Source organism: Paracoccus pantotrophus, assembly GCF_008824185.1.
GTDB classification, from domain to species: domain Bacteria; phylum Pseudomonadota; class Alphaproteobacteria; order Rhodobacterales; family Rhodobacteraceae; genus Paracoccus; species Paracoccus pantotrophus.
The window spans coordinates 111,316-164,577 of the sequence record NZ_CP044425.1 but is presented as its reverse complement, the minus strand read 5'-3'; the positions used below and the strand labels follow the sequence as shown (position 1 = coordinate 164,577).

Here is a 53,262-nt window from a genome sequence, read left to right as displayed (position 1 = left end):
TCAGGTGCGGAACACCCGATAGACCGCCGGGATGACCAGAACCGTCAGCAGGGTCGAGGAGATCAGCCCGAAGAACAGCGAGATCGCCAGCCCCTGAAAAATCGGATCGGTCAGGATCACCGCCGCCCCGATCATCGCCGCCAGCGCCGTCAGCAGGATCGGCCGGAAGCGCACGGCGCCCGCATCGATCAGCACCTCGGTCAGCGGCCGGCCGGTGCTGTCGTGGCGGATGAAATCCACCAGCAGGATCGAATTGCGCACAATGATCCCGGCCAGCGCGATGAAGCCGATCATCGAGGGCGCCGAGAAGGGCGCGCCGAACAGCCAATGCCCGCCCAGGATTCCGATGAAGGTCAGGGGCACCGGCGTCAGGATCACCAGCGGCAGCCGGAAGCTGCCGAACTGCGCCACCACCAGGATATAGATGCCCAGCAGCGCCACCGCGAAGGCCCCGCCCATGTCGCGGAACGTGACCCAGGTCACTTCCCATTCGCCGTCCCACAGCAAGGTGCTGGCGCTGTCATCCTCGGGCTGGCCGCGCAGCCGGATCTCGGGCTTGGGCAGGCCGGCCCAGTCCTGCGCCTCCAGCGCATCCCTGACCGCCATCATGCCGTAAAGCGGCGCCTCGAAGTCGCCGGCGAGTTCCGCAGTCACCATCTCGGCTGGCCGGCCGTTGTGGCGGAACAGGATATGCGAGGCGTCCTCATCCTCGATCCGCACCACGTCGCCCAGTTCGACCACGCCGCGATTGCCGGGCAGCAGATCGGCCGGGATCGGCGTGGTCAGGAAATCCTCGCCCGGCACGCGCTGGTCGCGGGGCCGTTCGACCCGGATCGGGATCGGCGCCCGCCCCTCGCCCCGATGCGAATAGCCAACCGTGGTCGAGCCGTTCAGGATGGCGATGCTGTCGAAGACATCCGATTCCGCCACGCCGTAGAAATCCAGGTCGTCGGGCGAGATCAGCACCCGCAGCCGCGGCGCGGCATCACCCCAGGAATTGTCCACGTCGACGATGAAGGGGACCGAACGGAAGGCCGCCTCGACCTTTTCGCCCACCGCGCGGCGGGTTTCCGGGTCGGGACCATAGATCTCGGCCAGCAGCGTCGCCATCACCGGCGGGCCGGGCGGGGGTTCCACCACCTTCAGCACCGTGCCCTCGGGCAGCGGCAGCGCCTGGATGCGCGCGCGCAGGTCCAGCGCGATCTGGTGGCTCGAACGGTCGCGGTCGTGCTTGGCGGACAGGTTGACCGCCACCTCGCCCTGGTGCGGCTGGGTGCGATAGAAGGAATGCCGCACCAAGCCGTTGAAATTGAACGGCGCCGCGGCGGCGGCATGGGTCTGGACCGAGACCACTTCGGGCAGTTCCATCGCCACCCCGGCCACGGCCTGGGCCACGGCATCCGTGGTCTCGACCGCCGCGCCCTCGGGCAGGTCGATGGTCACGGACAGTTCCGACTTGTTGTCGAAGGGCAGCAGCTTCACCGTCACGTCGCGGGTATAGAACAGCGCGAGCGAGCCGAAGGTCAGCACGATCACCCCGCCCAGGAACAGCCAGGCCCGGCCCTTGCTGGCCAGCACCGGCCGGGCGATGGCGGCATAGGTCCGGCCCAGCCGGCCGCCCTGCCCCTCGGCCTCGTGATGCAGCGGCGCGCGGCCGGCGACCTTCAGCATCAGCCAGGGCGTGACCGTCACCGCGACGAAGAAGGAAAAGATCATCGCCACCGAGGCGTTCGAGGGGATCGGGCTCATGTAAGGCCCCATCATCCCCGAAACGAACAGCATCGGCAGCAGCGCCACCACCACGGTCAGCGTGGCGACAATGGTGGGGTTGCCGACCTCGATCACCGCCTCGATGGCGGTTTCGCGGCGGTCGGTGCCGCCCATGCCCCAATGCCGCGCGATGTTCTCGATCACCACGATGGCGTCGTCGACCAGGATGCCGATCGAGAAGATCAGCGCGAACAGGCTGACCCGGTTCAGCGTATAGCCCATGATCCAGGACGCGAACAGCGTCAGCAGGATCGTCACCGGGATCACCACCGCCACCACCAGCGCCTCGCGCCGGCCGATGGCCAGCCAGACCAGCGCGATGATCGACAGCGTCGCCAGGCCCAGGTGGTAAAGCAGCTCGTTGGCCTTTTCGTTGGCCGTCTCGCCATAGTCGCGGGTGATCTCGACCTGCATGTCGTCGGGGATCAGCGTGCCTTGCAGCGCCTCGGCGCGGTGCAGGATCGCCTCGGCCACGGTGACGGCATTGGCGCCGGCGCGCTTGGCCAGCGCCAGCGTCACCGCCGGACGCCGGCCGGAATCGCGGGTAAGGGTGGCGACCAGCGCCTCGGCCGTGTCGCCGACGAAGCCCAGATCGGCCACGTCGCGGACATAGACCGGGCGGCCGTCGCGGGCGGTCAGCACCAGGTTGCCGATCTCATCGGGGCTGCGTAGGGTCTCGCCCGCGACCAGCATCACCTGCCGGCCGTCCTCGCGGACCATCCCCGCCGGCAGGGCGCGGTTGGCGCCCTGGACCTTGCCGGCCAGCTGTTGCAGCGTGATGCCGTAAAGCGCCAGCCGGGCGGGATCGGGGGCGACGCGGATCGCCTCCTCGGTTTCGCCGATCAGATAGGTCAGGCCGACATCGTCGATCTTGGCCAGTTCGGTGCGCAATTCGCGGGCGATGCGGGTCAGTTCGGCCGCCGTCACCCGTTCCGCCGCATCGGGTCGGGCCGAAAGCGTCAGCGCCACGATGGCCACGTCGTCGATGCCTCGGCCCACCACCTGCGGCTCGGGGATGCCCTGGGGGATGCGGTCCATATTGGCGCGCAGCTTGTCATGCACGCGCAGCACCGCCGCATCCGAGGAGGTGCCGACCAGGAAGCGCGCCGTCACCAGCACGCCATCGTCCTGGGTCTGGGAATAGATATGCTCGACCCCGTCGATGCCCTTGACGATGGTCTCCAGCGGCTCGGTCACCAGCTTGACCGCATCCTCGGCCCTGAGGCCGGGGGCCTGGACGCGGATGTCCACCATGGGGACCGAGATCTGCGGCTCTTCCTCGCGCGGCAGGCTGATCAGCGCGATCAGCCCGAAGGCCAGAGCCGCGATCAGGAACAGCGGCGTCAAGGGCGAGGTGATGAAGCCACGCGTCAGCCAGCCGGCCAGGCCGGGGCTGCGGGGGGGATCGCCGGGGGTGTTCATGGAACGATCACCGTTTCCCCCGGCACAAGGCCGGTCAGGATCTCGACCATCTCCACGCCGTCCCGGACCAGGGTTTCGCCGGTCAGCACCGCCCGCCGCACCTCGCCCGAGACACCGGCCACGCTAACGAAATCGACGCCGGCGCGGGTCGTCACCGCCGCGGCCGGCACCAGCAGCGCCCGGCGCTGGCCCACCGGCAGCTCCACGGCGACGCGCGCGCCGACAAAGGCGTCGGGCAGACGGTCGACCTCGACATCGGCCTGCACCCGGCCGCCCTGGATCAGCGGATAGATCTTGGCCAGCCGGCCCGTGGCGGCCCTGCCGCCCGCGGCGATCTGGATCTCGGCCCCTTCGGCAAGGTAGGCGGCATGGCGCTCGGGCACCGACAGGCGCAGGAAAAAGCCGCCGCCGCCCAGGCTCGCCACCACCTCGCCCGGCATCACCACCGAGCCGCGCACCGCCGGCACGCCCAGCACCAGGCCCGAGACCGGCGCCAGCACCGCGCCCTCGGCCTGCTGCTGCTCGACCACCGCGCGCTCGGCCTCGGCCGCGGCGATCTGGCCGCGGATCACATCGACGGCGGTCTGCAACTGCTCGACCCGCTGCTGCGAGGCCGCGCCGCGCTGCACCAGCGACTGCCCGCGTGCAAGATCGGATTCCGATTCGGCCAGCTGCGCCCGCAAGGCCGCGATCCGCGAGCCGAAGGCCGCGATCTGGAAGGCGATCTTGTCGTCGCGGACGGTGGCAAGCGTGGCCCCGGCCTCGACGTGATCCCCCTCGCTGACCAGCAGCTCCACGACCGTGCCGCCGATGCGCGCCCGCGCCGGGATGGTGTCGCGGGCCTCGACCGTGCCGTAGACGGCCTTCATCTCGGGCACCGCGCTCCAGTCCAGGATCAGCGGCTCGGCCCGCGCCGGCCCGGTGGCGACAAGCGCGACAAGCAGCAGCAATCGCATGGGTCGAACTTTCAGAAGGCGCAGCCGGGTTTGATGCCGAGCTTGCGGAAGATCATGGCCGCCGGGCAGAAGCCGGTAAAGGCGGATTGCAGCAGGTTCGCGCCGACAAAGACCGTCAGCCAGACGAACAGGGGCGACACCCAGACGGTCAACACGACGGAAAGCAGGACCATGAACCCTGCAAAGGCAAGAATGATGCGGTCAAGTGTCATCGGAAAACTCCAGAACAGCCGATTGCCGATAGTATATACATATCTTCGTATAATACGTTTCAAGGGGAAAGTCCTTGCCGATGCCGCAGAATCGGCTGGCGGCCCCTGCGACATTTCGCCTTGGCGCCGGTTCAGGCCGCCGGCGCGCGCCATATGCGGCCATCTGCAGGATCAGATCAGCCGGCAGATCGCGCGGGCCCGGCCCCGGATGCAGGGGCTCCGCCACGGCAGGGCCCCTGCATCCGGATCATCTGCGCGGACCGACAAATGCTTGGGCGGCACCGCCGCGCATCCTAGAAATCCTTGGCGCGATAGCTGTCATGGCAGGCCTTGCAGGTCGCACCGACCTTGCCGACGGCGGGGGCAAGCGCCTCCTGCCCCTCGCCGGCGACGCCCTGCAGCGCGGCGACCGCCTCGCGGAAGGCCATGCCCTTGGCACGGTAATCCTCGGTCTGTTCCCAGATCGCCGGCAGGGCGCGGGTCTTGCCGGCCAGCTCGGCATTCGAGGTTCCCGGCATCAGCAGGTCGTCATGCAGGTATTCCGACAGCAGCTTGAGATCGCCGGCCAGCGCCCGTGCCCGTTCGGCGTCATAGGGCGCCTTGCCCTGCGCCATGGCCGCCAGCCCGCCCATCTCCAGGTTGACCAGGCTGAAATAGCCGATGCGCGCGGCGGCAATATCGCCGGGCTCGGCAGCCTGGGCCAGGGCGGGAACGGACAGGGCGGCGGCGGCCAGAAGGATCTTGTGCATGAAAATCACCTTTTGCTTGCGTTTGAGGGCTTGCTGATGCGTTTTATGTGAATTGCCGTAACATTCGGATTTTCGAAGATTAATGCGGCAAACTGTCGCGATGCCGGCTACTGAAAGACCGATGGGGCGTGCATCTTGACCGTATATTCGCAATAATGTAGCTATGGTGCATGAGCGTCGATGTCAGCATAGATCCCGAAAGCATGCGCGCAGCCGCCGACGAGGCCAGCGACCTTCTGAAATCGCTTGGCAACCGTCATCGGCTGCTGATCCTGTGCCAGCTGGTAGAGGGCGAGAAATCCGTGGGCCAGCTTGCGGAATTCCTGGGCATCCGCGATTCCACCGTGTCGCAGCATCTGGCGCTTCTGCGCCGGGACAAGATCATCCTCGGCCGGCGCGAAGGGCAGACGATCTGGTATCGGATCGAAAGCCAGCCTGCCCGCAAGGTCATGGAAGTGCTCTACGACATCTTCTGCGGCACCCAGGACTGATCCGGCAGCCGCCGGGCCAGCACCCGATGCCGCGCAGCCTGCGGATAGCCCGGCGATGCGGGCTCGGCTTCGACTGCCCAGGCCCGGGCAATCTTCCTCGCGGGCGCCCGGCCCATTGCCATGCCGCGGGCCGGGCTCATGCCCTGCCGGCGGCCGGCTGCTGCCGGCACAGGGCATAGAATGCCCGCACCCGCATGCCCGAACGGCACCAGCCCAGCACCGGCCCCCCGGCCTCGGCCAGGATGCAACGGAACGCCGCGATCTGGCCGGCCGAAGGCTGGCCGGAAACCGGAATATGGCGCGCGGTCAGGCCAAGGCGCGCGGCCGCGGCAGCGATGGTGGCGAAATCGGGCTGGCCACGCTCCTCGCCATCGGGGCGAACGCAGACCAGCACCCGGAACCCCGCCCCCGCGACCGCCGGCAGGTCTTCGGGGCAAAGCTGGCCGGTGGCCGAGAACCGGTCGTCGATCTTGCGAATCCGCGGCTTGCCGCGCCGTCGAAAGGGCCACATTCATGCCCCCTGCCGATCGGCGGCAGAACGGGCCGCGACCCATCGCTGCCCTGTTTTGACGATTGCGATTCCAGCGGCCATTGTTGCGGAGAAGAGGACGGGTTCTGGGCGGATGAGGCCGATGGCGGGGATGGCGCCGCCGGGGCAGAATCCCGAGAGCCCCCAGCCCAGGCCGAACAGCGCCGATCCGCCGACCAGGGCCGGGTCGATGGCGCGCCGCTCGGGCAGGTGGAAGCGCAGCGCCAGCACCGGCGCCGGCCGGCGCAGCACCAGCCGGTAGCCCGGCAGGGCCACCGCCAGCGCGCCGCCCATCACGAAGGCCAGGGACGGATCCCAGGCCCCGGCAATGTCGAAGAAATTCAGAACCTTCGCAGGGTTGGCCATGCCCGAGACCGCAATCCCCGCGCCAAAGACCAGCCCGATCAGCAAGGCCGACAGCAAGACCATCTCAGAACCCTCCCGCAAGATGGCGCGTGGCATAGACCGTGGCCCCGGTCGCCAGCATGAAGCTCAGCGTCGCCACCAGCGAGCGCGCCGACAGCCGCGCCAGCCCGCAGACCCCGTGGCCCGAGGTGCAGCCGCCGCCATAGCTGACCCCGATCCCGACCATGAGCCCGCTGAGCGCCGTCCAGCCCAGCGGCACCGGGCTGGAGAAATCCACCGCGACCCCGCCCAGCCGCACCAGCAGCAAGGGCGCCGCCACCGCGCCGGCCAGGAAGGCCAGCCGCCAGCCGCCGCCCGGCGCGAAGGCCCCGGCCAGGATCCCGGTCATGCCGGCGATGCGGCCGTGCAGCGCCATCAGCAGCACCGCCGCCAGCCCGACCAGCCCGCCGCCCAGCAGCGATTGCACAGGGGTGAACTCGGTGGTGAACGCGGTCATGCCCCGCCTCCGTCTTGATGATCCCCGTCCTGGCGATCCCCGTTCCCGCGATCCCCAGCTTCGCGCCCCCCGCCTTCCAGGCCGCGGGTGATGCCCGGCAGCGCCCAGACCGGGCAGAAGCGCAGCGCCGCGGTCGCCAGCAGCACCAGCCCGGCCAGCGCCGCCGCCCCGCTCCATGCCGGCGACAGCCCGGCCAGCAAGGCCAAGAGCACCAGCCCGATGCCCAGCACCAGCCGCAGCGCCCGCTCGGCGGTTCCGATATTGATCCGCATCCTTCCTCCTCCGCCTCAGTCCCAGGGCGCCTGCAGCAGGTCCAGCGGGATCTTCAGGTAGCGCCGGCCGTTCGCCTCCGGCGCGGGCAGCCGGCCGGCATTGGTGTTGACCTGCAGCGCATGCAGGATCAGCTTGGGCATCGGCAGGGTGCGGTCGCGCGCCTGCCGCGCCGCCACGAACGCGGCCTCGGTGCGGTATCGCGCCATGTGGCTGTTCCTGGCCTTCTGCTCGGCCACGGTCGATTCCCAGGCCGGCGCCCGCCCGCCCTGGCAATAGTCGTGGCCGGTGAAGACCCGCGTCGCGTCCGGCAAGGCCAGGATCGCCTGGATCGAGCGCCACAGCGCATGCGCGTCGCCGCCGGGGAAATCCGCCCGCGCCGTGCCGCTGTCGGGCATGAACAGCGTGTCATGCACGAAGGCCGCGTCGCCGATCACATAGGAGATCGAGGCCAGGGTATGGCCGGGCGAGAACAGCACCCGCGCCGGGATCGAGCCGAGGCGGAAGGTCTCGCCCTCGGCGAAAAGCTTGTCCCATTGCGAGCCGTCGGCGGGAAAGTCCGGCCAGTTGTAGAATTCCTTCCACAGTTTCTGCACCTCGACCACCTTCTCGCCGATGGCGGTGGGGGCGCCGGTCCTGCGCCTGAGATAATCGGCGGCCGAGAAATGGTCGGCATGGGGATGGGTGTCGAGGATCCATTCCAGCGCGTAGCCCTTCTCGGCGATGAAGGCGAGGATGCGGTCGGCCTCGATGGTGGCGGTGGCGCCGGATTTCTCGTCATAGTCCAGCACCGGGTCGATGACCGCGCATTGGCCGGTCGCCGGATCGGCCACCACATATTGCACCGAGCCGGTGCGCGCCTCGTAGAAGCCGGTCACTTCGGGCGCGGGTGCCAGGGCCGCCGGGCCCGCATCGGAACCGGGTTCGGCCTGCGGTTCGGCCTGCGGTTCGGAACGGGTGGCGGGCCGGGTGTCGGAACCGGGATCGAGATCGAGATCGAGATCGGGTGTCGAGACCGGGCCGGCGGCCGAGGTCGGGGCATGGCGCATCGAATACTCCTCCTGCACGCAGATCGCGCGTCGCAATAAAGCATATTCAAGTATGCGAATATATGCAAGGCCGCCGGAGGGGGATGCGTCGTGTTGCCCCGCTGCATCCATGCGCTTCATCATCCATGCATCCTTCCGAAGATAACGTGTCGCCTGATCCGACGCGAACCACAAAGACATCACCATGTGCGAATCTGAACGGCCTTTGCGGCATCCGCCCTCGGCCAGCGGCGGGGGCGTCGGCCCTCCTGCCCGGCTTGCCTGCGCCCTGGCGGTGGCGGCCGCGCTTCTGTGGTTGCCCCCAGGCCGGCATCCTGGCCGTCGCGGTGGCCGGGATCGGCGCGGGAACCGGCGCGGCCTCGCTGGCGGGGCCGGCGCTCGGCGTGCTGGCGCTCGGCGTGCTGGCGCTGGAGCGCCTGCGCGCGGGGCTCGAGGCGCTTGGCGGCAGGCTGGCCTGGCGCGCGGCGCCGGCCCGGCTGTCGGAGCTGCGCGGCCGGGCGGTGGCGGCGCTTTCGGCGCGCTCGCCGCTCGATGCCGGGCGCATGCCCTCGGGCGAGGCGGCAAGCATCGTCACCGAACAGGCCGAGGCCGTCATGCCCTGGCTGGCGCGGTTTCGGCCCGCGCGGCTGAAGGCGGCGGTGCTGCCCCTGGTCATCCTCTTGGCGATCCTGCCCCTGTCCTGGACGGCGGTACTGGTGCTGCTGGTGGCGCTGCCGGTGTTTTCGGTCTTCATGGTGCTGGTCGGCTGGAAGGCCAAGGCGGCGAGCAAGGCGCAGATGGTCGAGGTCGGCGGCATGAACGCCTTCCTGCTGGACCGGCTCCGCGGCATGGCGACCATCCGCAGCCTGGGCGCCTTCGAGGCGACGGCGCTGCGCGTCAGGGCCGATGCGGAATCGCTGCGCGCGCGGATCATGGCGGTCTTGCGCATCGCCTTCCTGACCTCGGCGGCTGGAGCTTTTCGCGGCGCTCGGCGTGGCGATGGTCGCGGTCTATATCGGTTTTCACCTGCTGGGCGCCCTGCCCTTTGGCGCCTGGGGCGACAAGCTGACGCTGGCCGAGGGCCTGTTCATCCTGCTGCTGGCGCCGGCCTTTTTCGAGCCTTTGCGCGAATTGTCGGCGGTCTGGCACGACAAGGCGGCGGGCGAGGCCGGGATGGCCGCCTTGCAACGGGCGGCCGCGCCGGGGATGGCGCTGCCCGGCGCCGAGGCCGAGGCCGCCGCCCCGCCAACCGCCGCCGCCATGGCGCTGCGCCTCGAGGATCTGCGCTTTCGCCATGCCGGCGCGGCGGAACCCGGCGCCGCGCTCAGCCTGACCGTCGCGCCGGGCGAGCGCGTGGCGCTGGTCGGCCCCAGCGGCTCGGGCAAATCGACGCTGCTTTCGCTGATCGCCGGCCTAGCCGCGCCCGATTTGGGGCGGATCGAGATCGACGGCCGGCTGCTCGACACGTAAGCCGCCGCCGCATTGCGCGCCCGAATGGCCTGGATCGGCCAGGCTCCGCATATCTTCGCCGGCTCGCTGGCGCAGAATGTCACGCTGGGCCGGAGCCTGGACGCCCCCGACAGCCTGCCGCAGGCGCTGCGCATGGCCCGGCTGGACCAGGTCGCGGCCCGGCGCGGCAGCGCCCCGGTGGGCGAGGGCGGCACCGGCCTGTCCGGCGGACAGGCGCGGCGGCTGGCGCTGGCGCGGGTGGCCGCGACACCGCAGGCCGGGCTGATCCTGGCGGATGAGCCGACCGCGCATCTCGACGCTGCCACGGCGGCCGAGATCACCGAGGGGCTGCTGGCGCTGGCCCGGGGACACACGCTGATCGTGGCGACGCATGACCCGGAACTGGCGGCGCGGATGGACCGCATCATCCGGCTGGACGGCACCGGAATGGAGGCGGCGGCATGAGGCGGCTGGTCCGAGACATGGCGCCGGTGCTGGCGCTGTTCGCCGCCGAAGGGCGGCGCCGGCTGTGGACGGAGCGGCGCCGGCGGCGGTAACGGTGCTGGCGGGCATCGCGCTTTTGGGCCTGTCGGGCTGGTTCATTACCGCCACCGCCATTGCCGGGCTGACCACGGCCACGGCGCTGGCCTTCGACGTGTTCATGCCCTCCTCGGGTATCCGGCTGCTGGCGCTGGGGCGCACGGCGGCGCGCTATGGCGAGCGGCTGGTGACGCATGACGCGACGCTGGCCGTGCTGGCGGGCCTGCGCGGCTGCTGTTCCGGCTGACCGTGGATATCGACGCGCTCGACGTGCTTTACCTGCGGGTGCTGGCGCCCCCGGCCGCGGCCTTGGCCACGGCGCTGGCGGTGGGGCTGGCCCTGGGGCTGATGCAGCCGCTGTTGGGGCTGGCGGTCTTTGCCTTCCTCGTCGCGGCCGGGATCGGGCTGGCGCTGGCCGCGGGCCATGCGGCCGGGCTGGGGATGCGCCGCCGCGCCCAGATGACCGAGACCCTGCGCGCCCGCACCATCGACCTGATGCAGGGCCAGACCGAACTGGTCATGGCCGCCCGGCTGGGCGCGCAGCGCCGGGCCATCGCCGATGCGGATGCGAGGCTGGCCGCGGCCGAGGACCGGCTGAACCGCATCGACAGCTGGGCGGGCTTCGGCTACCTGGCCTCGGAACACCAGAAGATGAAGCTCGCCGCCATCGAGGGCATGTGGGAAACCCAGCCGGCGCCGGCCTCCTTCACCCTGGTCGGCATCCCCGACATGGAGGAGCGGACCAACCACTACGCCATCCACATTCCCTGGGTGATGGGCCTGATCGGCACCCGCTCGCTGATGCAGGAAATTCCCGGCATCCTGGAGCTGGTGGACAAGGCCGAGGACCGCATCCGCAACGGCATCATCGCCTATGACGCCCTGCAGGACTATCGCGCCGCACCCTCGCGCGATGCGGTGCCGCCCGAATCGGTGCGGGCCTTCGAAGAGCATGGCGACGACATGGGCTATGCGCTGCTGCTGACCAAATATGTCGAGGATCCGCGCGGCGCGACCGAGGAACAGATCGCCCAGGCGGCCTGGGATACCGTGCCGCATGTGCCGACGCTGTTCTGGGCCTTCCGCATCATGGTGGGCATCGGCTTCGTCAACATGGCGCTGATGGCGGCCTTTGTGATGGTTTCGGCCCGCGGCACGATCACGCGCCGGCCCTGCCCTGGGCGTGTTGCCCACGGTCGCCGCCGCCTCGTCGCTGACGGTGCCGACAGTTCTGTTCACCATCGCCGGCTTCACCCTGCTCTATACGGTGCTGATCGTGATCGAGATGCGCCTTGATGCTGGCCGCGATCCGCTAGGGGCCGCAGCCCGACCACGGGCCCGAGGCGCCGCTTCTGCCCGCCCGTTTCGTTGCCGCGGAGTAAGACCATGATCCTGCACGAATTGCTGACCTATGAAACCCTGCGCGCGATCTGGTGGGTGCTGCTGGGGGTGCTGCTGATCGGCTTTGCCGCCACCGACGGCTTCGACCTGGGCGTGGGCATGCTCTTGCCCTTCGCCGGCCAGACCGACCCGGAGCGCCGCATCGTCATCAACACCATCGGCCCGGTCTGGGAGGGCAACCAGGTCTGGCTGGTCCTGGGCAGCGGCGCGATCCTTGCCGCCTGGCCGCCGCTTTACGCGGTGTCCTTTTCCGGCTTCTACCTCGCCATGTTCGCGATCCTCGCCGCGCTGATCCTGCGGCCGGTCGGGTTCAAGTATCGCTCGAAACGCGAAAGCGCGCGCTGGCAGCGCAACTGGGACTGGGCGCTGTTCATCGGCGGCTTCGTGCCCTCGCTGATCTTCGGTGTCGCGGTCGGGAACCTGCTGCTGGGGGTGCCCTTCCGGCTGGGCTCGGACCTGCGCATCTTCTACGACGGCGGCTTTTTCGGCCTGCTCAGCCCGGTCGCCGGGCGGGCGCGCCGCTTCGGCCGCTGGGCGGCCATGGCCACCGTGCTGCTTTACGCGGCGGGCGGGCTGGCGCTGTGGCTGTTCGTGGACGGCGATCGCATCGCCGGGGCCGTCGACCCGAACGGGCCGTCGAACCCGCTGGCCAAGACGGTCGAACTCGCGCCCGGCGCCTGGTTTGCCAATTACGCCGCGCATTCCTGGATGCTGGCAGCCCCGGCCTTCGGCTTCCTGGGCGCGCTTGGCGTGCTGTGGTCGCTGAAAACCGGGCGCGAGGTCCGCACGCTTTTTCTGAGCAAGCTGGCGATCTTCGGCATCATCTCCTCGGTGGGGCTGTCGATGTTCCCCTTCATCCTGCCCTCCTCGGTCATGCCGGGGGCGAGCCTCACGGTCTGGGACGCCTCGTCCAGCCACCTGACGCTGTTCATCATGCTGGTCTGCACCGGGATCTTCCTGCCGATCATCGCGACCTACGCCGCCTGGGCCTACAGGGTGCTGTGGGGCAAGGTCGAGGAAAAGGAACATCACCGGGGGCGGCCACGCTTACTGAAAGGACAACAACGCAATGTGGTATTTCGCATGGATCCTGGGCCCGCCGCTGGCCGTCACCTTCGCGGTGCTGAACGCGATGTGGTTCGAGATGATGGAGGACAAGGCCGCCGCCGGGCAGGACAGCGAAAGCGCCTGAACGGGAGATGAGCCTGGCCCGGACGCCGCGGCACGCGCGTCCGGGCCCCTTTCTCCGGGCCCCTTTCTCCGGGCCCCTTTCTCCGGGCCCCTTTCTCCGGGCCCCTTTCTCCGGGCCCCTTTCTCCGGGCCCCTTTCTCCGGGCCCCTGCGTCCGGGGCCCGTTATGATCGGCCCCCGTCCGGCAGCCCGGACTGCCCGCCCCTCCAGGGCCGCACAAACGACAAGGCCGCCCGGCAAGGGCGGCCTTTCCTTTCATGTCGCCCCGAGGCGGGATCAGAAGCTCAGCACCGTGGTGTTCTCGGCGATCAGTTCAGCGGCCATCGCATCGGGCTTGGCCGGCGTCACACCCTCCAGCAGCACCGAGGCATCCGCGCCCTTGCCGGGCAGGTAGATGGCGCAGACCTGCACCTTGACGCCGTTCTTCTCGATCATCTGCTGCATCAGGCCCTGCGGGCTGGCACCTTGCGGCGGCTGGCCGGCGGTCGCGGTCTCGGGCGCCTCCTTCAGCGCCATGTCGCCGGCGGGGCCGCATAGCAGGATCTGCGCCTCGGCCCCCTTGGCCACGGCGTTCATGGTCAGCACCATCGCCATCAGCTGGGTCTGCGGCTCGGGCGCGGTCAGGATGGTCACGAGCTTGCGCCCCTCCTGGGCCGAGGCGGGCAGCGCGGCCGCAAGGACAAGAGCGGAAGCGGCGAGCAGGGATTTCATCGGATTCTCCTGATGCAAGGTGCAATAATACGCATTTGCGTATATTTCATCCGGCAATCCGCCGGGCAGCGGCTTATTGTCGCCCCACCCGCGGCCCGGATCGACCGATACCGGTCCGGCCACCGCACCGCGACCGCCGCCGACCCTGGCGATGCCCGCCACATGGGTTGCCCCGCCGTGCCGGGCCGCATTCGATGCCGGTCCCGCACGCCGGTTCCGCGCCGGACAGGCCGCGGTGCAAGAAACTGGCATGGCTCGCCCGTCGTGCTATGATCGGGGAACTTGCCGAGCCAGTTTGGGAACCATGCCATGTGCGAAGTCTTCTCCCGCCAGGATCCGCGCCGCTATCAGCCGACGACCCGCAAGCTGCGGCTGAACGGGCAAAGCACCTCGATCCGGCTGGAACAGGCCTTCTGGGACATCCTGGACGAGATCGCCGCCGGCGAGGGCATGGCCACGCCCGCCTTCCTGTCCACGCTGCAATCCGAAGTGCTGCAGCTGGGTGGCGAGCCGGTGAATTTCACCTCGCTTTTGCGCTGCGCCTGCCTGGTGCAGCTGGAATTGCGCGGCCGCGGCGCGCAGGATTTTCGCAAGGCCGCGCAGCAGGTGGCGCAGGCCGCCTGATCGCGGCATCGCGCAAGAAATCCGCCGCGTGGTAGCATGATGCTACCCGCGGGGCCGGCGTCCTTCCGATACTGGTGCAAAGACCGGAAAGGAAAGCCGCATGGCCAAGATGATTCATTCGATGATCCGCGTGCTGGACGAGGCGCGCTCGCTGGCCTTCTACAAGGCCGCCTTCGGCCTGGAACCGGTCGAGCGGCTGGATTTCGACAGCTTCACCCTAGTCTACCTGGCCAATGCCGAAAGCAGCTTCGAGCTGGAGCTGACCATCAACAAGGGCCGCGAGCAGCCCTATGAGCTGGGCGACGGCTACGGCCATCTGGCCGTCTCGGTCGAGGATGTCGCGGCCGAACACCGGCGGCTGACCGATCTGGGCCTGGCCCCGCGCAAGCTGGTCGATTTCGCCCCCGGCGGCGAGGTCATCGCCCGCTTCTTCTTCATCAAGGACCCGGACGGCTACGAGATCGAGGTGCTGCAACGCGGCGGCCGGTACCTCTAGGCAGGCGGCCCGCCGGGAGGGGCGGGCCAACCAACTCAGGGAGGAGCAAATGACTGTCATCCACAAATCCCCCTCTGGCAGCGATGTCAGGGGGCTGACCCGGCGCGGCCTGCTGGCGCGCGCCATGGCGGCGGGGGCGACCTTCGTGGTCGGCTCGGGCTTCGTCGCCGCCCGCGACGCGGCCTGGGCGGTCGAGACCGCGGCGCTGAAGCCCGAGACCATGGCGGTGCTGATCCAGATGGCCCGCGACATCTATCCGCATGACCGCATCGCCGACCGCTTCTATGCCATCGCCGTCAAGACGCATGACAATCCCGAACAGGCGCCGATGATCGAGGAAGGCGTGGCGGGGCTGAACCTGGTCGCCCAGGCCCAGGGCTTCGACACCTACCTGGCCGCGGGCTGGGAAAAGGACCGCGTCGCCATGCTGCGCCTGATCGAGCACACGCCCTTCTTCCAGACCGTGCGCGCCGGGCTGGTGACGGGCCTATACAACCAGAAGGAGGTCTGGCCGGTCTTTGGCTATGAGGGCGAGAGCTTTTCGCAGGGCGGCTATATCGAGCGCGGCTTCAACGACATCGACTGGCTGTGAGGGAGGCGGAGATGGCTGACAATGTAGCGAAATTCGGACATGACGACGCCTCGGTCGTGGTGGTGATCGGCACCGGCTCGGGCGGCGGCGTGCTGGCCAACGAACTGGCGCAAAGGGGCGTCAAGGTCGTGGCGCTGGAGGCGGGCGGGCGCTACCTGCCCGAGGATTACATCAACGACGAATGGGACAGTTTCGCGCAGCTGAGCTGGGGCGACATGCGCACCACCTCGGGCGACTGGCGGGTAGCGCGGGACTTTGCCAACCTGCCGGCCTGGATCGTCAAGGCGGTCGGCGGCACCTCGATCCACTGGGCCGGTGCATCGCTGCGCTTCCAGGAACACGAGTTCAAGGCGCTGACGACCTATGGCCCGGTCGATGGCGCCAGCCTGCTGGACTGGCCGATCACCCTGGCCGAGCTGGAGCCCTATTACGACCTGGCCGAGAAGAAGCTGGGCGTCACCCGCACCAACGACCTGCCCGGCCTGCCGGGGAACAACAATTACCTGGTGTTTGAAAAGGGCGCCAAGGCCCTGGGCTACAGCCAGGTCTCGACCGGCCGCATGGCGATCAATTCGGTCGATTACGACGACCGCATGGCCTGCCAGCAGACCGGCTTCTGCTTCCAGGGCTGCAAATGGGGCGCGAAATGGTCGGCGGCCTATACCGACATCCCGCGCGGCGAGGCGACCGGCAACCTAGAGGTCCGCGACCATTGCCACGCCACCCGGATCGAGCATGACGAGGACGGCAAGGTCACCGGCGTGCGCTATATCGACCGCGACGGGACCGAGCAGTTCCAGCGCGCCCGCATCGTCGCCGTCGCCGGCAACTCGATCGAAAGCCCGCGGCTGCTGCTGGCCTCGGCCTCGGAGCGGTTCCCGGACGGGCTGGCGAACAGTTCGGGCCAGGTCGGGCGCAACTACATGCGCCACACCACCGGCTCGGTCTATGCGATCTTCGAACGCCCGGTGCGGATGTGGCGCGGCACCACCATGGCCGGCATCGTCCAGGACGAGGCGCATCACGACCCCGCCCGCGGCTTCGTCGGCGGCTATGAGCTGGAGACGCTGTCGCTGGGCATCCCCTTCATGGCGGCCTTCATGGATCCCGGCGGCTGGGGGCGCGAGTTCACCTCGGCGCTGGACAGCTATGAAAACATGGCCGGCATGTGGATCGTGGGCGAGGATCTGCCGCAGGAAACCAACCGCATCACCCTGAACCGCGGCGAAAAGGACCGATTCGGGCTGCCGGTGCCGAACGTGCATTACGACGACCACCCCAATGACATCGCCATGCGCAACCATGCCTATGCCGTGGGCGAGCGGATCTATCGCGCGGCGGGCGCAACGCGGATTCTGCCGACGCCGCCCTACCCGTCCACGCATAACCTGGGCACCAACCGCATGTCGGAAAACCCGCGCGACGGGGTGGTGAACAAATGGGGCCAGTCCCATGACATCCCGAACCTGTTCGTCTCGGACGGTTCGGTCTTTACCACCTCGGCAGCCGAGAACCCGACCCTGACCATCGTCGCGCTGGCGATCCGGCAAGCGGAACATATCGCCGCCGAGATGGAAAAGGGCGCGCTGTAAGCCCTGCGCCCCGCCCGCCAGGGGCAGGGCCTGTCGGCCTGCCTAGCTGGCGGGCCGCGCCTTCGCCGGGCTGGCATTGGGCAGCTCGATATTGATCTCGAGGCTGGACAGATCGTCGCTGCGCTCAAGCTTGATGTCGACCGCATCGCCGTCGATTTCCATGTGCCGGCGCACCACCTCGAGGATGTCGCGCTGCAACAACGGCAGAAAGTCCGGGCTGGTCGTCCCGCTGGAACGCTCATGCGCAAGCAGGATCTGCAGGCGCTCCTTGGCGGTTTGCGCCGAACTGGGCTTTCGCTGACGGAATGAGAAACCGAACATGTCAGGCCGTCCGTCCCAGAAGCCTCTGGAAGAAGCCGCGGCGCTGGTCGCCGGGGCTCACCCGCATCTCGATCTGCTCGCCGACCAGCCGGCCGACGGCGTCCAGATAGGACTTGCCCGCCGGCGATTTCTCGTCCAGCGAGACCGGCGTGCCCTCGTTCGAGGCCTTCAGGACCGAGGTGCTTTCCGGGATGATGCCCAGCAGCGGGATGGCCAGGATTTCCAGCACGTCCTCGACGCTCATCATGTCACCGTTGGCCGAGCGGGCCTGGTCGAAGCGGGTCAGCAGCAGCTGCGCCTTGACCGCGCTGCCGTCGCCCTTTTCGGCCAGCGCCGTCTTGGAGTTCAGCAGACCCAGCACCCGGTCGCTGTCGCGCACGGACGAGACCTCGGGGTTCGTCACCACCACGGCCTCGTCGGCGTAATACATCGCCAGATGCGCGCCACGCTCGATCCCCGCCGGGCTGTCGCAGACGATATAGTCGAACTCCTCGCGCAGCTCGTCCAGCACCGCCTTGACGCCTTCCTTGGTCAGCGCGTCCTTGTCGCGGGTCTGCGAGGTCGGCAGGACATACAGGTTTTCAAGCCGGCGGTCCTTGATCAGCGCCTGCTTCAGCTTGGCGTCGCCCTGGATGACGTTGATGAAGTCGAAGACCACGCGGCGTTCGCAGCCCATGATCATGTCCAGGTTGCGCAGGCCCACGTCGAAATCGATCACGGCCGTCTTGTGGCCGCGCATGGCAAGCCCCGCGGCGATGGCGGCAGAGGAGGTCGTCTTGCCGACGCCGCCCTTGCCGGAGGTGACTACGATAACCTTGCTCACGAGCGTTTCCTTTCTCATGGGTTATTTGAGGGACTCGATGCGCAGCACCTCGCCCTGAAGATAGACCTGGACGTATTGCCGCGGCGTGTCGGCCCCCAGGTTCTCGCTGGTGCGGTAAAGCCCGGCAATGGCCAGCAGCTCGGCATCAAGCGCATGGCAGAAGATGCGGGCCGAATCGTCGCCGTTGACGCCGGCCAGCGCCCTGCCGCGCAGCCGGCCATAGATGTGGATGTTGCCGGCCGCGATCACCTCGGCCCCGGAACTGACCGAGCCGACGACGATCAGGTCGCCGCGATCGGCAAAGACCGTCTGCCCCGAGCGCACGGGCTGCGAGATCAGGCGGTTCGCCGGCTCTTTCGGCGCCGGCGCGGGGGGCGGTTCGGGGCGGCTGCCCTGGCGCGAGACGCGCTCCAGCGCCGCGTCGCGCCCGCCGGGCAACGAGATCAGCCCGGCCTCGGCCGCGGCCTGCGCCTGCGCGGGCGTACCGCTCTGGATGCCAAAGACCGACAGCTTGCGCCGGCGCAGCTCGGCGGTCAGCTGCATCAGATCCTGGGCCCGGTCCAGCCCCTCGGCCTGCTCCAGGTCGATGACCAGCGGCGCATTGTCGAAAAACAGCGGCGTCTGGTTCAGCCGCGCCTCCAGCGCCTCGAAAAAGGCACGGTCCGGCCGGCCGCTCAGATGCAGCGCGATGGCCGTGAAGGTGCGGCCGCGGATCTGTAAAGGCTTCACGGTCGCCACGGCCTGCACCGCGCTCTTGCCGGATTGCATCTGTCTGCTCGGTCCCGCTCTGTTCTTCGTATCGGACGGGCTTGACCCGCCCGTTCCCTGGGCCATCTTCCTAATACGTCCGGGCCGCAGCGTCCATCGGCATCTGCCGCGCCGGCCGCCTTCGGCGGAACCGTGCGCAGCGATGATGCAGCCACCACCCCTTTCCGGCCACGGGAACATTCCCCGGCGGCGGGGGGTTCGGTTCGCGGATAACGCATGGGAAAAAGGAAGGCGGGATGTTCGCAGATCGCACGGATGCCGGCAGACAGCTTGGCGCCGCATTGTCCGGGCACCGGGGCGAGCCGCTGCTGGTCCTGGCGCTGCCGCGCGGCGGGGTGCCGGTCGGGCTCGAGGTGGCAAGGGTGCTGGACGCGCCGCTGGACGTCATCCTGGTGCGCAAGCTCAGGGCGCCGGCGCATCCCGAACTGGCCATCGGCGCCATCGTGGACGGCGCGCCGCCGCAATTGCTGCTCGACGACCAGCTCGTCGCCGCGACCGGGGCGACGCAGGATCACATCGCCGCCGAAAAGGCCCGGCAGCTGCGCGAGATCGAGCGCCGGCGCCAGGCCTATCGCGGCGGCCGGCCGGCGCCCGAGACCTGGGGCCGGACGGTGATCGTCGTCGATGACGGCATCGCCACCGGCGCCACCATGCGCATCGCCCTGAAGGCGCTGGCGCGGTCCGGCGCGGCCAGGGTGATCGTCGCCGTCCCCGTCGCGCCGCCCGACGTGCTGGAGAAGATCCGCGCCGAGGCCGACGAGGTCGTCTGCCTGCGCACGCCCGAGCCGTTCCACGCCGTCGGCCTGCATTACCACGACTTCGACCAGACCAGCGACGAGGAGGTGGTCCGCGCCCTGGCCGAGGCCGACCGCAACCGGGCCTGAACCTCGCCCGCGCCGCCGCCGGCCGGCAGCGGGATTGCACATTGCCGTCATGTGGCGCTAAATCCCCGCCGGACAGCGGAAGGGATTCAGCATGAAACACGTCTTTGCCGCGGCGCTTCTCTGCGCCGCCGTCGCCGCGCCTTCGTTCGCGCAGGAGATCAAGATCGGCTACGCCCTGGCCGAGGACAGCCATTACGGCGCCGGCGCCAAGGCCTTCGAGGCCTCGCTCAAGGAAAGCCTGGGCGACCAGTTCAGCTTCCGCCACTTCCCGTCCTCGGGCCTGGGCGGCGAGCGCGAGGTGCTGGAGGGGCTGCAGCTCGGCACCGTCGAGATGACCATCGCCTCGGACGGCACGCTGACCAATTTCGTCCCCGAGGTCGGCGTCCTGGGCGTGCCCTTCCTGCTGCGCGACAAGGACCATGCCCGCAAGGTGCTGGACGGCGAGATCGGCCAGGAGATGCTGGCCAAGTTCGAGCCCGCCGGCCTGCACGCGCTGGCCTGGGGCGAGCAGGGCTTCCGCCACATCACCAGCAATCGCGGCGCGGTCGAGGCGCCCTCGGACCTGAACGGGCTCAAGATCCGCACCATGGAGAACCCGGTGCATATCGAGGCGTTCCGCGCCCTCGGCGCCGCCCCCACCCCCATGGCCTGGCCCGAGGTGATCGGCGCGCTGGAACAGGGCGCCATCGACGGGCAGGAAAACCCGCTCTCGGTGATCGTCTCGGCCAAGCTGAACGAGGTACAGAAATACCTGACCCTGGACGGCCACGTCTATTCCTCGACCATCATCCTGGTCTCGCCCGCGCTGTGGAACGGGCTGGACGACGCGCAGAAGGCGGCGTTCGAGAAGGCGGCGAAGGACGCGGTCGTCGCGATGCGCGCCTATGTCGACGAGGTCGATGCCTCGGGCGTTGCCGCGATGAAGGATGCCGGGATGCAGGTGAACGAGCTTTCGCCCGAGCAGAAGGCCGCCTTCCGCGAGGCGCTGGCCGGACCCTACCAGCAATATGAGGCCCAGTTCGGCAAGGAGCTGATGGACCGCATCCAGGCGGTCGAGTAAGCCGCGATGCGCCGGATCGAACGCGCCTTCGTCACGCTGAACGGTGCCGTGCTGGTGCTGGGACTGGCCGTCATGGCGGCCATCCTGGGCTGGAACGTCGCCGGTCGCTACCTGACCGGCAATTCGCTGACCTGGGCGGACGAGGTGGCGCGTTACTCGATGATCTGGCTGACCTTCCTGGGCAGCGGGCTGGCGCTGCGCCATGGCGCCCATGCCGCCATCACCAATGCCCAGGACGCGCTGCCCACGCGGGGCCAGCTTGCCCTGCGCGGGCTGATCCTGCTGGTGCTGTTCGGCTTTTTCGGCTTCATGGTCTGGGTCGGCATCGACTACATGAACCGCATGGCGATCCAGCGGTCAGCGGCCTTGCAGGTGCCGATGAAATGGATCTATGCCGCGATGCCCGCCGGCTTCGCGCTGATGATCGTCCATCTGGCCCTGATCGCGCCGCAATACCTGCGCGCCGGCCTGCAGCATTCCGACGAGGCCGCCCTTGGTTGAGATCCTGATCGCCGCCTTCCTGATCCTGATGGTCATGGGGGTGCCCATCGCCTTCGCGCTGGCGATGGCGGCCTTCGCGGCGGTGGGCCTTGCCGGCCGCTATCCGCTGGTCGTGGTGGTGAAGGAGATGTTCACCGGCCTCGACAGTTTCCCGCTGCTGGCCGTGCCCTTCTTCATCCTGGCGGCCGAGATCATGTCCACCGGGGCGATCTCGCGCATGCTCTTGCGCTTTGCCTCGCAATTCGTCGGCCACCTGCGCGGGGGGCTGGGTTACGCCAATATCCTGACCGGCACGCTGTTTGCCGGCATTTCCGGCTCGGCGCTGGCCTCGGCGGCGGGGCCGGGGGCGATGATGGCGCGGATGATGGAGCGCAGCGGCTATTCCAAGGCCTATGCCGGGGCGCTGACGATTTCCGTGGCGGTGATCGACCCGATCATCCCGCCTTCGATCACCATGATCATCTATGCGCTGCAGGACCGCAACACCTCGGTCGGTTCGCTGTTCATGGCCGGCATCCTGCCCGGCCTGCTGATCGCGGGGCTGCTGGCCGGGGTGAACTGGTGGATCAGCCGCAAGCGCGGCTATCGCAGCGCCGAGCCGCGCCCGCCAATGGGCCAGATGGTCCGCAACAGCTTTGCCGCCCTGCCGGCGCTGCTGCTGATCGTGCTGATCGTCGGCGGCATCCGCGGCGGGGTCTTCACCCCCACCGAGGCCTCGGTCGTGGCGGTGTTCTATGCCATCGTCACCAGCGCCTTCGTCTATCGCGGCTTCACGCTGGCGGACCTGTGGGGGGCGTTCCTGCGCTCGGCCATCATGTCGGTGGCGGTGCTGATGATCCTGGCCGCCGCCCGCGCCTTCGCCTGGGTGCTGATCATCGAGGGCGTGCCGCAGGCCATGGCCGATGCGGTGATCGCCATGGACCTGTCGCCCATCGCCTTCCTCTTGATGGTGAACCTGCTTCTGCTGGTCTTCGGCATGTTCATGGACCCGCTGCCGGGGGTGATGATCCTGGTGCCGATCCTGGCGCCCATCGCCCACAGCCTCGGCATCGCCGCGGATCATTTCGCCATCATCGTCATCGTGAACCTGACCTTCGGGCTGATGACGCCGCCGGTCGGCGGGCTGATCTTCGTCGTGGCCTCGGCGACCCGGCAGAAGCCCTCGGCGCTGATCCGGGAACTGCCGCCCTTCTTCCTGGCCGCCATGGCCTCGCTGCTGATCCTGACCTTCGTTCCGGCCCTGTCCACCTGGCTGCCGCAGATCAGCGGCTTCGCCCGTTAGCGCGCTCATGTCGCAGTCGGCCCGCAGGGGCCGATTCCGGCTTGACCCGCCGCTCGTTGTGCTCAAGCATACATAACGAATGACATTGGCCGGGGGACGCCATGCGCAGGAATCGAACGATACCGAAAACCCATCCGCCGGGTCTCGGCGGGCTGGTCGCGTCGATGCTGGTGATCGGCCTGACCTCGGCCGGGGCGCTTTACAGCCTCTAGGCCGGCGGCGGGGCACGGGCGAAAGCCCGGCCTATCTTACTGACGAGCAACCATTTTCAAGCGTCCGATGCGACCGCGCACGGATGGCTGGCCGGCCAGATGCCGCGCCGGGGCGAATTTTTCCGGGAACCTTCTTTGATTTTTCACAGTTCTGTGGAAGATTGGACTGAGACATTTTGTCGCACAGGTTGCCCAGAAATGATCGATTCCGCGAAAGAAACCGATCGTCCCAAGCACCGCAAGCGGGATGAAGTCATCGCCTTCCTGATCCTTGCCGTGGTGATCTGGCCGATCCTGTCGGTCGCGATCGTCGGCGGCTACGGCTTCCTGGTCTGGATGTCTCAGATCATCTTCGGACCCCCCGGACCCATGCATTAGATTTAGAGAGCGGCCATGCGCGAGCCAGACAGGACCCCCATCCAGCGACGCGACATTCTGACCGGAAAGCTGAAACAGGACAGCGGCGGGGAATCGCGTTTCCTGCACATCTCCAGCGCCATCGTCACCGCCCGGCCGGATCGCGCGGCCGACCTGGCCCGGCATTTCGCCACCCTGCCCGGAACCGAGGTCCATGCCGTCCAGGGCGCCAAGATCGTCCTGGTGCTGGAGGGCGCCTCGGTGGGCGAGATCGGCAGCCGCATGGCGGCAATCTCGGTGATGGAGGGCGTGTTCTCGGCCAACCTGGTCTTTGAACAGATCCTTCCCGCCGATGAGAGGGAGGCACTGTCATGACCATTTCCCGGCGCGATCTGCTCAAGGCGCAGGCGGCGGGGATCGCCGCCATGGCCGCCAATATCCCGCTGTCCTCGCAGGCCCAGCCGGTGCCCGGCGGTGTCGAATCGCTGCAAATCACCTGGTCCAAGGCGCCCTGCCGCTTTTGCGGCACCGGCTGCGGCGTCATGGTGGGTGTCAAGGAGGGGCGCGTGGTCGCCACCCATGGCGACCTGCTGGCCGAGGTGAACCGCGGCCTGAACTGCGTCAAGGGCTATTTCCTGTCCAAGATCATGTATGGCGCCGACCGCCTGACCCAGCCGCTGCTGCGCAAGAAGGACGGCGTCTATGCCAAGGACGGCGAGTTCACCCCGGTCAGCTGGGAGGAGGCTTTCGACACCATGGCCGCCCAGGCCAAGCGGGTGCTCAGGGACAAGGGGCCGACCGCGCTCGGCATGTTCGGTTCCGGCCAGTGGACCATCTTCGAGGGCTATGCCGCGACCAAGCTGATGCGGGCAGGCTTCCGGTCGAACAACCTCGACCCCAATGCGCGGCATTGCATGGCCTCGGCGGCCTATGCCTTCATGCGCACCTTCGGCATGGACGAGCCGATGGGCTGCTATGACGATTTCGAGGCGGCGGACGCCTTTGTCCTCTGGGGCTCGAACATGGCCGAGATGCATCCGATCCTGTGGACGCGGGTGGCGGACCGGCGGCTGGGCCATCCGCATGTGAAGGTGGCGGTGCTGTCCACCTTTACCCATCGCAGCTCGGACCTGGCCGATATTCCCATCGTCTTCAAGCCCGGCACCGACCTGGCGATCCTGAACTACATCGCCAATCACATCATCCAGACCGGCCGGGTGAACCGCGATTTCGTCGATCGCCACACCACCTTCGTCGCCGGCGCGACCGGCATCGGCTACGGCCTGCGCGACGACGACCCACGCGAGATGGCTGCGCGCACGGCCGAGGATCCGGCGGCGACCACGCCCTCGACCTTCGAGGAATTCGCCGAGCTGGTCAGCGAATACACGCTGGACAAGGTCTCGGAACTCAGCGGCGTCGAGCCGGGCTTCCTGGAGCAGCTGGCCGAGCTTTACGCCGATCCCGACCGCAAGGTCATGTCCTTGTGGACCATGGGCTTCAACCAGCATGTGCGCGGCGTCTGGGCCAACCAGATGGTCTATAATCTCCATCTGCTGACCGGAAAGATCTCGGAACCGGGCAACAGCCCGTTCTCGCTGACCGGCCAGCCCTCGGCCTGCGGCACGGCGCGCGAGGTGGGCACCTTCGCCCATCGCCTGCCCGCCGACATGACCGTCACCAATCCCGAACACCGCAAGCATGCCGAGGAGATCTGGCGCATCCCCCATGGCGTGATCCCCGAGCAGCCGGGGCTGCATGCGGTGGCGCAGGACCGGGCGCTGCATGACGGCACGCTGAACTTCTACTGGATCCAGGTGAACAACAACCTGCAAGCCTCGCCCAACAACGACGGCGAGGCCTGGCCGGGCTATCGCAACCCGGACAATTTCATCGTTGTCTCGGATGCCTATCCCACGGTGACGGCCCTGGCCGCCGACCTGATCCTGCCCGCCGCCATGTGGGTCGAGAAGGAGGGCGCCTATGGCAATGCCGAGCGGCGCACCCATGTCTGGCATCAGCTGGTCGAGGCGCCGGGCGAGGCGCGCTCGGACCTGTGGCAGATGATGGAATTCTCGAAACGCTTCACCACCGACGAAGTGTGGCCCGAGGAGATCCTGGCCGCCAACCCGAACTATCGTGGCCAGAGCCTGTTCGACGTGCTGTTCCGCAACGGCAGCGTGGACCGCTTCGACCTGTCGGAACTGAACCCCGATTACGCCAACCGCGAATCGAACGCATTCGGCTTCTACGTCCAGAAGGGCCTGTTCGAAGAATATGCCGCCTTCGGCCGCGGCCACGGCCACGACCTGGCCCCCTATGACACCTATCACGAGGTCCGCGGCCTGCGCTGGCCGGTGGTCGACGGCAAGGAAACGCTGTGGCGCTATCGCGAGGGGCTGGACCCCTATGTCGAGCCGGGCGCCGGCGTGCAGTTCTATGGCAACCCGGACGGCAAGGCGCGCATCATCGCCGTGCCCTACGAGCCACCGGCCGAACCGCCCGACGAGGAATACAACATCTGGCTGGTGACAGGCCGGGTGCTGGAGCATTGGCATTCCGGCTCGATGACCATGCGCGTGCCGGAACTTTACCGGGCCTTTCCCGGCGCCCGCTGCTTCATGAACCCCGAGGACGCCCGCGACATGGGCTTCAACCAGGGGGCCGAGGTGCGCATCGTCTCGCGCCGGGGCGAGATCCGCTCGCGCGTCGAGACACGCGGCAGGAACCGGATGCCGCGCGGCGTGGTCTTCGTGCCGTGGTTCGACGCCAGCCAGCTGATCAACAAGGTGACGCTGGACGCCACCGATCCCATTTCCAAACAGACGGATTTCAAGAAATGCGCGGTCAAGATCCTTCCCGTCTGATCCGGCCCGCCGCCATGGCCGGCCTTTTGCTGTTCGCGCTGGTCGGCGCCGCCCTGCCGCAGGCCGAGCCGGCGGTGCAGATCGTGCCGCCCTTGACCGGCTGGGCCGAGCCGATGTCCGAGGGCCAGATCCCGCCGCTCGGCCGGCCGATCACCGACGACGTGCGCCGGATGCGCAACTATCCCGAACAGCCGCCGGTGATCCCGCATTCCATCGACGGCTACCAGCTGACGGTGAACACTAACCGCTGCATGGATTGCCACAAGCCGCAGTTCACCGAGGGCTCGGGCGCGCCGATGATCAGCGTCACGCATTTCCAGGACCGCGACGGGCAGGTGCTGACCGACGTGACGCCGCGGCGCTATTTCTGCACCGCCTGCCACGTCCAGCAGACCGATGTGCAGCCGCTGGTGCCGAACCAGTTCCGCGACGGCTATCGCCACGCCGGGGGCCCGTGACATGGGCTGGATCAGGGCAAGCATCCGCTGGATCTGGGGCCGGGTCACCTGGTTCTGGCGCGTCATCAGCCGTCCCAGCAGCTTTCTCAGCATCGGCTTCCTGACGCTGGGCGGCTTCATCTGCGGCGTGATCTTCTGGGGCGGGTTCAATACCGCGCTGGAAATCACCAATACCGAGAAATTCTGCACCAGCTGCCACGAGATGCGCGACAACGTCTATCAGGAGCTGATGCCGACGGTGCATTTCTCGAACCGCTCGGGGGTCCGGGCCAGTTGTCCCGACTGCCACGTCCCGCATGAATGGACCGACAAGATCGCCCGCAAGATGCAGGCCTCCAAGGAGGTCTGGGGCAAGATCTTCGGCACCATCAGCACGCGCGAGAAATTCCTGGAAAAGCGGCTGGAACTGGCCAAGCACGAATGGGCGCGGCTCAAGGCCAACGATTCGCTGGAATGCCGCAACTGCCACGCGGCGGTGGCGATGGATTTCACCAAGCAGACCCGCCGCGCGGCCCAGATCCACGAGCGTTACCTGATCTCCGGCGAAAAGACCTGCATCGACTGCCACAAGGGCATCGCGCATCAGCTGCCCGACATGACCGGGATCGAGCCCGGCTGGCTGGAACCGCCCGAACTGCGCGGCGAAGAACAGGCCTGGCTGGGCGGCGGCGCCGAGGCCGTCCACCGCTATCTCGCCACCGTCGAGACGCGCTAGGGTCGGCTCGGGCGCCTGCCCCTCGGCCGCTGGGCCTGCCCGCAAAAGGGCGGCTGAAGCGGGACATCCGATCTGAAGCCCAGGGACATCAGATCCGGCAGGAAGTCTTTTCTGCCCGCTTGATCCTCAATCCGCCGCCCCATCGTTATCGTTCGCCCCGAACGCGGCGGCGATCCCGGCCGTCACACCACCGCCTTCGAAATTCCATTCGTGATAGCACGTGTTGCGATCCATCGGCCGATCCCGTAAGCGGCAGTTCTGATGTCGGGTAACAGCGGCACCTGCCGCTGCGACCGGCGAGGCCGCTCTCTCGACTCGGGGCGGCGGCGCGGCTAGAGTGGGGGCATGACCATGCGTATTCCCCTATGCAAGAGCCGGTGCGGCACCGGTTTGCTGCTGACGCGCCAGCTGCCCCGGACAGGGGCGCGCTTGCGCTGACCTCGCGTCCGGGGCTTTCCTGATCCAGAAATTCGACCGCTGCTCCGCCCCCCCCCGCGGCGGCCCCGGCGGGTCATGACATGACTGAAGGAGCCGACATGGCCAGAACATCGCGACCGCCAGTCACCATCGCCAGCGATACGCTCGACCGGCTCGAACGCCTTGCCGAAGGGGCGATGGCGCGCAATCCCGACCTTGCCGACCGGCTGCTGACCGAACTGGCCCGCGCCCGCGTCCTGCCGCCCGAGCGGATGCCCGAGGATGTCGCCGGCATCGGCAGCGCCGTCACCTTCCGCGACGAGACCACCGGGCGCGAGCAGACCGTGGTGCTGGCCTGGCCCGAGGATGCCGACATCGCCGCCGGCCGCGCCTCGGTGCTGACGCCCATCGGCGTGGCGCTGATCGGCCTGCGGGCCGGCGCGCGCTTTCCCTGGGACACCCGCGCGGGCGAAACGCGCGAACTGACCGTGCTGGCGGTCGGCCGCGCCGATCCGGTGACCCCGGCGGCATAGGGGCTTGGCGATGCGACGGGACCGGTTCTGCCCGGATCGCGGCCCTGCGCCGCGGCTCGGCCTGCCGCATCCCTCGGCGATCTTTCCGCTGCTGATCGGTTTCAGGGCCAACAATGTGCCGGGGTTGTCCGCGCGCTGAACGCCGGACAACCCCAGGCCATTTTCCGAAACCGTCACGCAACCACCGGGAGGCCCTGGCCTGCCCGATGTCGGGGATCGATCATGCCCATCTGGAACACCCTGGCCCGCGCCGGCACGGCGGCGGGCGATGAAATCCTGCTGCGCCAGCGCGGCGCAATTTACGAGATCCGCTTCAACGGCCTGGAGCTGATGTCCAACCTCAACCACCAGTCCGAGACCGTGCTGGCCGAGCGCAGCCTGCGCCTGCATGGCCGGCCCGGCGCCCGCGTGCTGATCGGCGGGCTCGGCATGGGCTTCACCCTGCGCGCGGCGCTGGAATTGCTGGGCCCCGCCGCGCAGGTCACGGTCTGCGAACTGATCCCCCAGATCGCCGGCTGGAACCGCGACCGCATCGGCCATCTGGCCGGCCACCCGCTGCGCGACCCGCGCGTCAGCCTGCGCATCGCGGATGTGATGGCGGTGCTGGCAGAGCCCCGCGCCGGTTTCGACGTGATCCTGATGGATACCGATAACGGGCCGGATTTCACCGTGCGCCCCGAAAACGGCCGGCTTTACGGCAAAGGCGGCCTTGCGGTGCTGCGCCGGGCGCTGCGGCCGGACGGCATCGCCGCCTTCTGGTCGGCCACCGCCTCGGACCCGTTCGAGCGGGTGCTGGACGCCCAGCCCTGGCATTGGCGGCGCGACGACATCCAGCTGGTCGGCGGGCGGGTCGATGCCTTCCACCACATCTACCTGGCCTCGGCCGAGGCCGGGCGGATCGGCCTGCGGGCCCCGGCCCGCGCGCTGCCGGCGCTGGCGCTGTCCTGACCCTGGCCGCAGGGCATCCGGTCCGCCGCCAGCCGGATGCCCTGTTCGCGCAGCGCGGCGTCGATCAGGCTCACGACCTCGTTGCGGCAGGCCAGTTCGCGGTCGTGCTGCGGCACCCAGTATTTCACCCGATAGGTGATGCCGGCGGGACCGTAATCCGTCACCTGCACCTCGGGCGGCTTGCCGGCCGAGATCATGCGCGCCGCGGCGGCGGCCGCGGCGATCAGCCGGCCGGCCTCGGCCACCGGCAGGTCTGCGGGTAGGGTCAGTTCGGCATGGTCGCGGTATTCCTGCCGCGGCGCGCTGAAATTGGTGATCCGCCGCGACGAGATCTGGCTGTTGGGCAGGATGACATAGGTGCTGTCGCGGCTGACGAGGCGCGTGGTGCGCCAGCCGATCTCCTGCACCTTGCCTTCGGCCAGGGTCTCGATGCGCACCCAGTCGCCGATGCGGAACGGCGCCTCGATCCCCATCGCCAGCCCCGAGAACACGTCGGCCACCGCATTGCGGATGGCAAAGCCCAGCACCGCCAGCACCAGGCCCGAGCCGGTCAGGATCCCCGACAGATCCTGGCGGAAGAACAGCGACAGGCTGGCCAGCGTGGCCACGGCCAGCAGCCCGAACCACAACAGGTCCAGCAGCACCTTGGGCACCGGGCGCCGGCCCTTGCGGCGGCGCAGCAGGCGCCGGGCGGCCAGCCCATGCGCCAGGCGCGCCCCGGCAAAGCAGGCCACGGAAAAGCCCGCGTTGCGCAGCGGCCCCGCCCAAAGCTGCAAGGCGAAAAGGTCGGGATGGCGCCGCGCCAGCGGCTCGACCAGGGTGGCGGCGGCCAGCGCCAGGGCGACGACCACAGCCAGCCGCCACAGCAGGCCCATGGCCGGGGCTTCATCTTTCGCCATCGTCGCCCCCCTTTGCGCCCTTGCGCCGCGGCAGGCGGCGCGGCTCGGGCACCGAGAACGGCAAGGGAAACGGAGCGCGGCAGATCGGACATCGCCGGGCGGCAGCCCTGGGAACATCCTCGCCGCAATGCGGGCAGATCGCCGGCAGAAGGGCGCGCAGCATGACGGAACCTCTTGGGAAAACGGGCTGGATTCAGCTTGACCCCGGCCAGCCGTCCACGCCTTGCGTGTCAACGGGGCCGGGGCAAGCCATGCGCCTGTTCAAGGCGCAGGGCGTATCTGTCCAAGCCGAAGCCCTGCAAGACGAAACCCCATGCGCAAAACCCAAGGGCCCCAAGGGGCCAGCCTAGACATGGCCTTTGTTTTCCTGCTTTCAAGCCTCTGGACGCAGGCACCCCGCCCGATGCCGGCCGCATCGCCGCGGCGCTGGCTCGGACCCGCCGCGATCCGGGACCGCGGCGATCCGCGCATGGTCCGGGATGTCGCGCTGCGGCCGCAGCCGTCCCGCGGTCCCTGTCGCGCAACGGCCGGGGGTCGGCCTGAGGCGGCCATGTCACCGCGATGGGCGGGCGATGCCAGGCAGGCCGCATCGCGCCCGGGATGGGACCGCAACCACAGGGGATGCCGGCGATGACCGGCAGCCAGCGGGTCCACGCCTCGGAATATCCGGTCGCAGGCCGGCGCGCATCGGCTTCTGGTCGACCTGGACGGCGATGGCACGGCCGAGCTGACGATCGAGCTGGGCGGGCTGGAGCAGTTGAACGCCTCGGACCTGCTTCTCTAGCCTTGGCCGAGGCGAAGGTCCGCCCGATCCGGATGTTCCTCTCGGCAGACCAGACCTCCGACTATATCGGGGCGCGGGCGCTCCTGTCGTCTATCCCACGGGCCGGGGCGCTGCTCGGGGAGCGGGGCTAGGATGCCGACGGGTTCCGCAACGCGCTGATCGAGACGGGCATTTCACCCTGCATCCCCTCCCGCACCGGTCGCAAGATACCAATCCCGCACAACGCCGACCTCTACCGCCAACGCCGCAGGATTGAGAACATGTTCGCCAGACTGAAGGACTGGCGGCGCAGCGCAGCCCGCTACGATCGCCGCCCCATCCTGTTTCTCTCGGCCTGCGCCCTCGCCGCGACCGTCATCTATTGGTTGTGAGGCCTGACATAGGGACGAGCCCCCTTCCCGTTTGCCTTGGCATGCCGGGGATCCGTCCTGCTGTCCTGGCCTTCTGTTCCGGCCGCCCCGTCCGCTTGGGGCTTCACCTTTCGAGGAGCTTGCGGTGGTTTCTCTCGAGCAGGGCGAGGCCCGCCAGCATGAGGGCGAGGGCGAGGGCGACGACATAGGCCTGGCTGAGATAGCCGGCCTCGTAGGTGGGATAGAAGCCGCGCCGCATCAGCCCGGTGCAATGGATCAGCGGGTTGTACCACAGCAGGTTCTGCGCCTGGACCGGCATCATGTCGTAAAGGAAGATCACCCCCGAGATCAGGAACAGCGGCCGGGTCAGGATGTGCCAGACCCGCTCCCAGACCGGGAAGGCGTTCATCAGGTAGCAGTTCAGCACCCCCACCCCGGTGCCCAGCAGCGCCACCAGCAGCAGCGCCTCGAAGACCGAGGGCATGTCCACCGGCCCCGGCAGCTGATAGGCCAGGAAGATGCCGCCGATCACGATGGCGATCACCGCGACATGGGTCAGCGCGTTCAGCACCACCCGCGCCAGCAGCGCATCGAGGAAGGTCACGCTGGGATAGGCCAGCAAGGGCCGCGAGAAGCGGATCGAGGCGGCAGTCTTGTTGGCCAGGTCGGTGAACATGGCAAAGGGCAGGTAGCCGGTGGCATAGAACAGCGGGAAGTTCGAGCCGAGGCCGGGGCTGCGCAGCGCCATGCTGAACAGCACCGACAGAAGCGCCACGCCCAGCACCGGCTCGAGCACCGCCCAGACATAGCCGCCGGCCGAGCGGCCATAGCTGGTGGCCATCTCGCGCAGCATCAGCGCCACCACGGTGCGCGGCATGCGAAAGCGCGGCCCGTTGCGCGACGGGTGCTGCGGCCGGCGGACCCGCGGCGGGCGGGCTGCGCCGGCCTGGCCCTGGGGGCGGCGGATTTCTGGGGCGGTATCGGACATGTGAACGCAAACACTGGCCTGGACGGGCGGCAATATGTAACAACTGCGGCCGAAAGGTAAACCAGCGAAAGCGCAGCTGCCCGTGACCACCCCCTCCATACCGGCCGGCGACCAGGCCGGCCAGCCGGCCGAGCCGGCCAGCCGGGCGCCGGGCGCCGCCCCGCGGCCGGTCGAGGCCGCCGCGCCCCGGCCGGCCGCACCCGCATCGCAATCCACAACCCCGGCCGCAACCCCGGCCGCATCCCAGCCTGCAATCCAGCCCGCCTCCCAGCCCGCCCCAGGCGCCCGGCCCCGGCCCGGCCCGGCCCCCCGCCCCTTCCAGGGCCAGCAGGGCCTGGGCGCCCAGGCACGGATCCAGGCGCATATCCAGGCCCAGGCCCAGCCACAGGCACAGGCCCAATCGCGGGGCCAGGGGCCGGGCGACGCCGCGGCGGCGGGGACGCAGCCGCAGGCGCGGCCGCAAGAGCCGCCGCCAAGGCCGGCGGCAGGCAGCAGGCCGGGCCGGCCGCCCGCCGCCCCGGCCGGCCCGCAACAAGGCCCGCAACAGGATGGGCCGCAGGATCGGCGGGGCTCGGGCGGAAAGCCGCCGAGCGGCAGCCCCGCCCGGCCATCCGGCCCGCAACCCGGCCCGAAACCCGGCCCGCAAGCCCAGATCCCCGAATCCCATACCCCCGAATCCCGGAGCGCGACGATGGACCAGGACCGGCCTTCCCAGGAACCCGCCGGCCCGGCCGGCCGGCAGCAGGGCCCAGGATCGGGCCAGGCGGCGCAGAAGCCGCCCGCCGCCCCGGCCGGCCCGCAACAAGGCCCGCAACAAGGCCAACCATCGGGCCAGCCATCGGGCCAGCCATCGGGGCAAGGCGGGCCGGCGGCGCAGGATCGCCAGCCGGCCCCGGCCGCCTCCCAGGCGCAGCCCCAATCCAGGGCCCCATCCCAGGCTCCATCCCAGGCCGGCCCCCAGCCGCAAGCCCAGGCCAGGCCGCCGGCGCTGCGCCCGCAAGGCCAGCCGATCCCGGTCCGGCCCATGCCGCCTGCCGCGCCCCCTGCCTCCCGGCCGCCCGCGCCGGCCCCCGCTCCGGCCCCCGCTCCGGCCCCCGCCCCCGCTCCGGCCCAGCCCCTGCGCCCGCCGGCCCGCATGGCCGAGCCCCGGCGCCGGCACTGGCTGATCCTGGGCTCCTTCCTGGCGCTGGTGGTGCTGCCCAGCCTCGCCTGGGCCGGCTATCTCTGGCTGCGCGCCGAGGACCAATATGTCTCGACCGTCGGCTTCTCGGTGCGCAAGGAACAGTCCACCTCCTCGATCGATCTCCTGGGCGGGCTGGCGCCGCTGACCGGCGCCGGCGGCAGCGCCTCGGATACCGACATCCTCTACGAATACATCCGCAGCCAGGACATGGTCGAAAGGATCGATGCCAGCCTCGACCTGCGCGCCCGCTTCTCGCGCGCCTGGCCGCATGACTTCGTCTTCGCCTTCGACCCCGAGGGCCATGTCGAGGATCTGACCGATTACTGGCAGCGCCAGGTCAAGGTGCTCTACGACAGCACCACCCAGCTGATCACCCTCAAGGTCAGCGCCTTCACCCCCGAGGACGCCCAGCAGATCGCCGCGGCGGTGTTCCAGGAAAGCTCGGACAAGATCAACCAGCTCTCGACCATCGCCCAGGACGACGCCACCCGCCTGGCCAAGGCCGAGCTCGACAAGGCCCGCGCCGAGCTGACCGAGACCCGCCAGGCCATGACCGCCTTCCGCATGCGCTCGCAGATCGTCGATCCCGAGGCCGATCTCGCCGGGCAGATGGGGGTGCTGAGCGGGCTGCAGGCGCAGCTGGCCGAGGCGCTGGTCGCCCATGACCTGCTTTTGGACAATGCCCAGCCCACCGACCACCGCGTCACCCAGTCCCAGCAGAAGATCGACGCGCTGCGCCGGCTGATCGAGGCCGAGCGCGCCAAGTTCGGCGCCGAGGGCCAGGGCCCGGCCGGCGAAAGCTATGCCCAGCTGATGGCGGAATACGAAAAGCTGGCCGTGGACCGCGAATTCGCCGAGGGCGCCTATCGCTCGGCCCGCATCGCCCATGAGACGGCGCTGGCCGAGGCGCAGCGCCAGGCCCGCTACCTGGCCGCCCATATCGAGCCCAAGGTGGCGCAAAGCCCGACCGAGCCGGACCGGCCCTGGCTCTGGGCGATGATCACCGGCATGCTGCTGGCCGGCTGGTCGATCCTGGTGCTGGTCTATTACAGCGTCCGCGACCGCCGCTAGCGCCATGATCCGGCTCGAGAACCTGACCAAGATCTACCGGCTCAACGGCCGCGAGACCCTGGTGGCGGACAATCTGAACGCCGAGTTCCCGACCGGGGCCTCGGTGGCGCTTCTGGGCCGCAACGGCGCCGGCAAGTCGACGCTCCTGCGCATCATCGCCGGCACCGTGCTGCCCACGGCCGGCCGGGTGCTGTCGGACGGCACGATTTCCTGGCCGGTGGGGTTCTCGGGCAGTTTCCACCCCGATCTGACCGGGGCGCAGAACGTGCGCTTCGTGGCCCGCATCTACGGCGTGGACACCGACGAGCTGGTCGATTACGTCGCCGATTTCGCCGAGCTGGGCCAGCATTACCACCAGCCCTTCGGCAGCTATTCCTCGGGCATGCGCTCGCGGCTGGCCATGGGCACCTCGATGGGCATCCATTTCGACACCTATCTGGTCGACGAGGTCACCAGCGTCGGCGACGCCAATTTCCGCGCCAAGTCCCAGCGCGTCTTCGCCGAGCGCATGGCCCGATCATCCGCCATCGTCGTCAGCCATTCCATGCCCATGATCCGCAACATGTGCACCATGGGCGCCGTCCTGCACAACGCAAGCCTCACAATCTTCGACAACATCGACCAGGCCATCAAAAAACACGAGGAAATCCTCAGACTCCCACAGACAAAATAAAAAAGCATCCGCCAAAGGGCGGAGGTGACGCAGCCAAACAGGCGCTATCCGCCGAGAATCGGCCAGTGAGGCAAGCTGCGATCCGCCGTCTTCTGGTCTCCAGGGACGAGGGGATCGGACGATGCCGAAAGGCAGGAACCATGACGCGGGCTTCAAGGCTCGGGTGCGCCGGAGGCCGCGAAGGGCGGGCGCATCGTGCCGGAGCTGGCCGCGGAATACCGCGTGCGCCCGACGATGATCCATCAATGGAAGAAGGCGCTGCTCGAAGGGGCATCGGACATCTTCGAACGCGGCGGGAAGAAGGCCGAGATCGATGAGGCCACGATGCGGTCGCTGCACGCCCGGATCGGGAAGCCGGCCGGCGCCAACGCTTCCTGTCCGGAAAGCCCAGGCCCTGGACCGGCCAGTGACGAGGGATCGAAACCGCCACCGGTTCAAGGCCGATCCCGAACGCGATGATTGAACGCTCCCGTCCCGCGCTGTCGCTCGGGGCGCCATGCCGCCTGCTGTCGATCCCGCGGTCCTCGATCCCGCGGTCCGCGTCCTGTTGCGCAGCAAGGGACGAGACCGGGATGAACCTCGCCCCTATGCGGCTGATCGACCGGCAGTTTCCGGAAACGCCCTGCTACGGCGTGCAGCAGATGACGGCGTGCAGCAGATGACCCGGCCCCTGCACAACGAAGGCCATGCCGTGAACGTCACGCGCAGCCGGCGGCTGATGCGGCTCATGCGCTTGATGCCGATCCGCCGGAAACCCGCTGCCAGCAGGCCCGCGCCGGGGCGCAAGACCTATCCCTATCCGCTGGGGGCGGCCGCGGGTCGAGCAACCCGACCAGATCGGGTGCGCCGGCATCGCCGATCTGCCGATGCGGCGGGGCTGCCTCTGCCCGGTCGCCGTCATGGACCGGTTCCCCCGCAAGCTGCTGGCCTGGCGCATCTCGAACACGCCGGCGGCGGATTTCTGCGTTGCGGCCCGGAACGAGGCGGTCCACCACTGTGGCCCACCCGAGATCATGAACGCCGATCGAGCTTCGCAGTTCACGTCCTGCGCTTGGGTTGATCGGCTGAAACGGGCCGGCACCCGCATCTCGATGGATGGCAGGGGCGCTGCCTCGACACCGTCTTCATCGAGCGCCTCCGGCGATCCCTGATGCATGAATGCGCCTACCCGCACGCCTGGGAGACCGGCGCGCAGGCCAGGGCCGGCGCCGGCAGGTGGATCGCCTTCTGCAGCCACCAGAGCGGCCTCGCGCCGCCCATGGCGGACAGCCGCCCGCCGCGGTCTGCGCGTCAACCAGAGCGAAACCGACCGGCAGAGCCAGAGAGCGGCTTCAATCACCCCAGAGCCCGTCCAATGATCGCGGAGTGGCTCGGCTCGGGCGCGGTCATCGGGTTCGCGGTCGGCCGCTGCAGGATCGCCCCCGCCCCGGCCAGCAGCGCCCCGGCCAAGGCCGACAAAGCCCACCAGCCCGATCTCGGCCAGACCATGGCCGACAGCGCCACCGCCAGCAGCAGCGTGGCAAGGCGCAGCGGCGCCAGCCGCAGGCCCAGCCCATGCGCCCTCGGGGCCCAGCGACATCACCATCAGCGGCCGGGCCAGCGCCGCCGCGGAGGCCAGCGCCGGCAGCAGCGCCAGCGCCATGTTCCGGCTGCCCGACCGGTCCACCTGCGCCAGCACCCCGCCGTTCCACATCACCCGCGACAAGAGGTAATGCCCCTGCGTCCGGGTCATCGCCGTCGCCAGGGCCGAGGCCATCAGCCCCACCAGCATCCCCGCGAACGTCACCGTCACCGGGGCAAAGCCGCGCCGCGCCCCCAGCGCCATGATCAGGAAGGTCGCCGCGCCCGCCCCCGCCAGCGCCACCGGCAGGTTGCCCCCGGCCAGCCAGCCCGGCGCATGGATCGTGGCCGCGACGATGGCGAGCTGCGCGCCCGAGGCGGTGCCCGGCGTCGTCGGATCGGCCAGCGGGTTGCGCAGCACCGCCTGCATCAGCGCCCCGGCCAGCCCCAGCGCCGCGCCGGCCAGCAAGGCCAGGATCCCGCGCGGCATCAGCCCATAGGCCAGCAGGGGATCTGCCCGACCGACATCTCGTCAATCCGCCAGGGCAAGGCGGGCCATTCGGCCAGCGGCAGCGCCGCCACCGCGGCAATCATCCACAGGGCCAGCACCGCCCCGTCCCCCGGCAAGGGTCATGCGGTTCATCCCCCGGCCCTCCAGAGCGGCGACTAGCTCGTGGCCGAAGCGCAGCGCCGAGGGCATGCCGGCAAAGGGCCGCGGTTCCGGCAGGCGATGCACCCGCCCCGCCCTGACCGGCGGCAGGCTGTTCCACAGCGCCACCGAGCGCAGCGCGCGCTCGACCTGCACCGGGATCGGATCCAGGACGACCAGCCGGGCCTCGGGGAACGCAGCCAGCCGCTCCAGCGGGATGGGCGCGGCAAAGGCAAAGCGGGTGCGCCCGGTCCAGGCATTGCGCATCCCCATCGCCTCCAGCGCGCCGCCGAACAGGCTGTCGGTGCCGAAGACGCGGATATGGCGGGCATCGCCCAGTTCGAACAGCAGGCAGGCGCGCCCGGCATGGGGCGCGGCGCGGCCGGCCAGCATGGCGAGCTCGGCGGCGGCGGCGGCCTGGGTCCGCGTCCCGGCAGCGGGATCGCCCAGCCGCGCGGCCAGTTCCCCCAGCAGCGCCATCACCTTGGGAAAGGCCGGCTCGCCCGCGACGTAAAGCGCACGGGTAAAGACCGGCGCGATGCGCCAGCCGCGGCTCAATGGCGCTGTAATGGCTCGAGGACAGGATCAGCTCGGGCGCGACAAGGCTCAGCGCCTCGAGATTGGGCGCCCCGCGCAGGCCCAGGTCGACGGTGGCGGCGCGAAAGGCGATCAGCTCGGCCAGGGCGACCGGCGCCTGGCCAAGCGCCATCGCCGTCTCGGCCAGGGCCCAGTCCACCGCCGCCAGCCGCAGCCCCGGCGCCGCGCGGGCCGGCAGCCAGAAGGGCGCGTCGCATCAATCCCTTGCCGGACAGTGTCACCATTTACATGTCAAGCTTGCCTGCACGGTTCGTCCGTCGCCATAATAGCTGGAGTTCAGCCCGCCGGCCGAGATATAGGCCTCGTCCGTCACGTTGTTGATGTTCAGCCGGCCGATCACGCCGTTTTCCCATTCGTAGCTGGCGCCCAGATCGTAAGCGTGCGGGCTGACCGCTATCCGTTCCGACGCCATGGCAGCAGATCATCGACCTTGGTGATCTTGTAGTCGGGGATGCGGGCGATGGTATCTGCGAGCCAGGCTTGGGGATCGACGGCGTTGAGCTTGGCTGTCTCGATCAGGGTGCAGGCGATGGCGGCGGCTTTGCCGCCCGCCTCGGAGCCGAAGAAGAGGTAGCTCTTCCGCCCGAGGGCGATGGCGCGCATGCCGCGTTCGGCATGGCAGATGCTCTCATTACTTCCGATACTTTCGTTCCTGTCCTCATGCCAGGCATGGCCTGCAAGATGATGGTCCGGGATGCGCCCGTCGAGGTGACGTTCACCCCGGCGCCTTTGCAGACCAGGGGCCTGGCCCTGTTTCCGGGGGATGTGCTGCCTATCGGGGCAGGGGATGCCATCCGCGCACAAAAGACCTCGGATTTCGCACCGACCCTGGTGTTTGAGGTGTTCGGCTGATGCGTTACCTCGGCATGCCCTTTCCGATCCTGAAAGCCGGGCTCAGGAGTTTCCTTGGCCTTCACGACGCTGCCGGCGGTCCTGGAGCGCCCGTCTATCCCAGGACCGCCTGCGACCCCAATGGCACGGTGCTGTTGGACTATGCGCCCAATGGCTCACCGGATAGCCGATGGCCTCGTCCCTGCGGGCCTTGTCCCAGGCCATGATGCCGGCGAAGAACAGGGCCGGTGCATCGGCAGCCCGCATCATGTGGTGGCTCGAGATTTTACGCGGATTCTCACACACCATTCGGATCAGGCTCTCGATATGGTCCTGGTTCGCATGCGAACCAGTTGAGGCGCTGATCCCGGTCTTGCTTGTCGAGACCGTAATTGGTGGCGATGTCGACCTTGCCCCCAGTCATAAACCGGGGCCGCCACGCTTGGGAAGCGGGAAGGATTGGGCAACTGAAGAAGAGAGGGCGTCACACCCCGGTCAGGAGCATGTCCAGCGCGCCCGTGATCTCGGTATCGTGCTGTGCAAGGCTGCCTGCGAGTGTCTTCAGAATGGAAGCGGGAACCGCGGCCATGAACTGCGTCACCATCACATAGCGCTCGGACTGTATGTCAAAGATGGGGTTCAGCTGCTTGAGCACGGGCGGCGAAGCGCCCACCGGCATCATCGGCACCACAAGGCGCGTGCTCAGATTGTCCAGAAGGTCGGTCTGCACATCGAGAAGATACCCCGAACCATCCGGGCTGGCATAAACGTCATATCGCGCCATCAGAAGAGCCGGTATTTTTCAAGGGGCAGGCCGTTCTCTTCGACCCAACGGTTAACCCCTTCAATCGCCTTGGCGTTCTCACGCTTCCACGCCTCGGCTTTGGCTTCCCTGACCGCGCGACGCAAACCGGCCTCTGCGGCCTGCGACAGGTTTACTCCGAAGGACCGGGCTTCGCTGAGCAAGCCCTGATCCAGTGACAGATTGGTCGGTTTTTTGGGAACGGATTGTGTCTGCATCGGGCTACCTCCTGCATGTGCATAATATATGCGCATGACGCCGCAAATCAATCCCTGTCATCCAGCACCTCGCCTGCCCCCTCTTCCGGGCGGAAAACGATGCGCTGATGGCGGCGGCGACGCTGCGCGCGGCCTTCCGCACCGATGTCGAGCCGATCCTGCAGATGGCACGGCTGCGCGCCGGCGCGGCCATCGATCCGGTCGCGACCTTCCGCGCCTCGCGCTATCGCCACCGCGTTGCCGCAAAGAGGCCCCGGACACAATCCGGCGGCGGAGGTATCGTCTGACTTCACCTCGATCCGGCCACAAAGGACAAACGCACGGCTTGCCCGTGTGGCCCCGGCGCCCGACGCGCACCAACAAGGGCAAGGTTCCGCTCTTCATCGTCGGCGTGGGCGCGGTGAAGAACCCCGTCTACGCCCGCCTGCGCCTGACCGAGCCCGGCCCCGGCGCGATCCACTTCCCCCGCCGCCTCGACGCCGACCACTTCCACAGCTCACCGCCGAGCGCCTCGTCAGCGGCGCCATCGGCGTCCTGCCACCGGAGATTGGCAAGGCAGTCGTCACCGCCGAGCGACACGCGCGATGTCCCAAGATCCATGCCGGTGCAAACTGTCGGGTCGAGCAGCCACGCGGCAACGACCATGAATACACCAGGCAGCATCTCGACATGGACGAACTGGCCAGGCTTGCGTCGCTCGACGCGCTCGGCTCGGAACTGTCGGCCGAAAAGCGCGTGCCAGCGGTAATGCACCTCAACAAACTGCCCGACATGGGCAGAATGAACGGATGATGACCTCGACCCGCAAGAATGCCCTCTTCGCCGGCAACGAGGCCGGCGCCAAGAACGGGGTCATGCTGGCTTCGCTCGTCCCTACCTGCAAGATGTCCGGCGTGAACCCCGCCGGCCAGCTCGCCGAAACCCTCCGGGCCATCCTCGACGGGCACCCAAAATCCCACATCGAAGACCTCATGCCCTGGCGACACCCACAGCCGTCAAGCCTGGCTGTATAGGGCCGCGTCATCGCGCTTGCACAGCAACATTTCGGCCCATAGCTGCCAAACGAGCCAGAACAGTACTGCGGTGCAGCGGAAAGAACTCGCGGACCGGCACTTCCAATGCGGCGCGATTATCCCGCCGCGTCCGGCTCACCCTGGCTTCTGGCAAGCCGCGAGGTGCGATGGTCGAACTCGGCGAAATAGTGGCCCATCTCGTGCAACTGCTCGGTGCGCTTAGAAACCTCTCCCCCCAGCCGATTTGCCACGGAATCGATCAGCAGGTTCAGGATGATCGCAAGACTGGCCGGGGAATCCCAAAAGGTTTCGACATAGGTTTCGCCCTGCAGCACCATTTCAGTGAAATCATAGGCGCGGTTGGTGAAGCTGTCGGTGACGAAGATCAGCGGCATTGCCATCTCGCGCGCCCTTTGCGCCAGCAACACCGCTTTGCGCGCATAGGCATGGGTATCGACCAGCACAAGACAATGGCTTTCATGAGCCATGTCAAAGACTTCGGTCAGGATGCCGGCATGGTCCTGAACGTAACGGACACCGGGACGGACATATTGCAGGCGGCTCGAGAAATCGATCGCCAACCCTCGCGATGCCTGAAAGCCCAGAACGGAGACCTGACGCGCCTTCAGGATCGCCTCGACGCAATCACCCCAGCGCGGAAGCGTCGTCAGCCTGTAGGCGGCGGCCACGGCCTCTAGTTCGCGCCCGAGGCTTTTCTCCAGCGTGCGCTGGTTCAGCGGGTCGAGCTTGAGCCTGCGGCGGATATTGCCCATCTCTTCGGCATCGGAATCAGTTGGCGGGCGTAGCGCCGCCTTGAATTCCTTGAGATTGGCGAATCCCAGCTGACGGATGAAGCGGATCACCGTCATTTCGCTTAGCCCGACCGCCGCGGCGATAGAGGCGCCTGTCTGATAGGGCAGCTGTTCCCAGTTGTCGCGCAGATAGGTGGCGATCAAACGCCCCGACCGCGACCATTCCGCGCCAGCGCCATCAAGCCCGTTCTGCACGAAGCGTAGCAGGTCGATTTCGCCGCGCGGCTTGGTTTCGTCGCTGGCCATGACCCTTTCCTCAGATGGATATATGATCTGCATGCATACGCGGCACGGAATCGCGCAGCAATGCCGTATATTCGCTTTGTGGCTGGTCCAGCACCTGCGCGGTCTCACCGCTTTCGACGAGCCGCGCGGCGCGGAACACCGCGATGCGGTCGCAAAGTTTACGCACCACATCCAGGTCGTGCGAGATATAGATCACCGTCAGGTCGCGCTCGCGCCGCAGCCGCGCCAGCAGGCGCAGGATCTGGGCCTGAATGGTCACGTCCAGCGCCGAGGTGATCTCGTCCGCGACCAGCACCTCGGGGTCGAGAATCAGAGCGCGGGCGATGCCGACGCGCTGGCACTGGCCGCCCGAAAGCTGGCGCGGGCGGCGATGAGCGTATTCTTCGGGCAATTCGACCAGCGCCATCATCTCGAGCGCCCGCTTGCGCGCGGTCGCAGCATCGGCAAGGCCGTGACGGCGCAGCGGCTCGGCGATGGCCTCGATCACGGTCATCGCGGGGTTGAGGGAATCAAACGGGTTCTGGAAAGCCATCTGCACCTTGCGGCGATATCCGAGCAGATCGTTGCCGTGCAGGCCATGCACGTCAGCGCCCCGATACAGCACTTGCCCGCTCGAAGGCGTGACGAGCCGCATCAGCACCTTGGCCATGGTGCTTTTCCCCGAGCCGCTTTCTCCGACAATCCCGAAACATTCGCCCTTGCGAATGTCGAGAGAAACGTCCTGCAAGGCGCGCACGCCCCTGCCCCGACCAAGCAAGCCCCCGGTCTGATAGGTCACGTCGAGGTTGCGGATACTGAACAGCGACGTTTCGCCCGGCACGGGGCGCGGCGGCAGCTCCAATCGGTCGGGCTGCGATGCGATCAGCAGGCGGGTGTAGTCATGGCCGGGGTTGCGCAGGATCTCGGCCGAGCTGCCCTGCTCCAGCACTTCGCCGCTCCGCATGACGAGAACCCGGTCGCACATCTGGGCCACCACGGCCAGATCATGCGACACGAGGATCACCGCAAGCCCCAGCTCACGGTTCAGATCGCGCAGCACCTTGAGGATATGTGCCTGCACCGTCACGTCAAGCGCCGTGGTCGGCTCGTCTGCCAGCAGGATGCGCGGCGCGCAGGCAATGGCGCCGCCGATCATCACGCGCTGCTTCATGCCGCCGGACAGTTCGTGCGGATAGGCGCGCATGCGTTGCGCAGGATCGTTGATGCGCACCGCGCGCAGGATCTCCAGCACCCGGTCGGTAACGTTGGAGGCAGTGCGGTGCAGGCGGATCGGCTCGGCGATGTGATGGCCGATGGTACGCAACGGGTCCAGATGCGAGGACGGGTTCTGGAAAATCATCGACATGTACCGCCCACGTAGGGCGCGCATCGCAGTCGTGTCCGCCCGGGTCATGTCCTGCCCGTCAAAGCGGATCTGCCCCGAGACCTGGGCGTATTCGGGTAAAAGCCCCATCAGGGCACGGCAGGTGATGGATTTGCCCGACCCGCTTTCGCCGACGATGCCCAGCACCTCTCCGGGGTGCAGGTCGAAACTGACGTTACGGACCACCGAGACATCGCCGAAGGACACCGACAGGTCGCGGATCGAAAGCAGGGGTGCGGAGGATTTCGTCATTGTCTGATCATCCTTGAAAGGCCGTCGCTCAGCAGCACAAAGCCGAAGCCCATGACGATGGCGGCAAGGCCGGGAAACAGGCAGATCCACCAGGCGTTGACGACATAGGGCTGGCCTTCGGCGATCATCGCGCCCCATTCGGGGGTCGGCGGCTGCACGCCAAGGCCCAGAAACCCAAGGCTCGCCCCCGCCAGCACGATCATCACGATATCGGTCGTGGCATAGACCAGCACCACCGGCAGGGTCGCCGGCATGACATGGCGAAACAGGATCACCGGTGTCGAATAGCCAAGCACCCGTGCGGCCTGCACATAATCCTTGTCGCGCAGCACGGCGGTTTGCGCGCGCACCAGCCGGGCATAAGAAACCCAGCCCACGAGCGCCAGCGCGATGAAATAGTTGGTCAGCCCCGGCCCCATGATGCCAATGATGGCGATGACCAGAACGAAAAAGGGAAAGGCCACCGTAACATCGACAATTCGCGACAGGATCGCATCGGCCCAGCCGCCGAAATAGCCGGCGACCAGCCCCAGAGCCGTGCCGATGACCAGCGGAGCGGCCACGCCCGCCACTCCCATCCACAGGTCGATGCGCAGCGCGAATACCGTACGCGAGAACACGTCGCGTCCAAGGTGATCGGTGCCGAAGGGATGCGCAACCGACGGCGGCGCCATCAGCGCCTCGAAATCAATGGCGCTGGGATCGGCGGGGACGACATGCGTCGCCGCGAATGCCAGTACTAGCAGCGCCGTCAGGATCAGCAGCCCGGCCAGCACCTCGAACGTGCCGTTGCGGGACAGAAAGGCGGCAAGGGCCGTCGAAACTCGGGCCTTGGTGGCTTGGGTTGTCATGTCCGGCGTGGTCATGGCTTGATCCTCGGGTCAATGAGGGCGGAAAGCAGGTCCACGCAAAGCGTGATCAGCACGGTCAGCAGGGCATAGACGACGGTAACGCCCTGAATGACCTGGAAATCGCGGCCCAGAACGGCGTTTATCATCAGCGTGCCAATGCCGGGGACGGCATAGACGACCTCGACCACCACGGCGCCGCCTATCAGATAGGCCAGCATCACCCCCAGCAGGTTCAGCGTGGGGATCAGCGAGTTCATCAGCACATGCCGGCGGAAATTCAGCCCCTCGGGCAGCCCCTTGGAGCGGCCGGCGACGACGTAATCGGCCTCCATCTCATGGATCAGCGTCGCGCGCAGGCTGCGCAGCAACAGCGGTACTAGCCAGGCCGAGATGCTGATCGCGGGCAGGAAGAGATGGCGCAAATGGCCGGTGAAACCTTCACCAAAGCCGCTGACGGGCAGCCAGCCCAACTCGACCCCGAAGTAGCGCGACATCATCAGCGCAAGCCAGAACACCGGGAAGGTCATGCCGATGATCGCCCCTAGCCGGATGAACTGATCGGGCCAGCGGTCGCGGTTGCGCGCGGCCGTCACCGCAAGGATCACGGTCAACGGCACGCTGATGACCATGACATAGCCGATCAGGAACAACGTCGCCGGCAGGAACTGCCCGATCAGCGTCAGCACTGGCCGCTGAAAACGCAGCGACTGGCCCAGATCGGCCCGCAAGAGGTGGCCCATATAGTTCAGGTATTGCGTTGCCAGATTGTCGTTCAGCCCCATCCGGTCGCGTAGCGCCGCGACCGCCTCTTCGCTGGCGCGGTCGCCCATCAGCAGCCTTGCCGGGTCGCCCGGAGCCAGATGCACCAACAGGAAAGCGGCTAGGCTGATTCCGATCAGCACCGGAATGGTCCCGGCGAGCCGTCTTGCCAGGAACGCAAGAAAGGTCATGAAAGATCCTTGAGCTGAGGGTGAAGGCCGGGACGGGACGCCCCGGCCGCGGGGGTGTCAGCGCGACAGGACCGCCTCTTCCAGCGACCATTGCAGCGACGGGCTGAGCGTCAGCCCCTGAAGATCCCGGGCGTAGGCATTGGCATAGGGCGGATAGTACAGTGGGATCTGCGCGACCTCATCGGTCGAAATCCGCTGGATCTGGGCGTAAAGCGCGGCGCGCTTGGCAGGGTCCAGTTCGCGAACCGCCTGTTCGGTCAGCTGGTCCACTGCGGCGTTCTCGTAATAGGTCTGGAAACTATACGTGCCGCAGCTGCCGCACAGCGCCCAGCGAACCGCAAGGTCGGGGTCCGGAGTCTCGTTATACCACCAGCTTGGCGCCAGATCGTAGTCGCCGGCCGGCACCCGCTCCCACCAGACGCTGCGGTCGACCTTTTCGATCTTGGTCTTCAAGCCGATGGCACTCCATTGCGCCTGCAAAAGCGTCGCGAGCTTATCGGAATCGGTGGTCGGAGCGATCAGCACCGTCAGTTCCTTGCCGTCATAGCCGCCCTCTTTCAGCAGGGTCCGGGCCAGGGCCGGATCGTAAGGCAGGCCGGGAAAGTCCTCGTCGTGATAGTTCAGGGCCGAGGGAAGGGTCGTATTGGCGGGCTGGGCGTGGCCTTCGGTCATCGCCTTGGCAATGGCCGGGACGTTCAGCGCATAGGCGGCCGCCTGCCGGGCCTTGACGTTGTCAAAGGGCGGGCGCCGTCCATTCAGCAGCGTCACGTAGATCATCGTCGAGGGTTCCAGCGCCACCGTCACATTGTCACGGCTCTGCATCTCGGCGAGCTGCGACCAGGGAACCTCGCGCATGGCCTCCAGCTCGCCCGACATCATCATCGAGACACGGGTGTTGGCGTTGGAGATCTCGATGAACTCGGCGCCGTCGTTCTTGGGATAGCCCTCGCGCCAGTAATGGGGGTTGGGCTCGAGGATCAGCCGGTCGTTGGGGCGCCATTCGCGCACCTCATAGGGCCCCGATGTCACCGGCTTATCCACAAAAGCCTGCTCGCCCCGCGCCTCGACATCGGCTTTCGAGACGATGCCGGCGTTGAACACCTCGAGATTTTCAAGGATCGGCGCGAATTTGTGCTTCAGCGTCACCCGCACTGTATGCGAGTCCACGGCGGTCACCGAATCGATCGCCGCCAGCGTCGCGGAATAGGCCGATTTCTCATCCTTGATGGCGCGGGTCAGGCTGAAGGCCACGTCGTCAGCGATGATCGGCGTGCCGTTCGAAAACTTCGCGTCGCGCAGCGTGAAGACCAACTCCAGCCCGTCGTCAGAGATCGTCCACTCCTCCGCCAGACCGGGCTGCATCTTACCATCGGCATCACGACGAAGCAGACGGGAGTAAAGCTGGCCAAAGGTCTCAATATTGCCAGCGGCCGACGACCGGATCGGGTCCAGCGTCGTCGTCTGATAGGGCGAGCCGATGCGTATCAGATTTTCGGCCCACGCCGGGGCCATCGTCAGCATGGCGGTAACTGCCGTGATCATGGCTACGGTATTTCGTTTCATTCCGATCTTCCCCCCTGTCGGCGGTTTTTACCGATACTCTTGACAATGATATAATTACATCATTCATGTCAAGTTGAGTTATTTTACTAACAATGGAGACTGTGCCGGCCATGGAAACCTGCTTGAGAAAGCTGCGCGGACGTCAGCTCGGACTGCCGTTTCCCGGGCAGACCGGGCAATGGAACGCGATCACCGATGTGCCCGGCGTCAAGGTCGGTTACACGACGATCATCGAGGGGGATGGTCCGCTGCGGGTGGGTGAAGGGCCCATTCGCACCGGCGTCACCGCGATCCTGCCCCGCGGCCATCTTGCCGAGATCCGGCCGGTCTGGGCGGGCATCCACGCACTGAACGGCAATGGCGAGATGACGGGCAGCCACTGGATCCGCCATGCGGGGCATTTCTCGGGGCCGATCTGCCTGACGAACACCCATGGCATCGGCGTGGCGCATTCGGCAGCGACGAAGTGGATGATCCGCCAATATGCCGAGGAGTTTCTGAACGACCACCTCTGGGCGATGCCGGTTGTGGCCGAGACTTATGACGGCGTCCTGAACGACATCAACGGCATGCATGTGCGCGAGGAGCATGTGATCTCGGCCCTGGAAGGCGCCGTCTCGGGGCCGTTGGCCGAGGGCAATGTCGGTGGCGGCACCGGCATGATCGCCTATGAATTCAAAGGCGGCACCGGCACCGCCTCTCAGGTCGTGCGTCTGGGCGGACGGGACTACACCGTCGGTGTGCTGGTCCAGGCAAATTACGGACGGCGCGACTGGCTGACCGTGCTTGGCGTGCCTGCCGGGCAGCATATGCGTGAGAACCTGCTTCTGGACCACGAGCAGGGCTCCATCATCGTGGTCATCGCCACCGATATTCCGCTGCTGCCTAACCAGCTTGAGCGGTTGGCTCAACGCGGCGGTCTGGGGATCAGCCGCAGTGGCAGCCCGGGCGGCAACAATTCGGGCGACATCTTTATCGCCTTCTCGACCGCCAATGCGATCCCGCGCAATGCACTTGCCACCGCACCGCGCAGCATGACCGCCATTCCCGACGATTGGCTGGACCCGGTCTATCTGGCTACGGTGAACGCGGTCGATGAGGCGGTGATCAACGCCATGCTGACCGCCGAAGACATGACCTGCGTAAAGCCTCGCAAGAGCGCACTCTGCAAAGCTATCGATCCTGCGTCTCTGATCGAGCTGGTCAGGAACGGAGTAAGAACGGCGGTGCGAGACTAGTCCACCGGAGCAGAGGCATTGCGCAGCTGCGGGCGTTGTATTGCAGCTCGGATCGCGTGCGTGGTCGTGGCGCTTGCGTGACGAACTTGTCCCATAAGGCATCCGTCCATTCCTGAGAAAGGATCGCACCATCAAACCATGGGAACAAACACCATTACCTCGCCGCGGTGAACATGGAGAGCTTTGCCCGCACCGTGTTTCGCCTGCGCCTGGCGAAATGGGTCTGGGCCTGCGTGGCCGGCACCATCGCCTATGCGCTGATGCTGGCCGATGTCTTTGCCTATATCCTGCAGGCCCTGGCCTATCAGGGCATCTTCGTGGTGGCTTGGGTCGCGATCGCCCTGGTCCACATCACCGGCGCCGAGCCCGAGGATCCGCAGCCCGCCCGTGCCATCAATCCCGCGGGCTGGGGGCCTGGCTGATCGCCTCGGCCGGCGGGCTGGCGCTGCATTTCATCGGCGGCGCGGCCGCATCCTTCTCGGCCCCTGCTACCTTCGTGATCGCCGGGTTGGCCTATGCGGTGCTGCGCCGGCGTGCCGCGGCGCTGGGTCAGCCAACCCGAGGCCCAGCCTGAAACTGCCGGGCGATCCGCGCCCCTGCCTCGCCCCAGCGGGCCTGCAGGGCGGGGGCTCCGCCCTGCTGCCATGACCGCCAGGCCTCGGCGGCGGGGATGTTGCCGAACCAGCCGACGCCCTGCGGCGCGCCGGGTGTATGCAGCACCTCGCGCTCGGCCAGCAGCCCGTCCTCGACCAGGATGGCAGGGGCAATGTGCGGGACCACCGGCGGCGCGGCGGCGGGCCGGTCGTCGGGAAAGCCCAGCCGCGCTGCCCAGAAGGGCTCGGCGCGAAACCGCGGCTCGGCGCGCAGGAAATCGCGGCCGATCCGTGCCTGGTGCAGGCTCGTCTGCAGCGCGCGCTCGGCCAGGAAGCGGCGGCAGAGGGATTCGGAGCCGGGCCGGGCCGCCAGGGTGCGGCGCACGGCGGCGGCGGCCAGCGCGCTCGACACCGCCCAGAACTGGCCGTGGCCGGACAGCGGGTCCATGGCGGCAAGGGCATCGCCGACGCGCAGCAGGTCCAGCGCGCCAATCGGGCCGGGCAGACGCGGCGCGGCCTCGCGCAGCAGCGGCGGGCCCGGCAGCGGTGCATCCGCCAGCGCGGGCTCGGCCGCGGCCATCGCAGCCCGCAACCGATCCGCCGGCCTGCCGTCGCCACCGGCATCCAGCATGGCCTGCACCCAGACCCGGCCGTCGGGCAGCGCCACCCGCCACAGCCAGCCCTGCGCCAGCGCCGCCAGCCGGATGCCCGGGGGCAGGGCGGCGGCGACCCAGCCGGACAGCGCCAGGGTGGCCGGGGCCTTGCCGCCCGCAGCGGGCGACCGGCGACCCCTGGCGTCGATGACCATGGGCGCGCGCAGCCCTCCGCTGCCAAGCAGCGCCCCGCCCGGTTCCGGCCGGCCGCTGCCGATCACCAGCCGGGCGCCGGCGGCTTCGGCGCAGCGGCGCAGATGCGCGTCCAGCGCCGCGCGCTCGACCACATGCTCGGCATTGCTTTCGCTGATCCCGGCCCAGTCCACCTGTCGCCGCAGCGGGCCTGCAATGCCGTCGAACCCGTCGAGCAGCCCTTGACCCGCCAGCCAACGATGCAGCCGCGGGCTGAGCCCCTCGAGCCTTGGCCGGCTGCGGGCGGGATCGACCAGCAGCACGCGCAGCCCGTCGCGCGCGGCCAGCCAGGCCGAAACCGCGCCCGCCGGCCCGCCGCCCAGCACGATCAGATCGGCATCCGCCCCCATGCGCTTTCCCTTCCGTTCGCCCGGATATCCGGCAGTCTGCGCCCGCTGCCGGCCCGCGAACCTGACATTTGCGGCCAAAGGCGGGGGGCGCGGCGATCTGCCGCGACTCTGGCCGGGAATGACAAGAAACCTGCCGCCCCCCGGCGCTTTTCTGGATCCCATCGCAATCGGGCCATCCATCCCGACGAGCCAGAGGAAGCCGCCAGATGAAGCCACTTACCCGAACCGCGCTGGTCTCTGTCGCCGCCCTTGCCGCCGCCCCGGCGCTGGCGGTGACGGGCGAGGAGGTGCTGGAGAACGCCTGCGCCGCCTGCCATGTCAAGCACGAGGACGGCCGATGGGAGCGCATCGACGCCGCCCGCAAGACGCCCGAGGGCTGGGACATGACCGTGACGCGGATGATGCGCAACCACGGCGTCGCGCTGGAACCCGAGGAGCGCGCGGCCGTGGTGCGCTACCTGTCCGATACCCGCGGCCTGACCCTGGCCGAGACCGAAGAGCGCCGCTACATCCTGGAACGCGAGCCGGTGGCCTGGGACGAGGGCCCCGACACGCTGATGACCCAGACCTGCGGCCGCTGCCATTCCTATGCCCGCGTCGCCTTGCAGCGCCGCACCCCCGAGGACTGGACGCATCTGGTCAACTTCCACCTCGGCCAGTTCCCGACGCTGGAATACCAGGCGCTGGCGCGGGATCGCGACTGGTGGGGCATCGCCCAGGCCGAGATCATCCCCTTCCTGGCCAAGACCTATCCGCTGGGCGAGGCGCCGGCCGCCTTTGCCGGCGACGCCTCGGGCGATTACGTGCTGGCCGGGCGGCAGCCGGGGCGCGGCGACTATACCGGCCGGCTGGCGCTGAAGAAGGCGGGCGAGGATTACGAGGTGACCATGACCCTCGACTTCGCCGATGGCAGCCGGAGCTTTGCCGGCACCGGCCGCATCCTCGGCGCCGGCGAATGGCGTGCGACGCTGAGCGACGGCGAGACCACCATCCGCCAGGTCATGGCCTTCGAGGACGGCCGCTTCTCGGGCCGCTGGTATCATGCCGACAGCGACGTGATCGGCGGAAGGCTGGCGGCGGTGAGGGCGGACGGCGCGCCGCAGGTGCTGGCGGCAGCGCCCGCGCGGCTGAAGATCGGCGAGGAAACGCGGGTCCGCGTCGCGGGCACCGGCCTGGGCGATGCCTTGACCCTGCCCGAAAGCGTTACCGGCAGCGTGGAAAGCGCCGGGGACGGCGTGACGGTGCTGAAGCTGACCGCCAGCGGCGCGCCCGGCCCGGTCAGCCTGGATCTGGGCGGGCAGAAGGTCGAGCTGGTGGCCTATGACCGGCCCGACCGCATCAGCATCGTGCCCGACATGACCATCGCCCGCATCGGCGGCAATGGCGGCCCGATCCCCAAGGTGCCGGCGCAGTTCGAGGCGATGGGCTGGCTGAACGGTCCCGACGGCGAAGCCGGGACCGGGGACGACATCGCCCTGGGCGCCTTCCCGGCCAGCTGGGCCACCGACAATTTCGACGAGGAGGCGGAAAAGATGCAGGACGCGAAATATGCCGGCTCAATCGACGACACCGGCCTGTTCACGCCCGCCGATGCCGGGCCGAACCCGGAACGGCCGATGCAGACCAACAATGCCGGCAACCTGAAGGTGGTCGCCACCGTCGATGCCGGAGGCGAGCCGCTGAGTGCCGAGGCGCATCTCTACGCCACGGTGCAGCGCTTCGTCGACGCGCCGATCCGGTGACGCCATGGGAGCCCTGACCCTGATCCGCCACAATGCCCATCGCGTCGATGTCGACGGCCATGCCATGCTGATGCATGTGCCGACGACCAGCCTGTTCGAGCTCGACGGCGTGGCGCGCGACGTCTACGACCTGTTCCGGCGGGCGCCCGCCGTCGACCCCGATCTGATGCGCGCCGAGCTTGGCCCGCGCCACGGCCCCGACACGCTGTCGGAATGCCTGCAAAGCTTCCTGGCACTGGACATCCTGCGCGATGCCGAGGCGGCGGACATTCCGCGCCCCGTCGTGAAGGTCGAGGAGATCCCCCTCTCGACCATCATCCTGAACGTCAACACCGGCTGCAACCTGGCCTGCACCTATTGCTACAAGGAAGACCTGACCACCCCCGCCAAGGGCCAGAAGATGGGCTTTCAGACGGCGAAGGCCAGTTTCGAGCTGCTGCTGAAGCAGGCCCATGCCCGCGACCGGGTGAACGTGGTGTTCTTCGGCGGCGAGCCGCTGTCGAACATGGCCCTGATCCGCGAGGTGGTGGCCTATGCCCTGCCGCGCGCGGCGGAACTCGGCAAGACGGTCGATTTCTCGCTGACCACCAATGCGACGCTCTTGACGCCGGAACTGGTCGACTGGTTCGACACGCATCGCTTTGCGCTGACCGTCAGCATGGACGGGCCGAAGGCGCTGCATGACGCGAACCGCAAGACCGTGGGCGGCAAGGGCACCTATGACCTGGTGGCGCGCAATGTGCGCATGCTGCTGGCGCGCTATCGCTCGCGCCCGGTCGGCGTGCGGGTGACGCTGACGCGCGGCGTGACCGACGTCATCGGCATCCACGACCACCTGAAGAACGAGTTGGGCTTTCACGAGGTCGGCTTCGGCCCGGCGACCTCGGGGCCGATCGCGGTCTTCAACCTGGACCAGGAGGCGCTGAAGCGCGCCTTCGAGGACATGAAGACCCTGGGCCGGCGCTATGTCGAGGCCGCCTGCCGGGGCGAGAATATCGGCTTTTCCAACATGCACCAGCTTTTGACCGATATCGCCCAGGGCACCAAGAAGGCGGTGCCCTGCGGCGCGGGCCTGGGGATGCTCGCCGTCGACAAGGAGGGCGAGCTGCACCTCTGCCACCGCTTCGTCGGTTCGAACCAGCCGACCTACGGCAATGTCGAAACCGGCATCGACATCCCCAAGCTCGCCGGCTTCATCGAGACCGCGCAGGACCGCAGCGCCTTCGGCTGCAAGACCTGCCGCATCCGCAGTATCTGCGCCGGCGGCTGCTATCACGAAAGCTATGCCCGGCAAGGCGATCCCTTCGCGCCGGTCTGGCATTACTGCGACCTGATGCGGGACTGGGTCGATTTCGGCATCGAATCCTATGTCCGCATCATGCAGGCCAACCCGTCCTTCTTCCGCAGCCAATTGGAACCCCGGATCACCCGGTCCGGCCCAGCAAGGGAGGTTCTCCAATGAAACATCTGATCCCCGCCAACGCCAAGGCCAAGGCCTTCGTCGAAGCCGAGGCCGAGGGCCGCGAGGAGGAGGTCGTGGCGATGAATTCGCTGGTCGGCTGCACCACCTCCTTCGATCCCGGCTGGGAGGTGGACGCCTTCGGCGCCGTCTCGAACCTGTGCCAGCCGATGGAGGCCGACCTGTACGGCTGCGCCGATCCCTGCTGGTGGCCGGCGCAGGTGGCCGACACGCTGAACACCTATCCGAACTGGAGCGCCGGCGCCGACGACGTCATGCAGGACTGGCGCAAGCTGCAATCGGTGTTCCCGGAAACGAAAGGCTCGTCCTGATGCGCAAATCGCTTCTGC

The 53,262-nt window shown here is 68.1% G+C and carries 55 protein-coding genes and 7 pseudogenes (1 of these 62 only partly in view); 35 read left to right on the top strand and 27 right to left on the bottom strand.

Going from position 1 to position 53,262, the window contains the following annotated elements; all coding sequences use genetic code 11:
• From ESD82_RS08695 to ESD82_RS08680, 4 genes are all read right to left on the bottom strand, one after another.
• Entirely contained in the window at positions 1-3,192 is a 3,192-nt protein-coding gene (locus ESD82_RS08695) for an efflux RND transporter permease subunit (RefSeq protein ID WP_074991078.1), read from the bottom strand.
• Positions 3,189-4,148: an efflux RND transporter periplasmic adaptor subunit gene (locus ESD82_RS08690; protein ID WP_147429345.1), complete on the bottom strand. Its 960-nt coding sequence runs from the start codon at positions 4,146-4,148 to the stop codon at positions 3,189-3,191. The genes ESD82_RS08695 and ESD82_RS08690 overlap by 4 nt, the downstream gene beginning before the upstream one ends.
• Before the next feature lie 11 nt (positions 4,149-4,159).
• Entirely contained in the window at positions 4,160-4,360 is a 201-nt protein-coding gene (locus ESD82_RS08685) for a YgaP family membrane protein (RefSeq protein WP_024845950.1), read from the bottom strand.
• A gap of 293 nt (positions 4,361-4,653) precedes the next feature.
• Positions 4,654-5,109, bottom strand: coding sequence for a c-type cytochrome (locus ESD82_RS08680; RefSeq protein ID WP_024845951.1), 456 nt, complete (start codon positions 5,107-5,109; stop codon positions 4,654-4,656).
• A gap of 170 nt (positions 5,110-5,279) precedes the next feature.
• Here ESD82_RS08680 and ESD82_RS08675 point away from each other — a divergent pair, with 170 nt between their 5' ends.
• Complete coding sequence (locus tag ESD82_RS08675; RefSeq protein ID WP_024845952.1) at positions 5,280-5,600, top strand: ArsR/SmtB family transcription factor; 321 nt, start codon at positions 5,280-5,282, stop codon at positions 5,598-5,600.
• Positions 5,601-5,736: 136 nt separating this feature from the next.
• Here ESD82_RS08675 and ESD82_RS08670 read toward each other — a convergent pair whose 3' ends face one another.
• From ESD82_RS08670 to ESD82_RS08650, 5 genes are read right to left on the bottom strand one after another with little or no spacing between them, the layout of a single operon-like run.
• The gene (locus ESD82_RS08670; RefSeq protein WP_036748473.1) at positions 5,737-6,111 is read right to left on the bottom strand and encodes a TIGR01244 family sulfur transferase; all 375 of its coding nucleotides are present in this window, start codon (positions 6,109-6,111) and stop codon (positions 5,737-5,739) included.
• A complete protein-coding gene (locus tag ESD82_RS08665) occupies positions 6,112-6,558 on the bottom strand; it encodes a DUF6691 family protein (protein WP_074991074.1) in 447 nt (148 codons plus the stop codon).
• Position 6,559: 1 nt separating this feature from the next.
• Positions 6,560-6,991 carry a YeeE/YedE family protein gene (locus ESD82_RS08660; RefSeq protein ID WP_024845605.1) on the bottom strand — a complete coding sequence of 144 codons (432 nt, stop codon included), beginning with the start codon at positions 6,989-6,991 and terminating at the stop codon, positions 6,560-6,562.
• On the bottom strand, positions 6,988-7,263 hold the full coding sequence (locus tag ESD82_RS08655; protein ID WP_024845606.1) for a YgaP-like transmembrane domain: 276 nt from the start codon (positions 7,261-7,263) through the stop codon (positions 6,988-6,990). The genes ESD82_RS08660 and ESD82_RS08655 overlap by 4 nt, the downstream gene beginning before the upstream one ends.
• 15 nt (positions 7,264-7,278) lie before the next feature.
• A complete protein-coding gene (locus ESD82_RS08650; RefSeq protein ID WP_024845607.1) occupies positions 7,279-8,157 on the bottom strand; it encodes an MBL fold metallo-hydrolase in 879 nt (292 codons plus the stop codon).
• A gap of 337 nt (positions 8,158-8,494) precedes the next feature.
• Here ESD82_RS08650 and cydD point away from each other — a divergent pair.
• From cydD to cydX, 4 genes and pseudogenes are all read left to right on the top strand, one after another.
• A pseudogene (cydD, locus tag ESD82_RS08645) lies at positions 8,495-10,203 on the top strand (thiol reductant ABC exporter subunit CydD).
• 17 nt (positions 10,204-10,220) lie between these two features.
• Positions 10,221-11,660, top strand: a pseudogene (locus tag ESD82_RS22510) (cytochrome ubiquinol oxidase subunit I).
• A gap of 4 nt (positions 11,661-11,664) precedes the next feature.
• Positions 11,665-12,733: pseudogene (gene cydB / locus ESD82_RS08630) on the top strand (cytochrome d ubiquinol oxidase subunit II).
• 15 nt (positions 12,734-12,748) lie between these two features.
• Positions 12,749-12,871 (top strand): cytochrome bd-I oxidase subunit CydX, encoded by a 123-nt coding sequence (gene cydX / locus ESD82_RS08625; RefSeq protein ID WP_074991057.1) that lies wholly within the window; start codon positions 12,749-12,751, stop codon positions 12,869-12,871.
• Positions 12,872-13,145: 274 nt separating this feature from the next.
• Here the strand turns inward: cydX and ESD82_RS08620 are convergent, their stop codons facing one another.
• Positions 13,146-13,580, bottom strand: coding sequence for a hypothetical protein (locus ESD82_RS08620; RefSeq protein ID WP_147429346.1), 435 nt, complete (start codon positions 13,578-13,580; stop codon positions 13,146-13,148).
• 309 nt (positions 13,581-13,889) lie between these two features.
• Between ESD82_RS08620 and ESD82_RS08615 the strand changes: the two genes are divergently transcribed.
• The 4 genes from ESD82_RS08615 to ESD82_RS08600 all read left to right on the top strand — a co-directional run bounded on the left by ESD82_RS08615 (position 13,890) and on the right by ESD82_RS08600 (position 16,884).
• A complete protein-coding gene (locus ESD82_RS08615) occupies positions 13,890-14,204 on the top strand; it encodes a ribbon-helix-helix domain-containing protein (protein WP_024845615.1) in 315 nt (104 codons plus the stop codon).
• A 100-nt stretch (positions 14,205-14,304) separates the two neighbouring features.
• Positions 14,305-14,700 carry a VOC family protein gene (locus ESD82_RS08610; protein ID WP_024845616.1) on the top strand — a complete coding sequence of 132 codons (396 nt, stop codon included), beginning with the start codon at positions 14,305-14,307 and terminating at the stop codon, positions 14,698-14,700.
• A gap of 49 nt (positions 14,701-14,749) precedes the next feature.
• Complete coding sequence (locus ESD82_RS08605) at positions 14,750-15,292, top strand: twin-arginine translocation pathway signal (RefSeq protein ID WP_024845617.1); 543 nt, start codon at positions 14,750-14,752, stop codon at positions 15,290-15,292.
• A gap of 11 nt (positions 15,293-15,303) precedes the next feature.
• Positions 15,304-16,884: a GMC family oxidoreductase gene (locus ESD82_RS08600; RefSeq protein WP_024845618.1), complete on the top strand. Its 1,581-nt coding sequence runs from the start codon at positions 15,304-15,306 to the stop codon at positions 16,882-16,884.
• Positions 16,885-16,926: 42 nt separating this feature from the next.
• On the opposite strand, the gene minE is transcribed toward ESD82_RS08600, so the two are convergent.
• From minE to minC, 3 genes are read right to left on the bottom strand one after another with little or no spacing between them, the layout of a single operon-like run.
• Positions 16,927-17,205 carry a cell division topological specificity factor MinE gene (minE, locus tag ESD82_RS08595; protein ID WP_024845619.1) on the bottom strand — a complete coding sequence of 93 codons (279 nt, stop codon included), beginning with the start codon at positions 17,203-17,205 and terminating at the stop codon, positions 16,927-16,929.
• 1 nt (position 17,206) lies between these two features.
• Positions 17,207-18,028: a septum site-determining protein MinD gene (gene minD / locus ESD82_RS08590; RefSeq protein WP_024845620.1), complete on the bottom strand. Its 822-nt coding sequence runs from the start codon at positions 18,026-18,028 to the stop codon at positions 17,207-17,209.
• Positions 18,029-18,049: 21 nt separating this feature from the next.
• Entirely contained in the window at positions 18,050-18,796 is a 747-nt protein-coding gene (minC, locus tag ESD82_RS08585) for a septum site-determining protein MinC (RefSeq protein WP_024845621.1), read from the bottom strand.
• Positions 18,797-19,032: 236 nt separating this feature from the next.
• On the opposite strand from minC, the gene ESD82_RS08580 reads away from it, so the two are divergent.
• The 11 genes from ESD82_RS08580 (at position 19,033) to ESD82_RS08530 (ending at position 29,030) form a co-directional block, all read left to right on the top strand.
• Positions 19,033-19,680 (top strand): phosphoribosyltransferase, encoded by a 648-nt coding sequence (locus ESD82_RS08580; RefSeq protein WP_036748218.1) that lies wholly within the window; start codon positions 19,033-19,035, stop codon positions 19,678-19,680.
• 91 nt (positions 19,681-19,771) lie between these two features.
• Complete coding sequence (locus tag ESD82_RS08575) at positions 19,772-20,740, top strand: TRAP transporter substrate-binding protein (RefSeq protein ID WP_024845623.1); 969 nt, start codon at positions 19,772-19,774, stop codon at positions 20,738-20,740.
• A 6-nt stretch (positions 20,741-20,746) separates the two neighbouring features.
• Complete coding sequence (locus tag ESD82_RS08570; protein ID WP_024845624.1) at positions 20,747-21,241, top strand: TRAP transporter small permease; 495 nt, start codon at positions 20,747-20,749, stop codon at positions 21,239-21,241.
• A complete protein-coding gene (locus tag ESD82_RS08565; RefSeq protein ID WP_024845625.1) occupies positions 21,234-22,523 on the top strand; it encodes a TRAP transporter large permease in 1,290 nt (429 codons plus the stop codon). Before ESD82_RS08570 ends, ESD82_RS08565 begins: the two co-directional genes overlap by 8 nt.
• Before the next feature lie 410 nt (positions 22,524-22,933).
• On the top strand, positions 22,934-23,113 hold the full coding sequence (napE, locus tag ESD82_RS08560; protein ID WP_024845626.1) for a periplasmic nitrate reductase, NapE protein: 180 nt from the start codon (positions 22,934-22,936) through the stop codon (positions 23,111-23,113).
• Positions 23,114-23,128: 15 nt separating this feature from the next.
• Complete coding sequence (locus ESD82_RS08555; RefSeq protein ID WP_147429347.1) at positions 23,129-23,467, top strand: chaperone NapD; 339 nt, start codon at positions 23,129-23,131, stop codon at positions 23,465-23,467.
• The gene (gene napA, locus ESD82_RS08550) at positions 23,464-25,959 is read left to right on the top strand and encodes a periplasmic nitrate reductase subunit alpha (protein ID WP_147429348.1); all 2,496 of its coding nucleotides are present in this window, start codon (positions 23,464-23,466) and stop codon (positions 25,957-25,959) included. Before ESD82_RS08555 ends, napA begins: the two co-directional genes overlap by 4 nt.
• Positions 25,932-26,417 carry a nitrate reductase cytochrome c-type subunit gene (locus ESD82_RS08545; RefSeq protein ID WP_024845629.1) on the top strand — a complete coding sequence of 162 codons (486 nt, stop codon included), beginning with the start codon at positions 25,932-25,934 and terminating at the stop codon, positions 26,415-26,417. Before napA ends, ESD82_RS08545 begins: the two co-directional genes overlap by 28 nt.
• A 1-nt stretch (position 26,418) precedes the next feature.
• The gene (locus tag ESD82_RS08540) at positions 26,419-27,132 is read left to right on the top strand and encodes a cytochrome c3 family protein (RefSeq protein ID WP_123130380.1); all 714 of its coding nucleotides are present in this window, start codon (positions 26,419-26,421) and stop codon (positions 27,130-27,132) included.
• 536 nt (positions 27,133-27,668) lie between these two features.
• Positions 27,669-28,082 (top strand): nucleoside diphosphate kinase regulator, encoded by a 414-nt coding sequence (rnk, locus tag ESD82_RS08535; RefSeq protein ID WP_024845631.1) that lies wholly within the window; start codon positions 27,669-27,671, stop codon positions 28,080-28,082.
• Between the two features lie 222 nt (positions 28,083-28,304).
• Complete coding sequence (locus ESD82_RS08530; protein WP_024845632.1) at positions 28,305-29,030, top strand: spermine/spermidine synthase domain-containing protein; 726 nt, start codon at positions 28,305-28,307, stop codon at positions 29,028-29,030.
• Here ESD82_RS08530 and ESD82_RS08525 read toward each other — a convergent pair.
• A complete protein-coding gene (locus ESD82_RS08525) occupies positions 28,952-29,929 on the bottom strand; it encodes a mechanosensitive ion channel family protein (protein WP_024845633.1) in 978 nt (325 codons plus the stop codon). The two genes, ESD82_RS08530 and ESD82_RS08525, sit on opposite strands and share 79 nt — an antisense overlap.
• An 801-nt stretch (positions 29,930-30,730) precedes the next feature.
• Between ESD82_RS08525 and ESD82_RS22145 the strand changes: the two are divergent.
• Positions 30,731-31,084: pseudogene (locus ESD82_RS22145) on the top strand (transposase); the annotation flags it as partial.
• Between the two features lie 103 nt (positions 31,085-31,187).
• Here the strand turns inward: ESD82_RS22145 and ESD82_RS08515 are convergent.
• Positions 31,188-31,940, bottom strand: a complete 753-nt coding sequence (locus ESD82_RS08515; RefSeq protein ID WP_024845634.1) for an ABC transporter permease — start codon at positions 31,938-31,940, stop codon at positions 31,188-31,190.
• Positions 31,941-33,186: 1,246 nt separating this feature from the next.
• Here ESD82_RS08515 and ESD82_RS08510 point away from each other — a divergent pair.
• From ESD82_RS08510 to ESD82_RS08500, 3 genes are all read left to right on the top strand, one after another.
• Entirely contained in the window at positions 33,187-34,305 is a 1,119-nt protein-coding gene (locus ESD82_RS08510) for a capsule biosynthesis protein (RefSeq protein WP_036764947.1), read from the top strand.
• Positions 34,306-34,309: 4 nt separating this feature from the next.
• On the top strand, positions 34,310-34,978 hold the full coding sequence (locus tag ESD82_RS08505; protein ID WP_024844137.1) for an ABC transporter ATP-binding protein: 669 nt from the start codon (positions 34,310-34,312) through the stop codon (positions 34,976-34,978).
• Between the two features lie 195 nt (positions 34,979-35,173).
• Positions 35,174-35,437 carry a hypothetical protein gene (locus ESD82_RS08500; RefSeq protein ID WP_147277965.1) on the top strand — a complete coding sequence of 88 codons (264 nt, stop codon included), beginning with the start codon at positions 35,174-35,176 and terminating at the stop codon, positions 35,435-35,437.
• Between the two features lie 166 nt (positions 35,438-35,603).
• On the opposite strand, the gene ESD82_RS22685 is transcribed toward ESD82_RS08500, so the two are convergent.
• The 4 genes and pseudogenes from ESD82_RS22685 to ESD82_RS08480 form a co-directional block, all read right to left on the bottom strand.
• Positions 35,604-37,028 (bottom strand): iron chelate uptake ABC transporter family permease subunit, encoded by a 1,425-nt coding sequence (locus tag ESD82_RS22685; RefSeq protein ID WP_147429349.1) that lies wholly within the window; start codon positions 37,026-37,028, stop codon positions 35,604-35,606.
• A gap of 42 nt (positions 37,029-37,070) precedes the next feature.
• Positions 37,071-37,745, bottom strand: a complete 675-nt coding sequence (locus tag ESD82_RS08490; RefSeq protein ID WP_244314521.1) for a TroA family protein — start codon at positions 37,743-37,745, stop codon at positions 37,071-37,073.
• 256 nt (positions 37,746-38,001) lie between these two features.
• Complete coding sequence (locus ESD82_RS08485) at positions 38,002-38,196, bottom strand: TonB-dependent receptor (protein WP_244314520.1); 195 nt, start codon at positions 38,194-38,196, stop codon at positions 38,002-38,004.
• Positions 38,178-38,399 (bottom strand): annotated as a pseudogene (locus tag ESD82_RS08480) (transposase domain-containing protein); the annotation flags it as partial. The gene ESD82_RS08485 and the pseudogene ESD82_RS08480, both read right to left, overlap by 19 nt.
• Here ESD82_RS08480 and ESD82_RS08475 point away from each other — a divergent pair.
• Complete coding sequence (locus tag ESD82_RS08475; protein WP_147429351.1) at positions 38,400-38,636, top strand: hypothetical protein; 237 nt, start codon at positions 38,400-38,402, stop codon at positions 38,634-38,636. It begins immediately after the preceding pseudogene.
• A 463-nt stretch (positions 38,637-39,099) separates the two neighbouring features.
• Here the strand turns inward: ESD82_RS08475 and ESD82_RS08470 are convergent, their stop codons facing one another.
• Both ESD82_RS08470 and ESD82_RS08465 read right to left on the bottom strand, forming a co-directional pair.
• Entirely contained in the window at positions 39,100-39,399 is a 300-nt protein-coding gene (locus ESD82_RS08470) for a CcdB family protein (protein ID WP_024846182.1), read from the bottom strand.
• Positions 39,399-39,635, bottom strand: coding sequence for a type II toxin-antitoxin system CcdA family antitoxin (locus ESD82_RS08465; protein WP_028711008.1), 237 nt, complete (start codon positions 39,633-39,635; stop codon positions 39,399-39,401). Before ESD82_RS08465 ends, ESD82_RS08470 begins: the two co-directional genes overlap by 1 nt.
• Before the next feature lie 83 nt (positions 39,636-39,718).
• Here ESD82_RS08465 and ESD82_RS08460 point away from each other — a divergent pair.
• The 4 genes and pseudogenes from ESD82_RS08460 to ESD82_RS08450 form a co-directional block, all read left to right on the top strand.
• Positions 39,719-39,922 (top strand): annotated as a pseudogene (locus tag ESD82_RS08460) (sugar isomerase); the annotation flags it as partial.
• A pseudogene (locus ESD82_RS22580) lies at positions 39,898-40,068 on the top strand (hypothetical protein); the annotation flags it as partial. The pseudogenes ESD82_RS08460 and ESD82_RS22580, both read left to right, overlap by 25 nt.
• Positions 40,069-40,304: 236 nt before the next feature.
• Positions 40,305-40,427: a hypothetical protein gene (locus ESD82_RS22450; protein WP_276330396.1), complete on the top strand. Its 123-nt coding sequence runs from the start codon at positions 40,305-40,307 to the stop codon at positions 40,425-40,427.
• Entirely contained in the window at positions 40,424-40,648 is a 225-nt protein-coding gene (locus ESD82_RS08450) for a transposase domain-containing protein (protein WP_244314519.1), read from the top strand. Before ESD82_RS22450 ends, ESD82_RS08450 begins: the two co-directional genes overlap by 4 nt.
• 116 nt (positions 40,649-40,764) lie before the next feature.
• Here ESD82_RS08450 and ESD82_RS08445 read toward each other — a convergent pair whose 3' ends face one another.
• The 5 genes from ESD82_RS08445 to ESD82_RS08425 are packed head-to-tail and all read right to left on the bottom strand — an operon-like array spanning position 40,765 to position 46,685.
• Positions 40,765-41,706 (bottom strand): MurR/RpiR family transcriptional regulator, encoded by a 942-nt coding sequence (locus tag ESD82_RS08445; RefSeq protein WP_167521739.1) that lies wholly within the window; start codon positions 41,704-41,706, stop codon positions 40,765-40,767.
• A 10-nt stretch (positions 41,707-41,716) separates the two neighbouring features.
• The gene (locus ESD82_RS08440; protein ID WP_123130383.1) at positions 41,717-43,321 is read right to left on the bottom strand and encodes a dipeptide ABC transporter ATP-binding protein; all 1,605 of its coding nucleotides are present in this window, start codon (positions 43,319-43,321) and stop codon (positions 41,717-41,719) included.
• Positions 43,318-44,187: an ABC transporter permease gene (locus tag ESD82_RS08435; protein ID WP_244314518.1), complete on the bottom strand. Its 870-nt coding sequence runs from the start codon at positions 44,185-44,187 to the stop codon at positions 43,318-43,320. The genes ESD82_RS08440 and ESD82_RS08435 overlap by 4 nt, the downstream gene beginning before the upstream one ends.
• Positions 44,184-45,122 (bottom strand): ABC transporter permease, encoded by a 939-nt coding sequence (locus ESD82_RS08430; RefSeq protein ID WP_123130384.1) that lies wholly within the window; start codon positions 45,120-45,122, stop codon positions 44,184-44,186. The genes ESD82_RS08435 and ESD82_RS08430 overlap by 4 nt, the downstream gene beginning before the upstream one ends.
• Before the next feature lie 57 nt (positions 45,123-45,179).
• The gene (locus ESD82_RS08425; RefSeq protein ID WP_147429352.1) at positions 45,180-46,685 is read right to left on the bottom strand and encodes an ABC transporter substrate-binding protein; all 1,506 of its coding nucleotides are present in this window, start codon (positions 46,683-46,685) and stop codon (positions 45,180-45,182) included.
• Positions 46,686-46,795: 110 nt separating this feature from the next.
• Here ESD82_RS08425 and ESD82_RS08420 point away from each other — a divergent pair, with 110 nt between their 5' ends.
• Together ESD82_RS08420 and ESD82_RS08415 are read left to right on the top strand one after the other, a co-directional pair.
• Positions 46,796-47,923: a DmpA family aminopeptidase gene (locus ESD82_RS08420; RefSeq protein ID WP_123130386.1), complete on the top strand. Its 1,128-nt coding sequence runs from the start codon at positions 46,796-46,798 to the stop codon at positions 47,921-47,923.
• Positions 47,924-48,096: 173 nt separating this feature from the next.
• Positions 48,097-48,345 carry a hypothetical protein gene (locus ESD82_RS08415; protein WP_147429353.1) on the top strand — a complete coding sequence of 83 codons (249 nt, stop codon included), beginning with the start codon at positions 48,097-48,099 and terminating at the stop codon, positions 48,343-48,345.
• Positions 48,346-48,472: 127 nt separating this feature from the next.
• On the opposite strand, the gene qhpG is transcribed toward ESD82_RS08415, so the two are convergent.
• Entirely contained in the window at positions 48,473-49,711 is a 1,239-nt protein-coding gene (gene qhpG, locus ESD82_RS08410) for a flavin-dependent monooxygenase QhpG (RefSeq protein ID WP_147429354.1), read from the bottom strand.
• 206 nt (positions 49,712-49,917) lie between these two features.
• Between qhpG and peaA the strand changes: the two genes are divergently transcribed.
• The 4 genes in view from peaA to peaD are tightly spaced (at most 4 nt apart) and all read left to right on the top strand, a layout consistent with a single transcriptional unit that may run on beyond the window.
• A complete protein-coding gene (gene peaA / locus ESD82_RS08405) occupies positions 49,918-51,453 on the top strand; it encodes a quinohemoprotein amine dehydrogenase subunit alpha (RefSeq protein WP_147429355.1) in 1,536 nt (511 codons plus the stop codon).
• Positions 51,454-51,457: 4 nt separating this feature from the next.
• Entirely contained in the window at positions 51,458-52,915 is a 1,458-nt protein-coding gene (qhpD, locus tag ESD82_RS08400; RefSeq protein WP_147429356.1) for a quinohemoprotein amine dehydrogenase maturation protein QhpD, read from the top strand.
• Positions 52,912-53,244: a quinohemoprotein amine dehydrogenase subunit gamma QhpC gene (qhpC, locus tag ESD82_RS08395; protein WP_028713736.1), complete on the top strand. Its 333-nt coding sequence runs from the start codon at positions 52,912-52,914 to the stop codon at positions 53,242-53,244. The genes qhpD and qhpC overlap by 4 nt, the downstream gene beginning before the upstream one ends.
• Positions 53,244-53,262, top strand: the 5' portion of a protein-coding gene (gene peaD / locus ESD82_RS08390; RefSeq protein WP_123130390.1) for a quinohemoprotein amine dehydrogenase subunit beta. Its footprint extends 1,058 nt past the window's final position; the window shows 19 of its 1,077 coding nt (coding positions 1-19); its start codon is at positions 53,244-53,246; its stop codon lies beyond the right edge, outside the window. The genes qhpC and peaD overlap by 1 nt, the downstream gene beginning before the upstream one ends.

What these genes read in the sequence shown, in the direction of transcription:
- ESD82_RS08695 (WP_074991078.1), bottom strand. Translation starts at nt 3,192, where the DNA reads ATGAACACCCCCGGCGATCCCCCCCGCAGCCCCGGCCTGGCCGGCTGG.
- ESD82_RS08690 (WP_147429345.1), bottom strand. Translation starts at nt 4,148, where the DNA reads ATGCGATTGCTGCTGCTTGTCGCGCTTGTCGCCACCGGGCCGGCGCGG.
- ESD82_RS08685 (WP_024845950.1), bottom strand. Translation starts at nt 4,360, where the DNA reads ATGACACTTGACCGCATCATTCTTGCCTTTGCAGGGTTCATGGTCCTG.
- ESD82_RS08680 (WP_024845951.1), bottom strand. Translation starts at nt 5,109, where the DNA reads ATGCACAAGATCCTTCTGGCCGCCGCCGCCCTGTCCGTTCCCGCCCTG.
- ESD82_RS08675 (WP_024845952.1), top strand. Translation starts at nt 5,280, where the DNA reads ATGAGCGTCGATGTCAGCATAGATCCCGAAAGCATGCGCGCAGCCGCC.
- ESD82_RS08670 (WP_036748473.1), bottom strand. Translation starts at nt 6,111, where the DNA reads ATGTGGCCCTTTCGACGGCGCGGCAAGCCGCGGATTCGCAAGATCGAC.
- ESD82_RS08665 (WP_074991074.1), bottom strand. Translation starts at nt 6,558, where the DNA reads ATGGTCTTGCTGTCGGCCTTGCTGATCGGGCTGGTCTTTGGCGCGGGG.
- ESD82_RS08660 (WP_024845605.1), bottom strand. Translation starts at nt 6,991, where the DNA reads ATGACCGCGTTCACCACCGAGTTCACCCCTGTGCAATCGCTGCTGGGC.
- ESD82_RS08655 (WP_024845606.1), bottom strand. Translation starts at nt 7,263, where the DNA reads ATGCGGATCAATATCGGAACCGCCGAGCGGGCGCTGCGGCTGGTGCTG.
- cydX (WP_074991057.1), top strand. Translation starts at nt 12,749, where the DNA reads ATGTGGTATTTCGCATGGATCCTGGGCCCGCCGCTGGCCGTCACCTTC.
- ESD82_RS08620 (WP_147429346.1), bottom strand. Translation starts at nt 13,580, where the DNA reads ATGAAATCCCTGCTCGCCGCTTCCGCTCTTGTCCTTGCGGCCGCGCTG.
- ESD82_RS08615 (WP_024845615.1), top strand. Translation starts at nt 13,890, where the DNA reads ATGTGCGAAGTCTTCTCCCGCCAGGATCCGCGCCGCTATCAGCCGACG.
- ESD82_RS08610 (WP_024845616.1), top strand. Translation starts at nt 14,305, where the DNA reads ATGGCCAAGATGATTCATTCGATGATCCGCGTGCTGGACGAGGCGCGC.
- ESD82_RS08605 (WP_024845617.1), top strand. Translation starts at nt 14,750, where the DNA reads ATGACTGTCATCCACAAATCCCCCTCTGGCAGCGATGTCAGGGGGCTG.
- ESD82_RS08600 (WP_024845618.1), top strand. Translation starts at nt 15,304, where the DNA reads ATGGCTGACAATGTAGCGAAATTCGGACATGACGACGCCTCGGTCGTG.
- minE (WP_024845619.1), bottom strand. Translation starts at nt 17,205, where the DNA reads ATGTTCGGTTTCTCATTCCGTCAGCGAAAGCCCAGTTCGGCGCAAACC.
- minC (WP_024845621.1), bottom strand. Translation starts at nt 18,796, where the DNA reads ATGCAATCCGGCAAGAGCGCGGTGCAGGCCGTGGCGACCGTGAAGCCT.
- ESD82_RS08580 (WP_036748218.1), top strand. Translation starts at nt 19,033, where the DNA reads ATGTTCGCAGATCGCACGGATGCCGGCAGACAGCTTGGCGCCGCATTG.
- ESD82_RS08575 (WP_024845623.1), top strand. Translation starts at nt 19,772, where the DNA reads ATGAAACACGTCTTTGCCGCGGCGCTTCTCTGCGCCGCCGTCGCCGCG.
- ESD82_RS08570 (WP_024845624.1), top strand. Translation starts at nt 20,747, where the DNA reads ATGCGCCGGATCGAACGCGCCTTCGTCACGCTGAACGGTGCCGTGCTG.
- napE (WP_024845626.1), top strand. Translation starts at nt 22,934, where the DNA reads ATGATCGATTCCGCGAAAGAAACCGATCGTCCCAAGCACCGCAAGCGG.
- ESD82_RS08555 (WP_147429347.1), top strand. Translation starts at nt 23,129, where the DNA reads ATGCGCGAGCCAGACAGGACCCCCATCCAGCGACGCGACATTCTGACC.
- napA (WP_147429348.1), top strand. Translation starts at nt 23,464, where the DNA reads ATGACCATTTCCCGGCGCGATCTGCTCAAGGCGCAGGCGGCGGGGATC.
- ESD82_RS08545 (WP_024845629.1), top strand. Translation starts at nt 25,932, where the DNA reads ATGCGCGGTCAAGATCCTTCCCGTCTGATCCGGCCCGCCGCCATGGCC.
- ESD82_RS08540 (WP_123130380.1), top strand. Translation starts at nt 26,419, where the DNA reads ATGGGCTGGATCAGGGCAAGCATCCGCTGGATCTGGGGCCGGGTCACC.
- rnk (WP_024845631.1), top strand. Translation starts at nt 27,669, where the DNA reads ATGGCCAGAACATCGCGACCGCCAGTCACCATCGCCAGCGATACGCTC.
- ESD82_RS08530 (WP_024845632.1), top strand. Translation starts at nt 28,305, where the DNA reads ATGCCCATCTGGAACACCCTGGCCCGCGCCGGCACGGCGGCGGGCGAT.
- ESD82_RS08525 (WP_024845633.1), bottom strand. Translation starts at nt 29,929, where the DNA reads ATGGCGAAAGATGAAGCCCCGGCCATGGGCCTGCTGTGGCGGCTGGCT.
- ESD82_RS08515 (WP_024845634.1), bottom strand. Translation starts at nt 31,940, where the DNA reads ATGCCGCGCACCGTGGTGGCGCTGATGCTGCGCGAGATGGCCACCAGC.
- ESD82_RS08510 (WP_036764947.1), top strand. Translation starts at nt 33,187, where the DNA reads ATGGCCGAGCCCCGGCGCCGGCACTGGCTGATCCTGGGCTCCTTCCTG.
- ESD82_RS08505 (WP_024844137.1), top strand. Translation starts at nt 34,310, where the DNA reads ATGATCCGGCTCGAGAACCTGACCAAGATCTACCGGCTCAACGGCCGC.
- ESD82_RS22685 (WP_147429349.1), bottom strand. Translation starts at nt 37,028, where the DNA reads ATGCCGCGCGGGATCCTGGCCTTGCTGGCCGGCGCGGCGCTGGGGCTG.
- ESD82_RS08485 (WP_244314520.1), bottom strand. Translation starts at nt 38,196, where the DNA reads ATGGCGTCGGAACGGATAGCGGTCAGCCCGCACGCTTACGATCTGGGC.
- ESD82_RS08475 (WP_147429351.1), top strand. Translation starts at nt 38,400, where the DNA reads ATGGCAGATGCTCTCATTACTTCCGATACTTTCGTTCCTGTCCTCATG.
- ESD82_RS08470 (WP_024846182.1), bottom strand. Translation starts at nt 39,399, where the DNA reads ATGGCGCGATATGACGTTTATGCCAGCCCGGATGGTTCGGGGTATCTT.
- ESD82_RS08465 (WP_028711008.1), bottom strand. Translation starts at nt 39,635, where the DNA reads ATGCAGACACAATCCGTTCCCAAAAAACCGACCAATCTGTCACTGGAT.
- ESD82_RS22450 (WP_276330396.1), top strand. Translation starts at nt 40,305, where the DNA reads ATGGACGAACTGGCCAGGCTTGCGTCGCTCGACGCGCTCGGCTCGGAA.
- ESD82_RS08450 (WP_244314519.1), top strand. Translation starts at nt 40,424, where the DNA reads ATGATGACCTCGACCCGCAAGAATGCCCTCTTCGCCGGCAACGAGGCC.
- ESD82_RS08445 (WP_167521739.1), bottom strand. Translation starts at nt 41,706, where the DNA reads ATGGCCAGCGACGAAACCAAGCCGCGCGGCGAAATCGACCTGCTACGC.
- ESD82_RS08440 (WP_123130383.1), bottom strand. Translation starts at nt 43,321, where the DNA reads ATGACGAAATCCTCCGCACCCCTGCTTTCGATCCGCGACCTGTCGGTG.
- ESD82_RS08435 (WP_244314518.1), bottom strand. Translation starts at nt 44,187, where the DNA reads ATGACCACGCCGGACATGACAACCCAAGCCACCAAGGCCCGAGTTTCG.
- ESD82_RS08430 (WP_123130384.1), bottom strand. Translation starts at nt 45,122, where the DNA reads ATGACCTTTCTTGCGTTCCTGGCAAGACGGCTCGCCGGGACCATTCCG.
- ESD82_RS08425 (WP_147429352.1), bottom strand. Translation starts at nt 46,685, where the DNA reads ATGAAACGAAATACCGTAGCCATGATCACGGCAGTTACCGCCATGCTG.
- ESD82_RS08420 (WP_123130386.1), top strand. Translation starts at nt 46,796, where the DNA reads ATGGAAACCTGCTTGAGAAAGCTGCGCGGACGTCAGCTCGGACTGCCG.
- ESD82_RS08415 (WP_147429353.1), top strand. Translation starts at nt 48,097, where the DNA reads ATGGAGAGCTTTGCCCGCACCGTGTTTCGCCTGCGCCTGGCGAAATGG.
- qhpG (WP_147429354.1), bottom strand. Translation starts at nt 49,711, where the DNA reads ATGGGGGCGGATGCCGATCTGATCGTGCTGGGCGGCGGGCCGGCGGGC.
- peaA (WP_147429355.1), top strand. Translation starts at nt 49,918, where the DNA reads ATGAAGCCACTTACCCGAACCGCGCTGGTCTCTGTCGCCGCCCTTGCC.
- qhpD (WP_147429356.1), top strand. Translation starts at nt 51,458, where the DNA reads ATGGGAGCCCTGACCCTGATCCGCCACAATGCCCATCGCGTCGATGTC.
- qhpC (WP_028713736.1), top strand. Translation starts at nt 52,912, where the DNA reads ATGAAACATCTGATCCCCGCCAACGCCAAGGCCAAGGCCTTCGTCGAA.